Origin of the sequence: Leptolyngbya sp. ST-U4, from assembly GCF_039962215.1 — a bacterium.
Lineage (GTDB): Bacteria > Cyanobacteriota > Cyanobacteriia > Elainellales > Elainellaceae > Leptolyngbya_A.
This window is the reverse complement of record NZ_JAMPKZ010000003.1, coordinates 173,014-230,684: the sequence shown is the minus strand read 5'-3', so window position 1 is coordinate 230,684 and position 57,671 is coordinate 173,014. Positions and strand designations below refer to the sequence as shown.

Here is a 57,671-nt window from a genome sequence, read left to right as displayed (position 1 = left end):
ATGCCGAAAACCCTCTTCGTATTCTATCTCCTCCGGATTTGCGAATGCTGATTTTCCCAGATTTTGAATCAAACGGTTAGATGCTTCTTGCAGGGATGGAGTCGAAGAAAAGCACAAATCGTCTAGCGATCGAACAGCAACCCCCTCATGATTAATTTCATCCACAATCTGGCGATCAACCGGAGATAGAGCGGGCAGTTTTTGAGCATATTTCACCTGCTCCAACCGATAGCTAAAATCGGAAGCTGTTTCGGAAATCTTCTTCTGAACTTTATGCAAAATAGGCTTCATATTAAACTTCAACTTATCTTCCAGAGGGTTCTTCCAGGCAAAAAGCTTGCTATTTGGTGAATCGAAGCCGAACTTCTGATAGCAAGACAGCGAATTATCTTGATGCAACCCGGAGAAACGTTATTCCTAACTTCATTCTCAGCTTCATGCTTTGCCTCTTAAAGCAACCAATACCGCAGATAAGCAAAGCTGCCTTGTAGATTGCAGTGGATTGCAAAAGCTGGTGCTGTGAAATGGCTTTAGCACTCCTGTTAAATATGGCTTAACCCTGGAGAAGCAATTTTCTCTGGAAACACAGCCCAACTCCACGAACAATAAATCACATTAATGATTAGATACTTCTAATCTAGTCAGGCAGAACTAGAAATACATCTGACAAATGGAGGACTAACGATCGCGTGAGATCTAGCTTGCGAAGGGCTAATATTTCATCAATTTAGAAGGCGGATTTTATCTTTATAGCAACAGCCTTCCCCTATAATTTCGCCTATAGTTTCGAACTTTCTAGACCATCAAGCCACAATGTTGGTAGATACCAGGTACAGAGCGGAGGAAGTGGCAATGGTGCAGGCAGGATTAACCGCCGGAAGTGGAAGTAAGAAGTGGAAATAAGAAGTAGAAGTAAAAGTTCAATCAGGAGTTCTATCGATCGACAGTCCTTCACTCCTGCACAGACAGCCCCAAATAGAGATAGTTTTTCTTAATTCTGCTTGTGGAAACCTTTATCCAGCTTGCCCCTAGTTTTGCCGCCGTGTTCCTGCTCCTTCTCGGAACCGCCGCGTTGCTCTTTCCCAAACCGATGGCTGCGTTTGTCGGCATTCAACCCATTGCCCCCATTGGCGTTTCTGAAATTCGATCGACGCTGGGGAGCTTTTTTATCGGGTTAGCCGTAGCCTGTTTATGGCTACAGTCGGCGGAGGCATTTACGGTTCTGGGGGTTGCTTCCCTGGGAGCTGCGATTGTCCGCTTAATGTCTAGTGTGGTCGATCGTAGCGTCACCGTTAAGAACCTGGGTGGGGTTGTCACAGAGCTACTGCTGAGTGTGCTGTTTCTCCTAAGCTGGAGTTAATTAATGCCAGATACAGGAAGGTAGGGAGACAAGTCCAGGCTTACCTCCCACACCATTAATCTGTTTTTGTGACTGAACCAGGAATGTTGCACTGAATCAAACAATTGGGAGAACAGCTTCGAGTCATTCGGGTAGAAACTGCCTTGCAACGATCACGAGTTTATCCCCAACCGTCATCACTCAGTGGCCACACGATCGATTAGCTCTTAAGCTAATTAGCTGTTAAGCGTTTCGTAGCGTTCCTGCTCGGCACGGGAATTTCGGGCATTCAGCGTTTCATTCCGCTCTTGTTCCCGGCGAGAGTTTCGAGCATTCAGCGTTTCGTAGCGTTCTTGCTCGGCACGAGAGTTTCGAGCATTCAGCGTTTCGTAGCGTTCCTGCTGGGCACGCGAGTTTCGAGCATTCAGCGTTTCATTCCGCTCTTGCTCCCAGCGAGAGTTTCGAGCATTTAGCGTTTCGTAGCGTTCCTGCTGGGCACGCGAGTTTCGAGCATTTAGCGTTTCATTCCGCTCTTGCTGGGCACGCGAGTTTCGAGCATTCAGCGTTTCATTCCGCTCTTGCTCCCAGCGAGAGTTTCGAGCATTTAGCGTTTCGTAGCGTTCTTGCTGGGCACGCGAGTTTCGAGCATTCAGCGTTTCATTCCGCTCTTGTTCCCGGCGGGAATTACGGGCGTTGAGTTGGTCTTGTTGTCCTTCGCTGATCGTCTGAGAAACTGCTCCAGAATGAACGAAATTGCTAAATGCGGGCGTTGCAGCAGAGACAAGAACGATCGCAGACAGTGTTGCAAAAATAGAACGTCTCATGATTGATACCCCTTGGGTTTTGTTGAATTGAATGTAGATTCAAAAGGATAAACTGAGTTGATAAGTGATCGATTCACTCTCATGACATAATTTCAAACGGAAATAATCGCAAAAGAGATTCTGGTTTGACGCACTGCAACTGGAAAGCGTGTAGTGGGCTAAAGTTGTACAGTCATCGTTTGAGTTAAAGCGATCGCAATTTGATTCAACGATGCACAAATCAAAGCAGACTAGAACAAAATGGTTCCATCAATAAGCAAAAGCGGTACTCTATTGGATGAAGAGGTTGGGTTGGATGAAGGGGTTGGCACACACGTTGGCTGATTGCCGAAATTAACAGACTCACGATCCAGAGAATTGGATTTCTCCATGCGCGTCACGATTGAATGCTGGCGATCGAAACCGAACCGGGGGCGGATGAGTTTAAGGTTGAGCATCTGGACAACACCTCCTACGCTCCGTAATAAAACCGTTCGTGGAATACTTTGCCGTCTCTCCACTGCTGCACCGAGACCTGGTGGTAAGTGCGCTTGCCCCAATCCTGATGCGTGTAATCGTAGAACCACTCGGAGATAATGACGTTTTCGCCAAAGGCAACATTCTTGAGTTCGCCCGCCCGAAACTCGACAATCTTGCTAAAAAATTCCTCTTCTCGTTGACGGTTGGCGTCCTTGCCGATCGTGGGCGGATGTTCGTTTTCTTGCATGACAACATCATCCCCGTAGTACTTCTCAAAGGCTTCCATTGCTTTGCCTGACAGCACTAGATTTTTGATGTCCTCGAAGGCAGCTTTGAGATCAACCGTTGTTTCCAGATTCGTAGTCATGATTGAATGCCTCCAAAAAGGGGTGGATAGAGTAGTTCCAGATTTGATGATTGCGTTTGGAGTGGTTGCATTTGGAGTGATTGCATTTGCAACTAAAACTAAGTTAACACCCTTTAGTTGAAAGTGCAACTATTTTTTTGGCATACTGGGCGTATGAACACTCAACCTCAACTCAATCAGCTTTATAGCTCGGTCTGGCGTTTGTTTCTGACTGCTCACAAACGACTATCTGACCAGATTGAGCAACAATTAGCTCAGGCAGAGTTGCCGCCACTGGAATGGTACGATGTGCTGCTGAGCTTAAAGGAAGCTCCGAATCATCAGCTCCGCCTGAGTGAGCTAGCAGACAAAACATTGCTCAGTCGCAGTAACCTGACTCGCTTGGTCGATCGTCTGGAGCAGGCAAAGTTGCTTTGTCGTAAATCTTGCCCCAGCGATCGTCGGGGAACCTATGCGGCGCTGACTCCTGCTGGGCTGTCGATGCAGGAGCAAATGTGGTCAGTTTATGCAGCGGGCATCGTCGAGTACTTTGCGGCTCATGTCAGTGAATCAGAAGCCAAAACCCTACAGCAAGTTCTCCAGCGTCTTCTGGCGGCGGCAGAAACAAGAGTAGACCCGTGATATCAACTGGTGAATCAGGTGCAGCTCCGAGCAATGAAAGATCGCCCTCCAGATGCAGAAATTGGCTAACTCTGAAGCAGTTCTGCGACCGTCTGCACTAGATTTTCTGGCTCAATGGGCTTGGAAAGATGCCGCTGATAGCCTGCTGCCATTGCCTGCTGATAATTAATTTCCCCGGCATAGGCGGTGAGGGCGATCGCGGGAACCTGTCCGCCCTGCTCTAGGGGCAGTGATCGAATTTGCTGCATTAGCATATAGCCATCCATATCCGGCATGCCAATATCACTGAGCAGCATATCCGGCGGGGATTGGGTGAACATTAAGAATCCTTCGCTAGCAGTTGAGGCAGTTGCTACCGTTGCGCCTGCCTGCTCCAGCACAAATGTCACAAATTCACGGGAATCTATTCCGTCATCAATGACTAACACCTGGATTCCATTCAGGTTCAGCGATGATTCAGTAAGGGGGCGATCGGAACTTGCCGTTGGCGAAGAAGACATCAACGGCAGCTTCACCGTGAACATTGCGCCCAACCCTTCACCCTCACTCTCGACTTTTACAGTACCACCGTGGAGTTCGACCAGATGACGCACGATCGCCAATCCCAGTCCTAACCCGCCAAATTTCCGGGTGGTTGCACCGTCTTCCTGGCGGAAATAGTCAAACACATAAGGCAGGAAATTTGACGGAATGCCTTTGCCACTGTCGCGAACGGTGATTTGCGCTTGACCGTCTACCGGTTCTAATCGCACCTCGACTTGTCCCCCAGCAGGCGTAAATTTGACGGCATTCGAGAGCAAGTTCCACACCACCTGCTGCAAGCGAGTAGCATCCCCAAAGACCTGCCCGACTTCAGTATCCAGATGGGCTGCGACTGAAATAGATTTTGCTTCTGCGGCAAGACGCACTGTTTCGATCGCTGATTGAACCGTGGCAGCTAAATTGATTGGACTGACATTGAGGCTGAGTTTGCCCTGAAGAATGCGGGAGACATCGAGCAAGTCTTCAATCAGTTCCGCCTGGAGTTTGGCGTTTCGTTCGATTGTGCTGAGTGCCTGGAAAGTTTTAGCAGCATCCAGTTTGCCCGTTTGCAGCAGCCTTGCCCAGCCCAGAATGGGGTTCAGGGGCGATCGCAGTTCGTGGGAGAGAACCGCGAGGAATTCGTCTTTGATCCGGTTTGCTGCCTGTGCTTCTTCACGGGCCATTTCTGCGTTCGATCGCGCCTGCTGTTCGGCTTCATAGAGCCGGGTATTTTCGATGGCGATCGATGCCATTTGGGCAAGCTGCACCAGGATAGACTCATCGGTTTCGGTAAACTCGCCTTCGTATTTGTCCGAAAGCTGGAGCAATCCAATGTTCTGTCCGTTGCGTCCGATCAGGGGAGCCGCGAGCCAGCCGCGCATGGGGGGATGTCGGTCTACTGCTTCGCCAAATCCTTTCCAGTGCGGGTGAGCCTCTAGTTCGGCTTGGGTCATTCGCAGCGGGCGATTCAGATGACAGACGCAGGCATAAATGCCCGTTCCATTGGTCAGTTCGTTGTAGTCTCGCCACTGAGCATACTTCTCTGACAGGGAAACGGCAGTAATTGCCTGTGCCCAGTTCTGGTTGATGGTCAGACTGGTAACAGACTGGTGAGCACCGATAATCGCAGCCGCCTGATCAGTGACGACTTGCAGGACTTCTTGCATCGAAAGAGCAGAATTGATGCTAAGTGCGGCGATCGTGAGCTCCTGCGACTGATTTACATAATGACGTTCACGCGCCAGTAAAGCTTCACGTTCCAGCTCGGCTTGTTTACGAGCGGTAATGTCCCGCTGAGTGCCCCAGACACGCACCAATTTCCGGTTTTCAATGATGCCAATCAGGTTATTCAAAAAAATCTTGGGATTCCCCTGTTGATCGACCTCGTAAGACTCTGCATCACTGAGCCGAAAGCCGCCGCGAATAAAGGCACGTAAATACTCCAGATTGCGAGAGTCTGCTGGCGCAAAAAAATCCGTTAGCCTTGCTCCAATGAGATCTTGAGGAGAGGCAACGCCATACATCTCAGCAAACCTCTGGTTGCACTCTGCTAGGTAAGCGTGTTGGTAGAAGCATTCTAGCTGCTCTGCCTCAGGGCGATCGATTTCGATGGGTTGCTCGACTTCAAAACGCCAAATGCCTTCTGAACTCTGCTGCACAAAGGCTCGATAGCGTTCTTCACTTCGTTCTAACGTTTGGGAGACTTCTCGCCGCAGTTGTGCCAGCTTCAAAGTCGCCTCCACGCGCGCCAGCAATTCACGGGCAGAAAAAGGCTTGACCAAATAGTCATCGGCTCCCGCTTCGAGTCCTTCAATGCGAGCCTCTTCCCCAGCACGGGCAGACAGCAGAATAATGGGAATTTCTCTGGTTTGTGGGTCGGTTCGCAAGGCTTGCAGCAAACCAAAGCCGTCCAGGTTGGGCATCATGACATCCGTGAGAACCAGATCAGGAGGTTGCTGACGAATTGCAGCCAGAGCCAATGCCCCATCTGGGACTGCTTTGACTTCGTACTGCTGACTCAACAACCGCCGCACATAGTCGCGCATATCGGCATTGTCGTCGGCAAGGAGAATGCGAGCGGCAGCGGCAGGGGAAAGGGAAGAGGGGGGAATGGGGAGTGAGGCGGTGGAGAGTGGGGGAGATAGGGTTATGACTGATTCGTTGCCTGTGCTTACCTCCGATAGCCAGCGAAGGGCTTCTTCCAGGTAGGGGTTCGAGTTGAGTGCCGTCGAGACCAGGGTGCGAGCTGCGCTTAGGCGATCGGCTTCGCTGTGTTGTAGGCGTTCGGATGGGAGATGAGCCGTTCCCGTGGGAACAGAAAGGGTAAAGCAGGTTCCTTGTCCTTCGATGCTCCTCACGGCGATCGTTCCACCATGAAGCTTCACCAATTCCTGCACCAGAGAAAGCCCGATTCCCGAACCTTCAAAGCTTCGTCCCTGTGCGCCTTTCACGCGATGAAACCGCTCAAATAAATGGGGTAGCTCGGCAGCGGGAATGCCAATACCCGTATCCCGCACCTGCAGTTCAACGTGGTCGTGCTGCCACTGTAAGCTAACCGCAATTTCGCCTGCGAAGGTGAACTTCAAGGCGTTTGAGAGCAGGTTAAACACCACCTTCTCCCACATTTCGCGATCGACATACACCCATTCCGGGAGCGGCGGACAATCCACCAGCAGCCGCATTCCTGCCCGCTCAATCACCGATCGAAACACTGAGGCTAATTCTGCGGTGAAGGTCGCTAAATCGGTGGGTTCATAGGAAGCCTGCACCCGTCCCGCTTCGATCCGGGAAAAATCTAGCAGCGTATTGACGAGCTTAAGCAATCGCATCCCATTGCGCTGCACCGTTTGAATGCGCTCCTGCTGGTTTGACGACAAGGGTTCGTCTGGATCGTTTAGCGCATCCTCAGCCGGAGCCAGCATCAGGGTCAGGGGTGTGCGAAATTCGTGGGAGACGTTGCTAAAAAAGACAGTTTTGGCGCGATCGATTTCTGCGAGTGCCTCTGCCCGTTTGCGTTCTTCCTCATACGCCTGAGCATTGGCAATACTCGCCGCAATTTGACCCGCCACCAGATTGATAAAGCCCTGATAGCTATCGTCAAATAGCCGCAGAGGATTTAGCCCAACCACTAAGACTCCCGCTCGTCCGGTTTGTCCAGAAGGGGCAATGGGTACGGCAACGGCTTGATGGGGCGGACGCTCCCAGGCTCCCGTGGGGAGATGACTCCATCTCGCAGTTAAGTCACGGATTAAAACGTTTTTTTGCGTTGCCAGCACTTCAGCAAGCGACCAAGCAGAGGGAGAGTCTAGATCAGCAGTTTGCAGCACCGCAGGATGACCCGGATCAATGCCGCTTGTCCCTGCTAAAACAATCTGCTGCTGGTCGGGATCGACCAGATAAATCATCGCAAAGGGCAAATCATAGGGATTGCTATACAGAGCTTCGATGCTGAGACTGCAAGCCTGGTCAAAGGTGCGGGCATCTGCTGTTTTTGCAGCGAGTTCTCGCAGCAGTGCGAGTTGACGTTCGCCCACAATTCGCTGAGTGTCGTCGGTACAGGCGCAAAGCAGCCCGCCAATATCCTCACGATCGCCCGGAATGGGGCTGTAGGAGAACGTCACATAGGTTTCTTCCGGGTAGCCTTTGCGCTCCATAATAAAGGGCAAGGCTTCGTCAAACGTTCCCTCGTTTTTGTGAATCACCGATTCGATTCGGGGTTCAAGCTGATCCCAGACTTCGCGCCAAACTTCAGTTGCAGACTGTCCCAGCGCAGCGGGATGCTTGGCGTGGAGAAAATCTCGGTAGGCATCGTTGTAGAGATTAATCAGGTCTTCGCCCCACCAAACAAACATGGGTTGACGTGAAGTCAGCACAATCCGCAGCGTCGTTTTTAAGCTCTGTGACCAGGTTTCGACCTCACCCAATGGCGTTTTTGACCAGTCCATCTGGCGCATCAGGCGCCCCATCTCGCCACCGTTGGCAAACAGATTGTTGGAGATTGAAGCAGTATCCATAGCGGGCGGAGAAGTGGGGGAATCGATCGAGCGTTAATTCAGTTTGGCAAGTTGGACAACCGGTTAAATGTTGCTGAACAAATCTTTCTCAGCGTGATTCTGTTTATTCGCGGGTTCACTGAAGCAACCCATCAGCCAATGACGGAATCCGATTGGCAGCAAGGTCTTTAAAGAATAATTATTATTACCGGATCGTGCAAATCTATCTTTAGGTAGGGGGGCAAGAGATTAGGTAGAGGGGCGAGATATCGATGCCATTCTGCCCCTTACCGCTGCTGCTTGCACAGGTGTGATATTACGATGCCGGGTGAAAGCAGTTAGACAAAAAATTCCCCGAAACGTTAAATGCTCCGGGGAAGGCAATGCTCATCAGGTTTAACAGATTAGAAAATTAGATAAAATTGAGATCAGGATTCAGCGGGTTGATAAATTCCCCACTCTGAGATTCCACGATTGCTAAGGATTTCTTCTGCCGGGCGAATCTCGTCCTCAGTTCCTTCCACCATGATCAGGTACTTACCGCCTTGCAGTTCGTCACTATATGCCCGGGCTTTTTCGTCTGGAATTCCCATCTTAATGAGTGCTTGAACTAACTGATTCGCTGCAACTGCCGCAACTCCTGTACTTGCTACCGTGGCAACCATCGCTGCTCCTAAACTTCCGGCGGCAATGATAACCCCAAGTCCAGGGAGAGCTAAGCTCGATAGCCCTAATAGGGTAAACCCGGTCGCACTAATCGTCGCAGTATCCCCGACGATCGCGTTTGCTTTATTAACTTTGGTGTCTCCCAGATGGTCGCTAATCTCAACCTCACCAACTGTTTTGTTTTCCAGGTGTTTTCCGACCACTGAAACCTGGCTCATTGGAAAACCAGAATCGTTCAAGTGATTTAGCGATTCCTCAAGGTCCTCACGTTTCGTGAATATGCCAATTGCACGTTTTTGCTGAGTTAAAACCATTTTCTCCTCCGGACTCAATCAACTGCATTAATAAAGACTGATTCTCATCTTTTTGCATTGGCGATATTTTTACAGACTTGACAAAGCCATTCATTGATCTGGGGAAGGAGTTTAAAGGGTTATCAGAGAATCTTCTTGTCTAATACTCGCGTCATCGTTTTTAATTTCCTAAAAATTAATTGCTAAACCGTTTTAATCCTTAAGATGAGTGAATTCAATTCTCCAGTGGCTTAGCATAAATAAAGAGCTTAATCGCACTCCCGTAATCATTTTGGCTTCTTACTGGACAAGGCGTAGTTTTCTCCAATGTGGAATTGGGGCTGCTTTGGCGATCGCCCTTAAGGAGGAATTGCTTTGCAGCATCCCTTCTCATCTCATCGGCTATGTAAAACGAGACAGATTCCCAATGAAAACTGTGAGACCAGAAAGTTTCGCGACAGCAGGGCGGCTACAGGCTCGCCCCACTCAGCCCACCGCAACAGGTTTTCCCGGACTGCATCCCCTAAATCTAGAGCGTCAGCGCGACGGATTAATCTATGTGCCGCCAACCTATCGAGCAAATCAGCCCGCCCCGCTATTGCTCATGCTGCATGGTGCAGGTGGCGACGCAGAAGGGGCACTGAGAATCGTTCGGGAATTAGCAGATCCTTTTGGAATGATTGTGTTAGCGGTAGACTCACGCCAGCAAACCTGGGATGTGATTATCAACGATTACGGTCCTGATATTGCCTTTCTCGATCGTGCACTGGCTCAAACCTTCGATCGGTATGCAATCAACCCAGATCAGGTGGCGATCGCAGGATTTTCAGATGGCGCGTCCTATGCCCTTTCCGTCGGCATTACGAACGGCGATTTATTTCCCCACATTCTTGCCTTTTCACCCGGATTCATGACTCCTGCCGCGCGGAACGGAATGCCTCGCTGTTTTATTTCCCACGGTAATCGAGACACGGTGCTGCCGATCGATCAATGCAGTCGTCGAATTGTGCCGCAGTTGCAGCGAGCAGGCTATGACGTGGTGTATCGCGAATTTGATGGTCCTCATACTGTACCTGGGACGATCGCCCGCGAAGGCATTAACTGGTTTACAGCTTGATTAGAAAATGAATACAGGAATGATTTCAAATCGATTCAGCGATGGGATAAAAGGGTTTGGCATGAAAGAGCTTGGGACAAAAGGGTTTGGAATAAGCGAGTGTATGGGATAAGAGAGAGCTTGTGAATTGTGCTGGCGATCGCGCTGTAAAACGAAACGACGAACGTTCAGCAAATGAATTCAAAACATAAGCCAATCTAAATTTTGGAATTGGGAAAAACGCCAAGCGAAACTGACTCAGAAAAAAGATTTACTGGTGCGGCTCGATGAAATTATTCTTTGATAAGCAATTTCGCCCCACGTCAGAACTAATTTATAAGAACCAATTCATAGCAAACCACGCAAGAGCAATGCGAGACGGAAAGCGATAGATGTCGGGATGATGTTCAAACTACTGCTCCTGCAAAAATTGATCCTGCAACAGTTTTATAACAATGCTGTATAACAATAAAAGGGATTGCTGTGAATGAAGTTGCTGATGTCTTAACTGGAAATTCAATGAGCGCGATCGAGTGGATACTTACAACTTGGGCAGTGCTTTCTTGCCTTGCTTGGGGCTTAAGCTACCTCAAAGCGGTTCATGGAGTTCGATCGATACGACTGCTCAAGCAGTTGCAACCACAATCGCCTCAAACCTTTCCAAGGCTTAGTATTATTATCCCAGCTTGTAATGAAGGTGACACCCTTGGGCAAGCCTTGACGACGCTTCTCAAGCAGGACTATCCCAATCTAGAAATCATCCTCATTAACGATCGCTCCACCGACAACACAGGCGACATTGTTGACCAGTTAGCGAGCCAAGACGATCGCATCGTGCCTGTGCATATCACTCATCTGCCTCCAGCATGGCTGGGAAAAGTTCATGCGCTGCATCTTGGCAGTCAGAGGGCTACGGGAGATTGGCTTCTCTTTACGGATGCAGACGTTCATTTTCAGCCGGGTGTTTTGAAGAAGACGATCGCCTTATGCCTTGAAGAGCAGCTTGACCATCTTTCCGTAGCAGCTGAGGCTTATAGCCAGTCGTTTTGGCTTGATGTAACGCTGGCTGCCTTCGGTCTCCTGTTCTTGAATAGTATCAACGCCTCTGAGATCGGCAAACCCGAATCGGACAGTTTCGCTGGCAATGGAGCCTTTAACCTGGTGCGGAAATCTGTTTTTGATCGAACCGCTGGGTTTGCTTGGCTGCGAATGGAAGTTGTTGACGACTTAGGACTTGCGCTGATGATGCAGCAGGCTGGAGCGCGGAACTGCTTGGTGTTCGGAACTGATGAGATTGGTTTAACCTGGTATCCCTCTTTATCTACAATGGTGCGCGGCTTAGAGAAAAATCTCTTTGGTGCGGCTGCCCATTATCGCTATTCCAGTTTGTTTATCACGGTGGTGCTGCTCTGGCTGCTTAATCTGGGTTGGGTTGTTGCAATTCTACAGCAACCAGGATCCTGGCTGTGGGGATTTGGGATTGCTGCCTATGGATGTTTGCTGCTTTATGCTTGGGCGGTGTGGGCTAAGCTAAGGCGTTTTACCTTTGGCATGTTGTTGATTCCAGTCGGGCAGCTCATTCTCTCGGTTATCCTGCTGCGTTCAGCGTTCTCCTGTTGGCAACAGCAGGGCATTGTTTGGCGCGGCACTTTATATCCTTTGCAGCAGTTGAAGGATGGGCAGCGAGTCAAAATTTAGCGCATTGAGCGTATTGATATTACGCCGAATCGTCTGATCTGAGTGAACACGGCAGCGAAACTATCCGCAATCACCCAACAAATGTTTCCTACTCCAGGGGGAGTCGCCCCATCTTGTTGGACAGGAAACTTATCTTAGGGGTATATAGTGGGCTGGTCAATCTTGCTCAAAAGAATTTTCTTAATGATTAGCCAAACTTGAGAAGATTATGACGATGCTACAAGGTACTCCGTGGCTATTGGCTCATCGATCGATGCTGAAGCCAAATCAGCCTATGAAAGTTTCGCTGTATGGCAACGATTACGTCTTATGGCAGGATGACAACGGGAACATCAGTGCTTTGCCCAACGCCTGCCCTCACATGGGCGCAATGCTCTCTGAAGGCTGGTGTGTTTCTCGTTCAGATGGGCGCAGTGCGATCGTATGCCCATTTCATGCTTTAGAGTTTGACCATACCGGATGCACAGTTTTACCCGGATCAAACAAACCTATAAAATCGCTGCTGAAGCCGTTAGAGCTAATTGTTCAAGGGGACTTCGTTTGGTCGTATGGTGGGGTCGAGCCAAAGATTTCGATTCCGAATATTCTGAATCAAATTGCAGCCGAATATGATTTTATTGGCTTTGTTGCTGATTGGAGCGTTAAGACTGATTTGCTGTCGATGCTATTAATTATGCACGACTACAATCACCCCAACGGAACCCATCGTGCATTATTTGAAATTGAAGAAGTACACTTCAAAAAGTTTATTGATAACGGGCTACATTCCCATGCTTACTACGACACCCCAAGAGCAAAAAACAAATTTCAGGACATCTTAAAGCATCCGGCTATTCTAGCACTGCCAAAAGTTCTGAATATTCATGTCGAAAACTTTTTTCCTGCGATCGTCATACTACACGAAGACGCCTCGCTCGGAAGCGTGAAGCAATGCCATCTCTTTGTTCCTGAATCCGAAACGCATACCCGCACTTATGTTTTAATGTTTGGAAAAGCAAAGTATCCGATCGCCAATTTAGCAAAACACAATTTTCTAAAACTGGTAGGAACCGCTGTCGAACAAGATACTGATATTTTAAGCAAGCTCTATCCTAATAGCCCTAAGCGTATCAAACTCAATAACGAAGTTGGAATGGATTGGGTGAAACGAAACTTTGAGAATTTTCCGGCGATCGTCGAGCCAAATTTATCTCAATAAGCAGTGACTTTTCACGGGTGCAAGCTACCAGAACAGTAAAAATTCACGGCTGATCAACTGATTGACCTCAGCAAACGCCTATAGAAATAGGTGCATTCTACAAAAGCTTTTCCATTGCATAGTTTATGAATCCCTCACCCCGGCGCATCACTTCTTGCTCCTTGACCACTGCAAACCCCATACGTTGAAAAAATGGTTTTGCGGTAATGCTTGCCTCAACAAATAACCGATTCAAGGACAGTTCATACGCCTTTGCTTCAATGGCTTGATAAATTCGGCTGCCTACTCCGCAACGTTGATAGTTTTTATGGCAGTAGAAACAATCAATATGCCCGTTCGGCTCTAGCTCTCCAAATCCCGCAATTACGCCATCATCGTCAGCAACATAGGTGAATCGATTTGAGCACACTTCTACCCAATTTCTAAATTGAATATCTTCAGGTGCCCATGCTTTGACTTGGCTGTTTGAATAATCACGCACATTAATTTCACGTACTGTTTCATGAAACAACCGTGCAATCTGTTCAGCATCTTGTGTTTGAAACAATCTTACTTCCATACGTCAATCAAGGTTTCCTAGAAACTCATCTCTTTTGCATTGTCACAAAGAAAAGCAAGACGATCGGGAGCAACGCCACAAGTCCTAGAGAGCTGAGCTGTGTCACATTATCGAATAGCGAGAAGTGGTGAGTTTGTGTCAGGTGAAAGATGAGGTGCGGCACTGCGAAGGCGAACCAACTCACCAGTGCAACTTGGATGATTTGTCGTTCGAGCAAAACTGCTGCCGCAGCCAGTAGTACCCCGAAGCCAAGATTGTTTGCACCGTAGTCCCGAACTAGATGTTCGTTGTAGGGCCCCAGAGTTGAAACCCAATTTCTACCAGGGAGCGGGAAGATTTCATAGAAGTGATAGGGAGCCAAAAAAGCCCAGAAGCCAATGAATAGAGGAACAACCGCTAGGAGCCATAAACCCCACTGAATCCAACTACCACGCATTAAATGTTGATCGAACTTGCTGTTCATACTTTCAATAACGTGGAGGATGTTGAAATGTGCCAATGACCTGATCAAGCTGTTGAGCGATCGCTATTAATTCCATCTCTCTCCACCGCTTGCCCACAATCTGGATTCCAATCGGTAGCCCATCCTGCGTTTGCCCAATGGGAATGACGATGACTGGATGCCCGCTTAAATTAAACGGCATGGTGTACGCTCCATTGGCAACTCCGTATGGGTAAGCTCTGCCATCGACCTCAACGGCACTCCAGGGGGGACGATGGGTGAATGCAGCCGTTGCAGCCACTGGCACTAACCAAACATCCCATGACTCTAATGCCGTATCCAGTTGAGCAATGAAGCGATCGCGCTCGGTCAGCGTTTCAAAATATCCCTTCAAACTGGGATTAAGTAGCTCTGGAAGAAATCGGCTGAAGTCTCCCAATTGTCTGAGTTTCTTGTCACCTTGGGTGGCTGTACGAGCGATCAACCCTAAACTGCGTCGAATGTTGTAGCGATCTCTCGGTTGAGCATAGGTGTTGTTATAGGCTGCAACTCGCATGTACAGGTTCAACATCTTTGAGGTATCAAAGCCTTGGGGAAGCCAGCGTTCTACCTTCGCCCCTGCATTTGCCAGCGTTTGAGCTGTTTTCTGCATGGCGGTTCGGATATCAGCAGCGACTGGAATTTCACTCCACTCATCAATCCAGGCAATCTTGAGATCAGACAATGCTTTGCCAGAAGGCGTATCTAGGGGAACCGGAGGAACATCTGGACGGCGCACATCTGCTCCTGCAATCAGCGAAAAGCAAAGCCGAATGTCTTCCAAGGATCGCGCAAAACATCCAACGGTCATCATCTGTCGAACACACAAGGGCATACCAGGAACTTCAGGAATCATGCCGGCGGTGGAAATGCGGCGATCGGTGGATTTAAGTCCATAGACACCACAAAAGTGAGCAGGTTGACGCACAGACCCGCCAAAATCATTTCCCAGATCAAGGGGTGAAAGACCTGCAGCGATCGCGGCAGCACTGCCCCCTGAACTTCCTCCAGGCGTGTAGGCTAAATTCCAGGGATTGTTGACTGGCGGAAACAGAGAATTAATACTCTGGTAATCGGCTGCGAGTTCGGCTGCGTTGGTTTTTCCCAGGATAATTGCTCCTGCTGCTCTAAGTTTGGCAACGACTGTCGCATCCTGCTTGGGAATGTAATCTCTAAGGGGAATATAGCCTGCGGTTGTGCGGAGTCCAGCTGTTTCAAAAATGTCTTTAATCGTGACCGGAACTCCATGTAATGCGCCCCAATCTTCACCTTTTGCAAGAGCCTCATCTGCCTGCTTTGCTCTAGTTCGGGCATTTTCCGCATCAAGGGTGCAGATAGCATTCAATTTCGAGTTGTGTTGAGCAATTTGTTCCACATGAGCGTCCAGAAGTTCGACCGCAGAAATTTGGCGATCGCGGATCATTTGAGCCAGTTCAACAGCGGACTTAAATACAATCTCGTTCATGATATTTCCTCTAATTCAGTGAAATGCTTTGTCTCTCCTGGTTATTCTTTTTTGGATAGTTGGCGCAAAAACTCATTCCAGCCAACTTTGCCGTACTTCTGGGTAGGGCAGAGCTGTGCTCCTGAACGAAATGCTTGCGCAATCTTGCCAGGAATGGGAACTTCTACAACGTTCCGTTTCCGTCCAGTTGCTTTGAAATACGCTCTAGCAAGATCGCCTGCTGTCCAAACTTCGGGTCCACCGATGTCGGTCACTCGTCCGGCAGGAGCTGAAAGAGCTAGTTCCACCAAGCGATCGGCAACTTCACTTGCTTGAATGGGCTGAAGCAGGAAGCCTTTAGGCATGAGCATGATCGGGAGACGATCGAGGAATTGAATCAGCGTCAATGCAAATTCATGAAATTGCGTCGCTCTGAGGATTGTCCAGGGAATTGCAGCCTGTTCGATTATTTGTTCAGTTTCAAATTTCATTCCGTAGTAGGGGTAGAAGGGGTTGCGATCGACTCCGACGATCGAGACATAAACGATGTGAGATATCCCTGCGCGTTCTGCTGCTTGAAGCAACCGCCTTGTCCCTTCAACATCGACTTGACGGGGATTGGTGGGGCTTGAAGCACAATGGACAATGACATCAATCCCTTCAACGGCTTGCTCCAATCCCTCACCCGTCAGTAAGTCTCCTTGAACAGTGCCAGGACGTTTACTGTGGCTGAGCACCTGGACGTTACAATCAGCAGTTTGCAGGCGATCGACTACTAGAGAACCGAGGGAGCCTGTCCCCCCTGTAACTAAAATTTTTGATGCGTTCATTTTGAAACTTCCTGATGGGAAAGTCAGGGTTTAAGCGTGGCTGTATTAACCCAATTTGTCTTGTTTGGGTGTGATTGACGCGGTTCATTGGATCGAGATTGAGTTTGAGTGCGATACCAATCGAGTGTCTGGCGAATTCCTTCCTGGTAAGAAGTCACTGTGGCTTTCCCGAAGGCAGATTGGTACTTGCTGCTGTCAATAACAAAGGGTTGTTCAAATTGATAGATCATTTCTGCCCCTTCCCGCGCTAAAGACCAAAACAGCCCCAGTGCTTTCACGACTCTAGAGCCATAAGCGATGACTCTCGGAACTCTTCCCACTTCCTCAAAAATCAGGCGGACAAACTCTCGCCCTGTAATCGGCTCAGGGGTAGGAATATGCCAGACCTTCCCGATCGCCTCATCCTGCTCAGCCAGGGTTATCAACCCTCTAGCAAAATCATCAATAAAGAGCGGTGTTAATGGCAGATCTAGATTGCCAAACCACGTGGCTCGCTTGCTTGACAGAGCGGCTCCGAACAAATTTTGCCCCAGCACTGACTCAACCAGTGGGCCGTATAACTCGCCACCACGACCAATCACTGCCTGCACTTGACCTTTGCTGTGAGCTGCAAGCAGCATTTCTGCTAACCAGGCACGTAATACCCCTTTGTTGCTGACGGGTCTGCAAGGTAAGTCCTCAGTCATTGGTCCGTTTACTTTGCCGTACATCCAGGTATCATCTGCAAACACATACTTGGCATTGGCAGCAGCGGCACCTGCGATCGTCGCTTCCATCACGGCTGGAAATAGCTCAGTCCATTGAGTAAACGGCGGATTGACGCAGTTATAGACCACCGTTGCCCCTTGGCAGACTTCGCGTATGTGAGTGGGATCTGTTGCATCGGCTTTGAGGATTTCGATATCGAAGGGAAAATTGGCATGACCACTGCGGTTCACGCCACGAACCTGTTTTCCTCGTGCAACCAGTTCTCGCACGATCGCACTCCCCGTTCCACCACTCGCTCCAATGACGACGTGCAGTTCGTTTGAGGTCATGAGATCCTCCTCCCTATCGGGAATCGATACCGTACTTTGAATTTAGTTAGCTTCTATGTCTTTCCATCCACCCCACGGTTTCCTCCAGCCTTGAGTCTTCTGCCGGTATAGGAGATGCGTCGCCAGACCCGCACGTGGAAGAAAGCATTAATGTCTAGTAAAGCCAGCTTTGATACTGGGGATGAGCCTGTCTCATATCCTCATAGAGCCACACCATACGGTCAAGAAACCACAGTTTGCTCAGATAAACGAGGGCACATCCCAGAAGCGTGAGACAACCATCAAGTGTGACTAATCCCCAGATCACAACCGCCATACCAATCACTGAAACCAAGCTCAGTACATTGGGAACCCGTTGATGGTGTTCTGGAACAGGAACGGTATCTCGATTCAACCAGACCCGTTCACCCAATACGCCTTTAGAAGCCCAATGATTAGTGGATTGAGGTTTCGCAAAGATGCGGGGATTGATCCACATCCAGAACAGGGCGATCGCGATGGGAACTAATGACCACCAACCCAGCCAGACACGGCTCCAGATTACCAAAATCAGAATCGGCAGGACAGTGAAACGAGTCCAAACGCTCCAGGGATTGGCATGACGTGCCCAGGTTTCCTCATCCATGTGAAACGTGTTGGCAATCTTACGTTCTACGGTCATCGCTATTGTCCTCCTCAAAATTGCAGGTTCTCTTCTAACCAAATTCAAACTTCTGCTTCAAAGGTCAACCGAACCGTTTGCCCTGTTTTGGGAAGGTAAACATTCGACCAGGAATACCCAAACCAACCATTGGATTGCCAATTTTGGGTTCATCTTGAGTCGTTAAGTATTGGACAATGAAGTGTCTACCCTGAGCAAGCCAGTTTTTGAATCGATTGCTGTTAAAGTCGAAAATGGGTTCAGTAATTTGTTTAAGTGTGCAGTTAAAAATCACTTTGTGCTTGTGTTTGCATCGTGGTTCCTCCTTATAGCTTTAAATTCATGTTCAATTTCAGTGACAATTAGAGCTATTTTCGGCGTTGCTGAATTGGAGTATGATTCGCTCCCCTAGCCAGCCAAAATTGGGGGGAACTGATCCTCAAAGTCCCCCAGCATTAGGGGATTTGGGGGACGATGCAGGGTCTCAAGCTGTGTCTTCATACTTCGCTAAGCCCTTGCTTCAACCTGAGCGATATCCAGCATGAGTTGTTCTAAGTTGTTGGGATGCATTGCATTGAGATATTTGTGAGCGAGCGCGGGGGTTAGCAACTCCAACATCAATTGGTTTTCAACCCAAAACTCAATCACATCAAATAAGCCATCTCGGCTACAGGGCAACACCCGCCATCCCTCTCGTGCAGCGATACGTTCAATCTGCTCCAGGTTAGTCGGCACAGAAATTGCCGCATGAACAGCACTGTAGCTTGCCGCATGAGCATCTTTTTGAAACCAGGCTTGGCCATCGCCCTGCCCTGGAACAATGACGCTATCGGACGGATAAATTTCAATGAGCGTGCCGTATTCATCACCTGCCACCACCATGTAACTGTCAGGGTTCGGTGGAAAAATTCCAACTTTTCCATCAAAAACTTCTGCTAGCACCTGAGCAACGTGTAGCGGGTTACTTGCCGGAATTGAAATGTGGTGAATCATCATAACGGTTTCTCCTTGCAGTAGCATTGATGAATATCATCAGGTTCTCTGACCATATTAGTCAGGCAAACTGACTACTGATTCGCCCGATCGATTCACCTTACTGGGTAAGCACTGGGTGAACCACTGGGTGAGCCACGCTAATTCAACTCAATACTGTTGATGATGAAAATGGAGCAGCGTGAAAACGTGACAGAGCAGGTTAAAACAATCGGTGCATTACTGCGACTCCCCTTTGAGGTTTTGCTCGATCGAGTTTACTCCAAAGTCGTGACGAGCGGATTTGAGGATATTCGTCCGGCGCATGGCAATGTATTTCGCTACATCTCACCCCATGGCTCTCGCCTGACAGAACTGGCAGACAACGCCCAAATGACAAAACAAAGCATGAATTATCTGGTTGAATACTTGCACAATCATGGGTATGTCGAGATGATTCCAGATCCAACGGACGGACGAGCAAAGTTAATTCGCCTCACCGATCAAGGACAAGAAGTGCAGCAAATGGCGATTCAAATCAGCCGACAAGTCGAAGCGGAGTGGGCAGCACAATTAGGGCAGCGTAAAATGTCTCAGCTTCGTCACTTACTGGAAGAATTATCAGATGTTCTCGACGAGCGCAATCCAAACAAGCGATAGTCATTGCTTGAACGCACCAGAACTCGACAACCGCATTCGACCACCCTTAGCTGACATATTCCTCAGCTCGATAGTCCTCCAGGTTAAGCATTTGTTTTCGATTCAGTATCTCAAGCGAACGCAACAGAGGCAGAAGACCTGTCCTCCGTCTAACTGTACTGATCGAATTTCGATCGCTCAATGCTCAATAATCGATCGACTGACGGCTGTGACGATGAGTTTCATCCACGCCGATATCAAAAAATCTGCCGTGTCGCCGTTCAGGTAAGCTCTCGAACCAGTATTATCTGGCAAACAAAAACTGATTAACCAAACAAGCCAGAACTATAAATTATAATTCAACTTTATAGTAGAAGGGATTATTGGAAAAATATAGTTTCTTTATCAGTGAGTCGTCAAATTATCATTAGATTAAATTGAGTTTGTCAATCTATTATCAATTCACCAGAAGTTAAATTTTTATTAGGTGATACTGTCATATTTAGGTTTCCTTCTGGAATGCAATAAGCTTTACCTGATTCTCCTAACAACTCCAACAATTACCAGGAGGTTGCCATGCCCCTTATTCTCATCAAAGGAACTTTTTCCATTAAAGGAACTGCCCCTGACGGTGACTCTGTTCGATTTATTCCCAAGAATCCCGCTCTATGGCGAAAGCTAGAAAACCGAGTACGTGCCAATCGCCTAGGAGGGGTACAGCTGCGCCTTGATGCGATCGACGCACTGGAAACCCATTTTCAAGCGCGAGTCGGTGCATTTGGAACCCAGCGTCAACCCGAAGAATTCGGTAACAAAGCTGCTGCTCATCTGCTCGATCTGCTGGGCTTTGATAGCAAAACGATTCGGCGAGGACCGAAGGAAATTGTGCAGGATGCCGCTCCCAACACAGTGAATGGATACATTCTGACTCGCTTTGCTGATATCTACGGACGAGCGATCGCCTTTGCTTTTGCCGGAGATCTCGATGAAAGCGATGGAGCCTCTGTTTTCGTCACTGAAGATCTCCTGAAGCAGAGTGCAAATTACCAGCTTGTTGCCGAGGGTTTGCTATATCCCACGTTCTATTCAAAGCTCTACATTGACCTGAGAAAGGCTCTGGCAGCTGCAACTGAATCAGCCCGCTCTGCTGGGTTGGGCTTGTGGACAAAAGATGTGACCAATCGCGGATTTGAACTCGAAAGTCTGAAAACCATCATTGAGGAGGCTGTTATTCTGCCGAAGCTATTTCGCCGCTTGCTTAGCTACCTGGCAATTAACGATGACAGTGTTGATTTATCTGGATTTATCGACTACCTCAATAGTAACGACGATCGCGTTCTTGTCCTGCCTGAAGGCAAGATTACGGGGTTTGATAATTTGATTGAAGTCAACGGTCAAACCTTGAGGTTAACTGAAAAACCTGAGGATCTGGTATTTATTGAGAAGTAAGAGCCTTCAATGTAAGCGTGTAAATTTTCTATGGCTCGATCGCAGAGGAGACTGTACCGCGGCGTTGCTGAATCGAAGTATGAAGACACAACTTAAGACCCCGCATCGCCCCCTAAATTCCCCAATGCTGGGGGACTTTGAGGATCAGTTCCACCCAATTTTGGGGGGCTAGGGGGGCGAATCATACTCCAATTCAGAAACGCCCTGTACCGCTTCTCCTAGCTCTGTTGATCACTGCTGGACTGCTGGCAGCAGGGTTTTGGTTTTTGCGAGGGGGCAAACTGATGAGTCGTGTTTACTGCGATCGATCAGGATGAAGATAGGCTCCATCAATCAGGGTTGGAACACAATTGCTCGCATTGAATGCTGCGGCAAGTTCAACATCCTGCGGGAGGCCTCGTTCAATCAGTTCTTTGCCAGAGCTGCACTGCGGCATGAGCTGCGTTAGACGGTGCTGGAGTCCCTGGAAGGCGATCGCGGCGGCTTCTGCTTCAGGGGACAAATTGCCGCTTAGATAATGAATGATTGCCCCTGCTCCGATCCAGTCTTCAAAAGCGGGCCGGAGGCTGCCATCACTCCATTTTTCGCCTGCTGGAACGATCGCAATTTTTCGCCCGTAAGCCATTGCGGCTAAGGCAACAGCGCGACCGTTTCTCAGACATCCGGCTAAGGTTGGAGTCGTTCCAGTGGATAAACTCAACGCTGAACCGTTGGGCGAAGGAAGTACGAGGCGCAAACCTTTGGGAACCGACAGCAAAGAAGCAGGAGAGAGGGAATAGCCATTGCCACCACGCTGGTTTGCTAGTTTCGCGTTAATTGACTCAGCGAATGCTATTGCTGAATCATCTTTGTATTGATAGGGATAAACAATTGCCCCTCGAGAATTTGCAATCTCAACGCAAGTTGAAAACGAAAGCACGTCAACGATGACGATGACATCGCTAATAGAGGCTAGATGGAAAATTCCCTGTTCGCCCCATTCACATCGCACATCGAAATGAGATTGATTGAACACGATCAGAAATGTGCTTCTACAATCGAAAAACAGAATGATAGATAGAATCTTGTCAACGTTTTACTGATTGCGTCAACGTTCGATCAAGCGATTCGTTTGAGACTTTTCTGCCAGGGATTGGTATTCAATCGCATCATGGCTGCAAAAAAGACGAACTTCGTTTTTGTGATTGCGTGAAAGCTGTCGCAGACGGTCTTGATTATGGAGGCGAGCTTGGCGATCGACTTCCATCATGGTTTGGTAGGCGCGGAGACCAGGAGTGCATTGGCGATTTGCGCCGTCCATCTCGTGACGGTAGAAATAAGCATCGCCTGCATGAAGCAGCCAGCCGTCTGAGGTTTGAATTGCAACTCCGGCATGACCAGGGGTGTGCCCTGCCAGGGGAATTAAGAGAATTTCGGGGGGCAAGCCTTCCAGATCGCGGACTGCCTCGAATTCAAACCAGGGATCGCCGCCCGCTGCGTAGTATTTCCAGTTTTTCACTTCGTCCCACTGTCCGGGACGGTATCGCCGCTTGCCAATAAAGCCGTGCCGAGTTCGAGCGGCAGCTGCTTCGCTTTGCATCAGATGCACGGTGGCTTCGGGAAAATCTTCCAGACCGCCAGCATGATCAAAATCTAGATGAGTCAGCACAATATGGCGCACATCTCGCGCTGAGAAGCCGAGCCGCTCAATTTGATCGATCGCCGTATATTTCTGCTTAAACTGAATGTTATTAAAATAGATAAAAAATGGGCTGAGACGGGAGTGGGGAGCTTGCACGTCGCGCAGTCCAAACCCGGTGTCTACCAGCACTAATCCTTGATTTGTTTCGATCAAAAGACAGTGGCAAACCAGATGAGCCGTCAGACCCCGACTGAAGCCATCAAACAGTGCCCCACCCAAAGGACACATACAGCCACAATTGAGATGATGAATTCGCATGAACCCTCCAGGTTGCTGATCGAACGTTGACGCCGCAGAACTATGACGATAGAACGATGAAATAGAGCTGTGAGATAGAGCGCTTGCCGCTCTATGACGCGAAGCAGTTTTCGGTTGAGTATCGGTTAAGTCAATGGCTGAACCGCTTCGATTGCTCCGATCGTAAGAAGGGAACCGTGAGATATCTTCTTTCCAACGGAGTAGGTCGAACCCGGAAGGAGGAATTGCGGGCAATTCAGGAAAAAAGCCTTGCAGCGAGAGTAAACTAAGTTTTGGCATCGGTTCCAGGATGCGAAAGCGTCTTTAGCGTCTTTTGATTAGCCCCCTGCCGTTAAATTCCCTATGAAGCTGCGTCCTTTTCTCACCGTTCTCTTGGCGATCGTGTTTGTTCTGATTTCTGCCAGCGTGGTTGGGGCAGTGTGGCTCAAGAGCCAGAGTCCGCTGCGGCTCGACGATACGCGCATTTCGAGCAAACCGGAAGCCGCGCTGTTTGTTTCCCGGCAGGCTCCGCTAATGCTGTCGCTTCAGGTAAATCCCGATCGGCTCAAGGCATATCGCTTAACCAATACTCGCATCGGGCAACGGGCACAGGTACAGGCACAGTTTGATCGCTGGCAGCGTCGCTTGCTGGGGGAACCGAAGCTGAGCTATGGCGATGACATTGCGCCCTGGGCAGCCGATGAAATGACCCTGGCCTTGATGAATCCTGATGTCGATCGCGATTTTGAGAACGGGCAGCAGCCGGGCTATTTGCTGGCAGTCGAAGTCGCTGACCCCACTCAGGCAAAAGCCTCACTGCAACGGTTTTGGCGCAGTCAAGCGTCTGCCCAAAATCAGGTAAAAGAGACGTTTGCGGGGGTGGAGTTGACTTATGCAAAGCCAGAGCCGCGCCACCGATCGGATTCAGACAAAGCCCCGGAACTGCCGTCTTTAACCACTGCGCTCGTCAGCGATCGATTTGTGCTGTTTGCCAATTATCCTAAGGTGCTGCGGCAGGCGTTGAACAATGTGCAGGCGACAGAGCTGAGTTTGAATGCCGATCGCACCTATGAGCAGGCAATTGACCAGTTGAGCGATCGCCGAATCGGGGTGGCGTTTGTGAACGTGCCCCAGTTTGCCACTTGGCTGACGGCACAGCGTCCTGAGCCGAGCGAAATCCGTTTGATTGCAGCATTGCAGCCCACATCCCAGGGCATTTTAGCAAAGCTGAGCCTGCTGTCCGCCCCCGGTTCAGCCCCCGGTTCAGCCGCACAAGGGTTCGCCGAAAGTTTGCTCGATTTCTCTGACTCAGCAGCATCGTTGCCCGCTCCTTCTGCGGCGGATGCAAAAGCGATTTTGAAAAACCTGCCTGCAACCAGTGCTTTTGCGTTGAGCGGGGTCAATATCGGACAGACCTGGGAACAGTTCCAGAAGTCGGGTGCGTCCTGGGCAACTCCGGTGCGGGAGGCGATCGATCGATTACAGCAGCAATGGGGCGTAGAGTTTGCCGCCGATCTGTTTCCCTGGATGCCGGGAGAATTTGCTTTAGCACTGGTTCCCCGCAGCGGAAATCAAGGTGCGAATGCGGCTGACAAAACGGCTTTGCTTCAGCAGTTCGATGCAGCGTTTATCACTGAGCAGTCACCCAACATAAAAGCAGGACTGGAGCAGCTCAATGCGATCGCCGCTCAGCAAGGACTTAGCAGTGGCACATTTCAGCTTGGCGAACAGGAGGTGTTTGCCTGGACAAAGCTCACGCCGCTCCGGGGGAGAAATAACCTTTCCCTAGAAGCAACGGTTCAAGGACTACACACCCAGCTTGGCAATTATCAGGTTTTTGCCACTTCAGTTGAAGTGATGCGGCAGGTCATCGAAGCCAGCACTGCCGAGACTCCTGCTTCCTTACAGCAGATGATCGCCCAACTTGAAGATGCGGGTGCGCCGAGTCAGGGTCGTTCGCAGATTTATCTGGATTGGACTGAGCTTCGCGCTCGCTATGGCAATCAGCCGATCGTGCAGCGTCTAGAGCAAACGGTGAAGCCTCTGTTCGAAAGCTTGCAGACAGTGGCGTTTACTGCGAAGGGTTCAAATTCAGAGGGTTCAGGTTCGGATCGATCGCTAGGTGCGCTGCTGCTCAGGTTTCAGGAACAGGAATAAAACCTGCCCGATTCACATCGTGTCGGCTTGCCAGCAGGCGACCAGACAGCGAGAACCGTCCCCTCGCTCTTGATCAGAGTGCCAGCAGGCGTTTAGACATCGATTGCTTGCAAGGAGGAACTGCGCTGCAACGTTCCGCTGCAGAATCCTCGCTCTGGCACGGTAGGAACGACAGGAGTAAGCAGGGCTTGATGGACTGCGATGATGTTTACCGATCGTGATAGAACTAGCATTGGGCTCAACAGGGCAAATTTTCATAACCAACTCAAAGTAATCTAGAGAACGTAGCAGGAATCATGGCATCTGTATTCTTGATTGCTTGACAATAAACTTCCTGCTATGAATTTCCTTCTGTATGGTGATCCATCAGGATGGAAGCTTTCTATAGACATCCTTCCCAAAGAATTGAGAATCACACCATTTGCAGCAGCACGATCGGTCACTGGCAAATGTCAGTCTTTCAGAACAAATCAACAAGGTTTTTAACAATTCAAGCAGCCGTTCAATCTGAGCAACAGAATGGATTTCTAAAATCTTCTAAAAGATGGATGTTTTTTAGAATTACGCAATAAACGGATACATAAAAGGCAATTCACCAATCTCACTCCAAAATATTTCTTGCTGTATCTACTTAAAACTAAACTTCTGGCGCATTCCTTTCCTTTAGTTCTCCTTAAGATTACTTAAAAGTCCCCCAGGAGGGGATTGAATTAAATTGCTAAATTTGCGAATTTACCCGTAATATTTTCAATTGTCTCAGCAGATTTATGGTTCAAGCTGTACCTTTTTTCATTGGCTTTTCTCATTACCCGCAGTTAGCCCTGCACGTTCCCGATGGTTTTCTGAATTTGCCTGTTACCCTAATCACCTGGGTCGTTTCGATCGCGTTAATCGCGCTGTCGCTAAATAAAGTACAGGCAGAATACAAAGAGCGAACCGTGCCGCTGATGGGCGTTTGCGCTGCGTTTATCTTTGCGGCTCAAATGATTAACTTTCCGATTCCGGGCGGCACTTCGGGTCACTTAATGGGCGGGACGCTGGCAGGCATTCTGCTGGGTCCCTGGGCAGGATCGCTAGTGATGTCAGTTGTCTTCATTGTGCAGGCGATGCTGTTTCAAGATGGAGGCTTAACCGCGCTGGGCGCAAACATTTTCAATATGGGCTTGATTGGGACTTTTGCAGGCTACTACCTGTACAAAGTAATTCGCTCCAGTATCGGCATGAACCACTGGCGAGGGATGTCAGTTGCTTCTGCTGGGGCTGCCTGGATCAGCGTCGTTGTGGCGGCGATCGTCTGTGCGTTTCAGCTTGCTTTGTCAGGCACAATGCCGCTGGGCGTGTCGTTTACGGCAATGACAGGCTGGCACGTATTAATCGGCATCGGCGAAGCCCTGATTACGCTGGTCGTGCTGAGCTATATCTGGCGCAGCCGCCCAGACCTGCTGTTTGACCCGCCCCGTCGTCGTGCAATGGATACGATGCCTCGTGCGATTTCTCCTCGCTAACGATCGCAACCCATTCTCTGCGCTTCACCGCCTAACTCGATCTTTATCAATTTCAATCTGAGTGTTTGAAGGAAATATTGCTATGCGTCAGTCTTCTCGCAATCGCGCTTTCACCGTACTGGGACTCAGCGTGGCTCTTTTGATTGCCGTGTTTCTCTCGCCGTTTGCCAGTAGCAATCCTGACGGACTCGATCGCGTTTCACAGGACTACGGCTTTGATCAAAAAGCGGCTGAAAATCCCCCGGCTCATAGGTTACCCTTTTATTCCATTTTTGAAGAATACGCGCTTCGCGGAGTGCCGGATGCTGTTGCTACACCGCTGGCAGGCTTGCTGGGAACCCTGGCAACCTTTGGCATTGCCTGGAGCATGGGCAAACTGCTGGTCAAAGGCGATGCGCCTGCTCCGATCGATCGAATTCCGCCTGGGGATGAGTAGCCTGTTTGCAGTCCCCAATCTCCCTTTGCTCCACCCTTCGATTCACTAGGATTTCGCTGAATGCTGCTCCACATTGGCGCATTTCATCTGGATATTGATAGCCAGCAAACGACCCCCTGGCATCGGCTCATTCCCAGAACACGGGTAATTTGCGCTTTGCTGTTTGTGTTTGCCACAGCCCTCACCCCCAACGGACGCTGGCTCACCTGGCTGGTGTATGGTCTGGGGTTATTGAGCTTAATCCTGACGGCACGATTGACCCTGCCTGTTCTGCTCAGACGGGTGGCGGTCGAGTTTACCTTTGTGGGTGTAGTGATTGTGGGAACGCTGTTTCGCGAGGGGGGAACGGTGCTGTGGCAGTGGGGCTGGCTGAAGGTGACCACGGTCGGACTCACGGTGTTGGGAAGCGTTGCACTGAAGGCATTGCTGTCTTTGCTGATGCTGAATTTGCTGGTGCTGACGACTTCGATCCCCGCACTGCTGAATGCCCTGGCTGACCTGAAAATGCCCCCGTTGCTGATTGCGATCATTGCGTCGATGTATCGTTACATCAATGTGCTGGTCGATGAATTTAACACGATGCGACGAGCGGCACAATCCCGTAATCTATTAAATCATCGGGGCAGGCAGCGACTTGTATTCGGCAACATGATCGGATCGCTGTTTGTTCGCACTTATGAGCGGGGCGATCGCATCCATCAGGCAATGCTGTCTCGCGGCTATCAAAACATACCGCCCCTGCAGGAACACCCCCGCCCTGGTCGGATCGATACGATCGCCATTACCATGATGATTCTGCTGCTGCTGCTCGGTCAGGCAGTTTTGCTCGGATTCTAAATTCATCTGCTGCGTTCACCCCCAACGTCATTTACCGTAAGAATGCACCATAACCCAATTAGCATTGAGCAGCTTTGCTACACCTATCCTGACGGCACACAAGCTCTCCAAGACATTAACTTATCTATTCGTGCTAGCGAAAAAGTGGCGATCGTCGGCGCAAACGGCTCTGGCAAGTCCACTTTTTTGCTGCATCTAAACGGGCTGCTGCTGCCCCAAACCGGGCAGGTTGTCATTGGCGAATTACCTGTCACTGAGAGAAATCTGACTGCAATCCGAAACTTTGTCGGCGTTGTGTTTCAAAATCCTGACGACCAGATTTTCATGCCGACCGTCTGGGAAGATATCACCTTTGGTCCGATGAATCAGGGCTTGCGCGGCAAGGAACTTACCCATCGATCGCAGCACGCTATGCACGCGATCGGACTGGAACCCGATCGATTTGCCAACCGCAACGCGATGAATTTGTCGGGCGGCGAAAAAAAGCGGGTCGCGATCGCAGGCGTTCTGGCAATGCAGCCGCAGGTTTTAGTGCTGGATGAACCTACCGCTCAGCTTGATCCCCGCTCTCGCCGCCAGTTGATTCAGCTTTTGCGGGTGCTTCCCCTGACCCAGCTTATCGCCACCCACGATCTGGATTTAGCGGTAGAGCTGTGTAGCCGCACGGTGGTTCTCAGCAATGGACAAATCGTGTACGATGGCGCAACCGAATTGGTGATGAACGATCGCGAATTTCTGGAACAGCACGCCCTGGAAACGCCGCTTTGCTACACTCGCCCTTATTGCCAGCTTGACGATCGCCCGATCGACCGACCCCATCCGGCAACGCTGGGAGAATTGTAGTTCACGCTGACCAAGCTCACGCTGGCAAGCTTTGCAAATCCAGTTTGATGGATTCTTAGGTGCATTCTTAATAAGGGCAAGATTAAGGACAGAGGCAAAATAAGGGCAGATTGAGCAGACATCTCAAACTACCCTCTCGTCAACCTCGCTTCCTACGCCGGACTGCTAAAATCCGCTCGCGTAATCTGATTTGCAGAAACACCGCGTACCAGTGCCAGAACATCATTCCGTAAGCGAATCAGCGTTCCAGCCTCTGTGTCTTCGATCGTCAGGCTGCCAAATCGGAGTCCCTCGCTGAGTTGAAGCCGATCGGCTCGTTGATAGTCGCGAATGGTATCCTGGCCTCTGCCCGTTTCCAGCACAAAGAAATCTCTGCCCTGGTCGCCCGTGAGCTGATCGCTGCCCAAGCCGCCTTTCAGGATATCTCTGCCTCGGCCCCCTGCCAGTTGGTCGTTGCCTCTGCCGCCCTCTAGCTCATCGTTGCCTCTACCGCCCAACAAGCGATCGGCTCCACCCAAGCCCAGCAAAAGATCGTCGCCTGCAATTCCGCGCAGTGTATTTGCTCGACCTGTTCCAGTGAAGCGACGACCGCGAGTCAGGACTGTGTCGCTCCGCACGCTGAGGTTTTGAATCCGGGTGTCTTGCGTCGGATCGGTATCCTGCTGATTGAAAGAGCCAACTTGTGCCAAATATTCTGCCAAGGCATCCTGTTCGCTTCCGCTGGGCGCAAAGGCAAAGCGTCCCGCAGGCAGAGTGGGAGCCGCATCAATCACACCATTGCCATTGAGATCCGCCGTGGTTTCTCCGGTCAGATCCACCCGGTTCGCCAGGGTCGGATTGGCGCGCACAAACTGTGGAAAGGGATAGCCATCGCCGCCCGATGCCGATCCGGCTGTCGTGCCTGCCAGGAAGTTCAGGGTCACCATGCGGAAGGTGCGGTTTGCATCGCCGACGATCGCCCCATTCTGCACGAGCGTGCTAGTGACTCTGCCCTGCTCATCTACCAAGGCAACATTGCGAATTCGCCGTCCGCCATCGAGCGTACCGTTGCCGTTTCTGTCTTCGCCGGAATCCAGCGTGCCGTTGCCGTTCCCATCTTCGGCTGCTGCGAGATTCGGGTCAAAGCTAAACACCATGCCGCCCACCTGGGGAAAGCGTCCCGGAGTTGCGCCCGGTGCAGTATCCGCCACGCCATGTTCAAGCAACTGCTTAAGCTGGGCAGTGGTAACGGTAATCAGCGATAGCCCGTTGTTAAACCGCAGCGAGTTCTCAATATCCAGCTGGGACACATCGCCTGCCTGTTTGTTGGGCGCGAGCGAGTTGGGCTGGGGCGGCAGCTTTTGCACATCGTCTGCATCTGTTGCGCCGGGAGCCGCAGACACCGAGCCAATATTATCTCGAATGCCACCGCCGTTCCTCAGAGACAGCGTAACGGTGGGATCAATCTGCCGAGCATAGGCGATATTAGCATCAGCGGTTAAACTGCCCAGATTCGTTTCCTGAGTTCGCACGTCGTTGCGGGTTCCGTTCAGGAAGAATTTGGTTTTTCCGGTGATAGTGCTGTCTTTGCTGCTGATGATCGTTCTCAGTCCATCCGAGATCGCCACAATATTGGGATTTGCTACCGCACGCGGGTCAACATTGCTGCCATACAGGCGATCGACTCCCGCTTCGTCTGTGGCAAAAGCACCGTTTAACACCGGATTGAGGCTATTGAGATTCAGGACACCCTGATCGTCAAATTCGACAATTAATCGACCGACATAGCGATAGTTTGCGTCAGTATTGAGCACCAGCACCGGCTGACCCGAAGCGGAAGTTCGCTGAATTGGATAGCCCTGTACCGGAGGGTTGCCTCCGTCCGATCGCGGCGCATCGTTGGCTTCGAGCAGGGGCGTATGAGAACCACCCGCAATAATAATGTCTACGTCTCGCAGGCGGGGAGCCAGTTCATCTCGCTCAATGTTGAGCTGCTGCATGTGCGACAGCAAAACGATTTTGTTGATGCCCTGTCCCTTCAGAACGTCCACAGTTTGCTGAATCTCGGCGGCCAAGGCAGCGTAGTCAGTAGGGCTAGACGGGAGAACGGTCACACCTCCGGGTGAAGAGATGGTGCGAAGCGTAGGAGTTGTTGCGCCCACAATCCCAACTTTTTCGCCGTTTGGCAGCGTGATTACCGTGCTCTCGGCAATCTGCCGTCGGATCGTGCTGGCTTCGGCGGTGATGGGATTGGCAGCCACTAAACCGCGCAGATTCTCATCGGTCGAGAAATCCAGGTTTGAGCTGAGGTAAGGAAAATTCGTGCCCGGATTGCCGCTGCCCGATCGAATTAAATCTGCAACCTGCCGCGTTCCCAGATCAAACTCGTGGTTGCCAAAGGCAGATGCCTGAATGCCCAGGTTGTTCAGGATCGCGATATCTGCCCGTCCGATCGTGGGGGCGCTGCTGGTTCCCAATCCTCCCACTCCATTAAGGCGCGGATCGCTGGAAGCATTGAAAAACGGACCCGGAAGATAGTTATCGCCCGAAGACAGGGTGAGCGTATTGGCTAAAGCATCTGCCGGAGCCGCAAACGGTCCTGTCGTGGAAGTTCTTAAGTAGTTAAGGATTGCCGAAAACCGAATCGAATCATCGATCGCCGGAATTCCAGCTTCAAAATCAGAGGCATGGAGGATTTGCAGTCTCGTCGGCATAAGCTTAAGGAAGGATTGGGCGTGAATAATAGGGAAATTGCCTTCCTGACGATCCCACAGCAAAATTAAGCGAAATTGATTGCCGGATTAAGGCTGTTTAACCTCTAGTTAAGTCCTTCCCCAGAAGGATTCTGCCCCTTGAGAATGAGGCTTCAGTTAAAATAGAGACAGCAAGATTCAAAACAATTAACGTCGTTAAAGCCCTTGATCCAAGCCGAAACCCTGGAACTGCTGGAATGGTCAAGACTGTGCCAGCACCTCGCCACCTTTGCCGCCACGAAACTCGGAAAAACAGCCTCAATTCAACTTCCCATTCCAGAGACGATCGCCCAGAGCCAGACCCTCCTTGACCAAACCAAAGAGGTTTATCAGCTCGAAACGCTGGTGTCGGGCGGTTTGTCGTTTGATGGCGTGCAGGACATCGGCGACTCGCTAGAGCGAGCAGGGCTGCGGGGCATTCTGGCAGGGCAGGAATTGCTCGACATCGCCACAACCCTCAACGGAGCCAGGCAAATCCGCCGCGTCATCGATAACCAGCCAGACATGACTGTACTCAATAATCTGGTTGCCGAGCTGCGAACCTACCCTGAAATTGAGCAGGAAATTCATCGCTGCATCGACGATCGCGGCAAAGTTACCGATCGTGCCAATCCCAAGCTGGCAGGCATCCGGGAGCAAATTCGCAGTACCCGCGATCGAATTTATGAAGTGCTGCACCGCACCCTGCAACGCCAGTCGAACGCGATTCAGGAGCCGCTGATTACGCAGAGGGGCGATCGGTTTGTGATTCCAGTGAAGGCTTCTCATAAAGATGCGATTCCCGGCGTGGTTCACGACACTTCAACCAGCGGATTAACCCTCTACGTGGAGCCGCATTCGATCGTGAATCAGGGCAACCAGCTCCGTCAGTTAGTGCGCCAAGAACAGCGCGAAGAAGAAGAAGTGCGGCGAGTACTTACTGAGCAAATTGCTGAAGTTCAGGAGGATCTGGAACGACTGCTGGCGATCGTCACCACCCTGGATCTGGCAACCGCTCGCGCTCGCTACTCCTACTGGCTGAAAGCAAACCCGCCCCGGTTTATCCCCTTCACCGAACAGGATTCATCTTCAGATTCTCCAGCACAAATCACGCTGCGCCAGCTTCGTCACCCCCTCCTAGTCTGGCAGCAGCAGCATGAACAGGGAACATCTGTTGTGCCGATCGATCTGGTGATTCAGCCGCGTTTGCGCGTTGTTGCGATCACGGGACCTAACACAGGCGGCAAAACTGTCACGCTCAAAACAATGGGATTGGCGGCACTGATGGCAAAAGTGGGCCTGTTCATTCCTGCCCGCGAACCTGTGGAAATTCCCTGGTTTGAGCAAATCCTCGCAGACATTGGCGACGAACAATCCCTTCAGCAAAGCCTCTCCACTTTCTCAGGGCACATCCGCCGCATCAGCCGCATTTTGGCGGCACTGGGTAGCGATGCGATCGAAACACCCTCTTCGACCCACCACTCAGCCCCCGAGCCAGCCAACGAAAGCGAAGCTCAAAGTCCTCCAGAATCAGGGGATTCAGAGAACAGTCAAACTGAAGCTCAAAGTTCCTCAGACTTGAGCGATTTAGGGGGCGATCGGGCGACTGATACTCACCGATTTTCCCTCGCCAACGCCCTCATTCTCCTCGACGAAGTTGGAGCCGGAACTGACCCCTCTGAAGGCAGTGCCCTCGCGATCGCGCTCCTGAACCATCTTGCCGATCACGCTGCCCTCACGATCGCCACCACTCACTTTGGCGAACTCAAGGCTCTCAAATATCAAGACGATCGCTTTGAAAATGCCTCCGTGGAATTCGACGATGTTTCTTTGTCACCCACCTATCGCCTGCTCTGGGGCATTCCGGGACGATCGAACGCACTGACGATCGCCAAACGGCTTGGTCTCAATCCTGAAGTCGTAGAAGCCGCACAAAATCAGGTTGGCATGGGCGCAACGGCGGAAGTCAACGAAGTCATCGCCGGACTGGAAGCACAACGACGGCAGCAGGAAGAAAAAGCGCGAACCGCTCAGCAGTTAGTCACTGAGACCGAGCGGCTTTATCGGGAAGTGTCTCGCAAAGCCGAAATGCTGCAAAACCGGGAGCGCGAGCTTCAGGCACAGCAAGAACAGGCAATTCAGCAGGCAATTCAGCAGGCAAAAGGTGAAATTGCCCAGGTGATTCGCCGTCTGCAAAAAGGCACACCCACCGGACAAGATGCCCAGCGCGCTACGGATAACCTGAATCAAATCGCGGCTCAGCGCTTGCCTTCTCGTCAGGCTCCACCCAAGCCGAAATCAGGCTTCCGTCCCCAGGTAGGCGATCGGGTCCGCATTCCGCGACTGGGACAAACCGCCGAAGTCCTGACTGCTCCCAACGACGCAAACGAGCTGCAAGTCCGCTTTGGGCTGATGAAAATGACCGTCACCCTGGCAGACATCGAATCGCTCCAGGGCGAAAAACCAGAAATTCCTGAAAAGCCCAAGCCAACTCCCACCCCCTCTCCCCAACCTCCTACCTCTCCCTCTCCCCCCGCTCCTGCCGTCCGCACCTCTCGCAATACGATCGACCTCCGCGGCAAACGGGTCGCCGATGCCGAACAAGATCTCGATCAGGCGATCGGTCGGGCAGATTCAGGGTCGCTTTGGATTATCCACGGACACGGCACAGGCAAGCTGCGGCAGGGCATTCAGGACTTTCTCAAACGCCACCCGCAGGTTGAAAGCTTTGAGTTGGCCGATCACACCGATGGCGGCACCGGGGTTACGGTCGCTCAAATTCGTTGATCTGTTGCTCTCAGCCACCCCAATTTTAAGAAGAAGCTGAACTCTTCCAGGGTTCAAAGCCTGCTGGAATCGGGGGCTTTCAGCGGCTGTACGGTTGTCCCCCAATGCTGAACCAGGGAGCCACCCATATAATGAATGAGAGAGACGTAAAGTTTTGTAAAAGGAAGTCTTCATGACTCATCCCAGCCTGACCCAGCTTGCCACCCAACTTGAAAGCGCAGATTCCAAGGACCGCATGATTGCTCTGGCATCGCTGCGAAATGTCCCGCCAGAAGACGCGGTTCCCCTGATTAAAAAAGTGCTGGACGACGAAAGTCTTCAGATTCGATCGATGGCAGTGTTCTCGCTGGGTGTGAAGCAAACCGAAGAGTGCTACCCCATCCTGATTCGCCTGATGCAATCCGATCCCGATTACGGCATTCGCGCAGACGCAGCCGGAGCATTGGGCTACCTCGAAGACCCCCGTGCGTTTGAACCGCTGGTTCGGGCCTTTTATGAAGACACCGACTGGCTGGTGCGTTTCAGTGCTGCCGTTGCCCTGGGCAATCTCAAAAACCCCCGCGCCCGTGATGTGCTGCTGGATGCGCTGGAAAGTCCTGAAGGCGTTGTACACCAGGCAGCGATCGCGGCACTCGGCGAAATCGGAGCTGTTGATGCAGTCGATTCAATGCTGCGCTTTGCTCAGTCCGACGATTGGCTTCTGCGCCAAAGACTGGCAGAGGCACTGGGACACCTGCCCGCTCCCAAGAGCATTTCTGCCTTGAAGTACCTTGAAAAAGACAGCCATCCCAACGTCTCTGCGGCTGCCACGATCGCGCTTCAGCGATTAGCAGAACAAAACTTCATTGGATAAGGATGTTCTTGAAATCCTCAATCTTCTGAAAATTATGTTTGGGGGAGCATTCCATTTCCTAAAATAAAATCACAGCTTTCTTTGGGGGTAGTTTGCAGACTGCCCCTTTTGCTGTATCTGGAATAGAGCTATAGCAATTCACTGTTAATTCTCACTGTTAATTCCCATCATTCCCACTCGATTCCTCCACCCACAATCGATCGCCTTCTATCCTGCCCATTACCCCCACAGGCAGGGCTGCATTCACCCCGTCATGCCCAAAAGGAAGCTCTGCCAGAATTGGAATTTTCAGGTCGCCCAGGCGATCGCGTAACACTTCCTCCACGCTAAAACTAGGCACATTCGGCGGCGGATCACACTGGCTAAACCGTCCCACCGCAATCCCTTTCACCTGACTGAATGCCCCACTCATCCGCCACTGGGTCAGCATTCGATCGATTCGGTAAGGAGCCTCGGTCACATCCTCAAACGCGAGAATGACATTGGTGAGGACAGGCTGTTCGGGCGTGTTCAGCAAATGGGTGGCAACGGTGAGGTTCGCAGGCAGCAGAATTCCGCTCGCGGTTCCCTCAACCCAGCTTGTACCCTGAAGCGGTTCGATCGAGCGCCCTTCGACCCAATCAAACAATCGCTGAATTGACCAGGCTGGCTCAGCCGCGATCGTCGTGAGTAAAGGCGCATGAACGCCTGAAATTCCATAACGGCAAAGGCTCCAGAGCAAGCTGGTAATATCCGAGAATCCAATCAGCCATCTGGGGTCATCGAGCCAGCCGCCCCAGTTCTCCAGCAGCCTCGCCCCACCATAGCCACCTCTGGCACAGAGAATACCGCGACAGTCCGGGTCTTTCAGTGCCTCTAAAAGCTGCGATCGTCTCCCTTCATCTTTGCCTGCCAGGTAGCCCCAGCGATCGTCATAGCCTGAACTCAGCTCAAGGCGATAACCGCGTGACTGCCAGATTTCCACCCCGTGCCGAAAGCTCTCAAACTCCCGCAGTGCCCCACTGGGAGCAATCACCCGCAGTAAATCGCCGGGCTGTAAAGGAGCAGGTTTTTGACATTGCAGTTCTTGACATTGCATAAGCTTCACTTCTCCAAGACATCCCGCAACCACCCCTCCACCCGATCGCCCATTGCCTGCATCGAATATACTCGTTCAGCGGTCTGACGGCAGGTTTGGCGATCGATTTTATCAAGCTTTTGGATTGCGGCAACTAAACCTGAAACGCTATCCGGCTCCACCAGCCAGCCCGTCTCCCCGTCCCGCACAATCTCCGCAGGACCTCCCCGACGGTAAGCAATCACGGGTACACCGCAGGCTAAAGCTTCGATCGCCACATTGCCAAACGCTTCCACCCATTTTGGGGTCATGATCAGTCCACAACACTGCCCTAATTCCTGCTGAAGTTCCCCTGTGGTCAGAAACCCTTCATAGCTGAAGCTGGCATTCGGATAACGCTGGTAGATCGATCGCCAGTAGTCTGGGTCAGGCATCGCGCCCCAGATTTTGAGGGGAAGTCCGGCTTGCTGAGCGGCTTCGATCGCATCTTCGATTCCCTTTTCTGGAGCAATGCGTCCGACCCAGCCCAACTCATCCTCTGCCTTGGCGCAAAACTGATACAGCGACAGATCCAAGCCGTTGCCCAGCACCCGACACTGACTACCAAACGGAAACGTCTCTGCCTGCGCCCGACTGTGAACGCCAATGCTGCCCGGAAATCGATCGAGGGTTTGCCCAATGACGTGATCCATCGCGTCCGTCAGCGATCCCATACTCACCAGATGGGCAATCGGGCGATTAAAAAACGGCGTGAGGTAAAAGGGCAGCCAATCGTAGGCAAAGTTGATCACAATGTCATAATCGCGCTGCTGCTGATACGCTGCTCCCCAAAGGTTAGCTAGCACTGAGTTCGCCGGAAGGGTAACGAGGGCATTTCGTCCCTGAGTCTGAGCGGTGGTTTGCATTTCACCGGGGATTTGCAAGATCTCTAAGCCAGGCGAAACCGAATGCTGTGGAGCCATAACTACGATCGAATGTCCGCGCTCTTGAAGTGCCAGCCCAATATTTCTTAGGGTTAGCTCGACCCCGCCGCCCAAGCCTGACCCTAATGCCCCGACTGGCGTTGAAACCAATAAAATTCTCAAGCGGTTCCCCCTGCTTTTGTATTCTCTAAAAGAAAATTTCCTGAGCTCGTCGTTGCTTGCATCGATCGTTTCAAAAGAACATTTGAAAAGTTAGCCCGAATTTTTGAATTTTTGCCGAACTGATCGCTTGTCGTAATCCCCGCATAGCTTCCGATACCTCCCACCGCTAGAATACGATATGACTCTGTTGCTAAAGCACAATCGTAGGCGACGGAAGAGGAGAAGCAGCCGGAGAACGAATTGGCTGAACTCTGAAAACCTTAGAGCAAGTGGAAAATAAGCCAATGTCTGCTGAAGTGAACCAACCCTTTGATCCTCTGAATACTCAAACTCAGCCAGAAGAAGTGACGGTTGAACCGAGCGTTGAAACCGAAACCTTTACCCTTGATCCAGATCCTTCATTTAGCCCTAGCGAGGCTGCTGCCGCCGAACCTCAGTCTGAGCTTCAAACGACGATTCAGGAGTTAACGCAGCGGCTCGACGCGCTCAAAACTCAGCTCGACGATCGCAACAACCAATATGCGCGGCTGGCTGCCGATTTTGACAACTTCCGCAAACGGACGCAGAAAGAAAAAGAAGACCTGGAACAAACGATCAAATGCGCCACGATCAAGGAACTGCTGCCTGTTGTAGATAACTTTGAGCGTGCCCGATCGCAGATCAAGCCCCAAACCGATGCTGAGATGACAATCCACAAAAGCTATCAGGGCGTTTACAAAGATCTGGTCGATCGCCTCAAAAAAGTGGGCGTTGCGGTGATGCGCGTTGAAAATGAGCCGTTTGACCCCAACCTGCACGAAGCGGTCATGCGAGAAACCACCGCAGACGTTCCCGAAGGCACGATCGTTGAAGAACTGCGGCGGGGCTATACCATTGGCGATCAAGTCTTGCGTCACGCGATGGTGAAAGTTGCGGCTGCGCCAGAGGGACTCGGCGAGGAATCTACGGCGGGCTAAATGCTGGCTTCATGATCTTCCGATGAACTGCTGATCCGTCCGCACCGTCTGGAGTTCCTTTGAAAAGAGGCTGAGTTCAAGCAAAGCCAGTGCTCAACCGATCGCTGCTCTTCAACAATTTGGTAAAGAGCTGATCGTATTTCCCGAAAATTGCGGAATACTGAGCAAGGAGTGAAAAGAAACTCAAATGCATCCCCACGGGTTTCCTCATCTCTATTTGATGCGTTCATTTACTCGCACTCTCAGTAAGTAACCACGGATTATGGGAAAAGTTATCGGCATCGACCTGGGCACAACCAATAGCTGCGTTGCAGTCCTGGAAGGCGGAAAACCCGTCGTCATCGCAAACTCTGAAGGCGGAAGGACGACTCCTAGTATCCTTGGCTTTGGCAAATCGGGTGAGCGCCTTGTGGGGCAATTGGCAAAGCGGCAGGCAGTCACCAATGCAGAAAATACGGTGTTCAGTATCAAGCGGTTTATCGGTCGCCGCTGGCATGACACCGAGGAAGAGCGGCAGCGCGTTCCCTATACCTGTGTGCGCGGCAAAGACGACACCGTGGACGTTCAGATTCGGGGACGCAACTTTACCGCTCAAGAAATCTCAGCCATGATCCTGCAGAAGCTGAAGCAGGATGCCGAGAATTATTTGGGGGAACCTGTAACCCAGGCGGTGATTACCGTTCCCGCTTATTTTACAGACGCACAGCGACAGGCAACGAAGGACGCAGGCACGATCGCCGGACTGGAAGTGCTTCGCATTATTAACGAGCCAACTGCAGCAGCCCTGTCCTATGGTTTAGACAAACAGGACAAAGATCAAAGCATTCTCGTTTACGACCTGGGCGGGGGCACGTTTGATGTCTCCATTCTTCAGCTTGGTGATGGGGTGTTTGAAGTGAAAGCGACTTCGGGCAATAACCACCTGGGCGGCGATGATCTTGACAATGTGCTGGTGCGCTGGCTGATCGACAATTTCCGTGAACAGGAAGGCGTGGATCTGTCTCAGGACAAAATGGCCCTTCAGCGACTTCGCGAAGCGGCAGAGAAAGCCAAAATTGAGCTTTCCAGTATGCTGAACACGACGATCAACCTGCCGTTTATCACTGCCGACGCAACCGGACCCAAGCACCTGGAAGCTGAACTAAGCCGCGCTAAGTTTGAAGAACTGGTCGGACACCTGATTCAGATGACGATCGACCCCGTGACGCAAGCCCTTAAAGACTGCGATCTCACTCCCGATGATATCGATCGCATTATTCTGGTGGGCGGCTCGACGCGAGTGCCCGCAGTGCAAGAGGCAATTCGGAACTGCTTTAACGGTAAAACGCCCGATCGATCGGTTAATCCGGATGAGGCGGTCGCGCTGGGAGCCGCGATTCAGGCAGGCGTTTTAGGCGGCGAAGTTAAGGATCTGCTGCTGCTCGATGTGACGCCCCTTTCCCTGGGCATCGAAACGCTAGGAGAAGTGTTCACCCGCATTATCGAACGCAATACGACGATTCCGACGAGCAAAACCCAGACCTTCTCAACCGCAACCGACGGACAAACTTCGGTGGAAATCCATGTCCTCCAGGGCGAACGGGCAATGGCAAAGGACAACAAAAGTCTGGGTAAGTTCCAGCTTGCGGGAATTCCGCCTGCGCCCAGGGGCGTGCCCCAGATCGAGGTTTCCTTTGAGATCGACGCTAACGGCATTTTGCAGGTGGCTGCCCGCGACAAAGGAACAGGACGCGCCCAGAGTGTGCGAATTAGCAATACGGGCGGTTTGAGCGAAGCCGAGGTTGAGCGGATGCGTCAGGAAGCCGAAGTGTTTGCCGAAGACGATGCCCGCCGTCAGCAGCTTGTAGGACTGCGAAATCAGGCCGATGTGCTGCTCTACAACTACGAAACAACGTTGCGGGACAACGGTGAGCTGATTAACGATGCCCAAAAGCAGATGGCAGCTCAAAGGGTGGCAGAGCTTCGGGCTGCGATCGCCGATCGATCAGTCACGGTAGAAACCATGCGGAACTGTCTGAATGCACTCCAGGAAGCACTTTTGTCGATCGGTCAGTCTGTCTACCAGCGGGCAGATATTACTGAAGACCCAGGCATATCCGAAGATTTTGCCTACAGTAGCGCGTCTCCCTGGGCAAACGGTCAGGAAGCAGCAACCGAAATGATGGACAGCTACAGCAGCGATTTTGGAAATGATGACACGATCGCCGCAGATTATGAGGCAGTTGACTAGGTGCGTGATTTAGGATGGTAAAGGGAGTCGCTGAAATGGCTCAAATCTCAGGTATCATTAGCCTGAATCCATCTCTGTCAATTTCCAATTCCTTTTCTACTCTCTAGAGCAGTGCCCTATGGCGGACTACTATGAAATCCTTGGTGTTTCTCGAAGCGCGGACAAGGAGGAAATTAAACGTGCTTTTCGTCGGCTGGCGCGAAAGTATCACCCGGATGTCAACAAAGACCCTGGAGCCGAAGAGAAATTTAAGGAAATTAACCACGCATACGAAGTTCTGTCGGAGCCGGAAAAGCGGGCAATGTACGATCGCTTTGGTGAAGCAGGCGTAGGCTCTGGAGCAGGAGCAGGTTTCCAGGACTTTGGCGATTTTGGTGGCTTTGCCGATATCTTTGAAAGCTTTTTTAGCGGCTTTTCGGGCAGCGCAACCGGACAGCAAACGCGCAGGCGCACTGGACCCGTACGCGGCGAAGACCTGCGGCTCGATTTGCGGTTGGACTTCCGCGAAGCGGTGTTTGGCGGCGATAAGGAAATTCGCATTAACCATTTGGAGAGCTGCGAGACGTGCAGTGGAACGGGGGCAAAACCCGGCACTCAAGCCCGGATGTGTTCGACTTGTAATGGGGCAGGGCAAGTGCGTCGAGCAACCCGTACCCCTTTTGGCAGCTTTACTCAAGTGTCAGTCTGTCCAACCTGTAATGGCAACGGGCAGGTCATTGAGGAGAAGTGCGAAGTCTGCGGCGGCAACGGGCAGAAGCAGGAAGCCAAGAAGCTGAAGATTTCGATTCCGCCTGGGGTCGATAACGGAACACGGCTACGAGTGTCGAGTGAAGGCGATTCGGGACAGCGCGGCGGTCCGGCGGGAGATTTGTATGTCTATTTGTTTGTGAATGAAGATCCCCACTTCCAGCGCGACGGCATCAATATCCTCTCAGAAGTAAAGATTAGCTATTTGCAGGCAATCCTGGGCGACAAAATCGAAGTCGATACGGTAGACGGCAAAACCGAAGTAACGATCGCCCCTGGAACTCAGCCTAATACCGTTGTTACCCTGGAAAAGCACGGTGTTCCCAGGCTAGGTAATCCCGATAGCCGAGGCGACCATTTGCTGACGGTGAAGATTGATATTCCCACCCGTGTCACCCACGAGGAACGGGAACTGCTCGATAAGCTAGTGAAAATCCGGGGCGATCGGCTCAGCAAAGGCGGCGGCATTGAAGGGTTTCTTGGAGGGCTATTTCGCGGATGACGACGAACCTTCAGCCTGACGCTCAGATGGATCTGCGGGGAACACCCTGTCCGCTCAATTTCGTTCGCACCAAGCTCAGACTAGAGCGCATGACTCCTGGTGCGCTGCTCGAAGTCTGGCTTGATCCGGGCGAGCCGATCGAGCAGGTTCCTGATAGCCTCCGAATGGAAGGGTACGGCATTGAGCAAATCGAAGACCGCAGCGAGTTTTTTGCCTTGAGGGTGCGTCGTCCAGCCACATCGACTGAGTGATCTCTTGAGTGATCTCTTATGAGTGCTGATATGAGTGCTGAGCTGAATCAGCCATTGTCCGCATCAGAGCCCCCATCAGCACCCGTTTCTGATGAATCTGCCCTGACCGGAACTGTTCTAGCAGTGCAGGCAAATTTCTATTTTGTGCAGCTCGACCAACCCCAGGGTGATTCTGACCCGCCGATCGAGCAGCTTTTGTGTACCCGCCGAACTCGCCTGAAAAAAATTGGTCAGCAGGTGATGGTGGGCGATCAAGTCCGAATCGAGGAACCCGACTGGGAAGGAAAACGGGGCGCAATTGCCGAAGTATTTTCCCGGCAGACTGAGCTAGATCGTCCGCCGATCGCCAATGCCGACCAAATTCTGCTGGTGTTTGCTATTGCCGAACCCACGCTCGATCCGGTGCAGCTCAGCCGCTTTTTGGTGAAGGCAGAATCAACGGGCTTGGGCGTTTGCCTGTGTCTCAACAAAAAAGATCTGGTGAGCGAAGCAGAACGAGCAGAATGGGGCGATCGGCTGCACGACTGGGGCTACGATCCGGTGATGATCAGTGTCCGGGGTAACTTGGGCTTGCTAGATCTGGAAGCAAGGTTAATCGATCGGATGAGCGTTGTTTCGGGACCATCCGGCGTAGGGAAGTCGAGTTTAATTAATGCCTTGATTCCGGCGATCGATCTGCGGGTGGGCAGAGTCTCCGGTAAACTGGGGCGCGGTCGCCATACTACTCGCCACGTCGAACTATTTCAGCTTCCTGGCGGGGGATTGCTTGCCGATACGCCCGGATTTAATCAACCCGATTTGGACTGTCTTCCGGGCGAATTAGCCCAATTTTTCCCAGAATGCCGTCAACGTCTGAGCGAAGCAAGGTGTCAGTTTAGCGATTGCCTGCACCGAGATGAGCCAAACTGCGCCGTTCGGGGCGACTGGGAGCGGTATGACCTGTATCTGATGTTCCTTGAAGAAGTGATTGCCCGACAGGAGGCGATCGATCGAACAGGCGACCCAGAATCAACCACTAAAGTCAAAATTGGCGGAGAAGGACAAATCGAAGTCGAACCAAAGCTTCAAACAAAAAAATATCGCCGCCCCTCACGCCGAACCGAGAAGCAGCTTTTGCGCGGCATTGTCCAGGACGTAGAAACGCTGATAGATGACGGCGACGCAGAGGTTTAGCGCATATTTTGCTTACGCTCCTGCTTCGGGTCGCGGGTTCCGGCAGCGGCAAGTTCTGCATCCAGAAGGGTGCGTCCGGTAGCAGCCAGATAAACGTCGTCCAGACTGGGGCGCGACTGCGAGATGCCAAACGTGGGCAGTCCAGCGGCTTTGAGTGCCTGCTGAATTGTGATCAACGCTTCGCTATGGGGATCAACCACCAGATTGAGGGAATTGCCCTGGGCTTCATTCACAATCACATCCTGCACAAAGGGCAACGATCGCAGCATGGTTTTCGCATTCTCTGCCTCTTCGACGGGGGTAAATTCGCGAATTCGTAATGTGACTCGATCGCCCCCTACCCGATCTTTGAGTTCCGAAGGAGTTCCCGCCGCGATGACGACACCCCGATCGATAATGGCGACGCGATCGGCAAGTGCATCAATTTCTTCTAAATAGTGGCTGGTAATCAAAATGGTAGTTCCATTCGATCGCAACTGTCGCAGAAAGTCCCAGACAATCACGCGGCTTTCGATGTCCAATCCGACTGTTGGTTCATCTAATACGAGAACATCTGGCTGGTGCAGCAGTCCGGCTGCTAGGTCGATTCGTTTTTTCAGACCGCCCGAATAAGTTCCGGTTCGCTTGTCTGCCCAGTCTTGCAGTCCTAACAGCGAGAGTGCCTGGTCGATTCGAGCGGCAGCCTGACTTGCCGGAATATGGTAGATCGCTGCCTGAAGCTGAAGCAGTTCCTGCCCGGTAAGAACCTTATCGAGCGCAACTTCCTGAGCCACATAGCCCAATTTTTGCCGCGCTAATCGTGGGTTTTCCAAAACTGAAATTCCTGAAACTTCGATCGTTCCGGCATCGGGGGTTGCCAGAGTACAGAGGCAGCGTAGCGTTGTCGTCTTTCCGGCTCCATTGGGTCCCAGTAAGCCAAAAATTTCGCCCGGTTCAACTTGTAGCGACACATCTTTAACGGCTTCGACAGAGCCATATCGCTTCTGAAGTTTTTCAATCAGCACTGCTGGAGCCATGCGCTTCTTATTCCTGCTCGATCGTTATATTTCTCAATTTCTTTCTTCATTTTAATAAAAGGCGGGGAAGAGAGGGGTGAATGGATGGGTGGATCAGTGGATGGGTAAGAAGGGGGATGAGTTGGGGAGACGATCGTGGCAGGATAGGAAAGAAGCAAGTGAGATAAAGACCTTATGCGACTCCTTCACACGATGCTGCGTGTTGGCAATCTTGATGAATCTCTGAAGTTTTACTGCGATATGCTGGGAATGAAGCTGCTGCGTCGGAAAGATTATCCGGGCGGAGAGTTTACGCTGGCGTTTGTAGGCTATGGCGATGAGGCAGACCACACGGTGCTGGAGCTAACCCATAACTGGGGCACGTCGCAGTACAACCTGGGCGATGCTTATGGGCATATTGCGATCGGCGTGGATGATATTTACGGAACCTGCGACATGATTCGGCAGCGCGGCGGCAAAGTGGTTCGTGAAGCGGGACCGATGAAGCATGGCTCAACGGTGATTGCGTTTGTGGAAGACCCGGACGGTTACAAAGTAGAGCTAATCCAGCTCGGCACACAGGGCAGCACAAGAGAGCAAAAGACGGCAACGCCGCAAGTGGCTATGTAGTTTTGTCATGAGAGAATCCTTAGCGGCTCAAAGTCCCTCAAAGATTGGGGGATTGGGGGCAATGTAGGAGAGCAAATACTGCTCAAACATCCCCGACAAGCAAGTTTACGACCTATCCCTACAGCGATCGCGTTCGAGTAGGGCATTTTTTTATCTGCTGCGAAATGGGATCAGATGCAAAATGTGATTAGACGGTCAAGCCGATTTCTTAACAGAACTCAATAATTGATTAGAATAATTGAAACTCTATCGTTCTGCCTACTTGCTCATGCAAATCAAGCTCACCGAGTCTCGTCTTCCCTTCGCTTCGATGTTGCTGATTGCGCCCTTTTTCCTGTGGGGCACGGCAATGGTGGCAATGAAGGGAACGATTCCCCATACGACACCACTCTTTATGGCAGGTGTGCGGCTTGCTCCAGCCGGGGGAATGATCTTGCTGGCAGCGATCGTGATGGGACGACCCCAACCCAAAGGCTGGCTAGCCTGGCTCTGGATCGCGCTGTTTGGACTGGTAGATGGCACACTGTTTCAAGGCTTTCTGGCAGAAGGGCTGACACGCACCGGAGCCGGATTAGGTTCCGTGATGATCGACTCTCAGCCGCTTGCCGTTGCACTCATGGCACGCTGGCTCTTTGGGGAGCAGGTAGGGCTGTGGGGCTGGATCGGGTTAGGGTTTGGTGTGCTGGGCATTAGCCTGTTGGGATTACCCCAGGAATGGTTGCTCAGCCTGTTTCAACAAGGGGGTTCCGTTAGTTCGGCAGCGGACGCGATGCAAAGCGGTTCCCTCTTTGGGGTTATCGAGCAGCTTCTGCAAAATGGGCAATGGCTGATGCTGCTGGCAGCTCTGTCGATGGCAGTCGGAACGGTGATGGTGCGATATGTTTGTCGCTATGCTGATCCGGTAAGCGCGACGGGGTGGCACATGGTGCTGGGCGGCTTGCCTTTGTTCTTCGGCTCAGGCTGGCTGGAAGTCGGGCAGTGGTCGCAGTTGCAGTTCTCTGACTGGCTCTCGCTCTCCTACTCTACGGTGTTTGGCAGCGCGATCGCCTACGGGCTATTCTTTTACTTCGCTTCAAGCGGCAGCCTGACGAGCCTGAGTTCGCTCACCTTTCTCACCCCTGTTTTTGCGCTGCTGTTTGGCAATCTGTTTTTGGGCGAGGTGCTCAATCCGCTGCAGTGGGTTGGCGTTGGTTTAACGCTGGTTAGTATTTATTTAATTAATCAGCGCGACCAGCTCTTGTCCCTCTTTAGGAAAGAAGAAGCGTGGCAGGAAGCCGAAGCTGCCGTAGAACCTTTAGCGATCCTGGCTGACCGAAATCAGGCGGAGTAATGTGCAGTGAGCACGATCGAGTAAGGCTGAGTCAATTGCTGGTAGGTGTTTGAACGCAGCAGTTCCCAATAGCGGTGTAGCTCGGCAAGCTGATTGCGATCGATCCGGTACGCTTTACCGTCCGGGTAAGTTTCCTGATGAAACGGGGCGTGATCGATCGCCTGATACTCAGGGTTTTGCTGCGATTGGGGCGTGAGTAAATTCCTTTCCGCCTCGGCAGGAATCAGACCGGGGGGAAGCTGTCCTTCCAAAATGGCGAGAATTCGCGATCGGCAAGATACTGCATCGATGCCTCTTTGCTGAAGCATTTCCAGCACTTCGTCCAGGGTCATCGCTTGGTCGGGAAAACCGCGCATCAGTTCCAGCAGCAGGAAGAAATCGCTGTACTGGTGTTTTGCCTGGTCTAAAGCAAATGGATAAAGCGGCAGCGCAGCAAGACCATAGGCAATGCGGCTACAGGTCGGAATGTAGTCCAGCGACCGAACCCACGGATAGGCATCTTGCAGAATCAGGGCATTAGGCAGCTTTTGCTGAAGCCAGCGCGTGATCGCCCCTAGCGAGGCTGTTCCGCCTGTGCAGACGACCTGCCGCACATTCAGGGCAGGAACCTGGGTCTGGTTGAGCAGCGCATTAAGTTCTCGGTTGAGCCGCTGGACGTAGGGCAACAGCACTTTGGTGGTCAAGTCTTGTCGGAGCAACGTTGTTTGCTGCTGGGCAATTTGAATCACAAAGCGATTTTGCTGCTGAAGATTCAGCTTCAGGGCACGGGCAGTTTCAATCAGCGATCGTCCTGCTTTGGTACGCCGCAGCCGTTGCTGAAGAACCTCGCGCTTTTGCCCGTCTGGTTCACCCACCGCTGGAAATGCAGTTTGCTCCAGATCATTCCGAACTGGGTCCGTTGCAGGCAACAGCGGATAGAGCAATTGAGTGATGATGTCTTGGTCGATCGCCGTTCCCGCATAGGCAAGCGTGCGGATATGAAAGTCAGCGTGGGTAATCGCAGGTGGATTGGTTTCGGAAGGCTGCGCTTCAGAATCACAGTTGGCAAGCTGAACCAAAGCCAGTTCTGTCTGGGTTGCCCCCGCACTTAGAATCAGCGTGTTCCCCTGCCAGTCGATATCCTGGGAAGTCTGCCCCTGCGGCATTTTCAGAGAAGACTGGGAACTTCCGGCAAAGGCGGCAAGCATCGCGGCGATCGGCTCTTCCAAAAACAAAATCTGCTCTGGGCGGCCAACCAGTTTGGCAGACAGCAGGGCTTCGCGCACGTTAAACTGATACGCCTCCGACCATCCAGTAGGGAAGCTAACAATCACGCCAACAAGCTGCTGAAGCGCGATCGCCAGATCTGCCGCTTCCAGATCGACTGCACCACAGGGCAGAAAAGCCTCCGGAAAACTCACTGCCAGCGAAGCCATTAACGCCTGAAGTGACTGCCTCAGCGTCATGAGCGGAATTGGCAGCGCATCTGACCAGGACAACACGGGTTGACTGCCCAGCAAAGCATCCCAGAAGCGGGGCGCATCATAAGGCAGTGTCAGATTCAGGTAGGGTTTAAAGTCGCGAATCAGGGCGTCCTGTGCCTCATCCGACTGACCAGACATTAGAGAAACTGCCAGGGGAAGGCGAAACTGTTTTTCGCTCGATTGATTCGTCCGGTTTTGAGCAGATGCCTGAGCGGTCTCTGGTTCGATTGCAGAGGAAGGGGCTTGCCAGTAGATTGGATAAAGCTGTTGGATCGATCGATTCAGCAGAACAGCAGAAATTCCGGTCGTACCAATGTCGAGTCCCAGATACCATTCACGCGCAGACGCTTCAGCGGGTTGCTCAGTCAGCGGCGGAGATTGAAGCAAATCAGCAACGAGATCTCCTAATGTGCCGTCAAAGAGCGTTCCTTCCAGCAATGCGTCTTCAGGTTCTAGCTGAGGCTCGGATTCTAGTAAATCTAACTCTGCATCAAGTTCCAGGGGGAGTGAACTGTCTGGCGATGCAGAGTCAGTTAAGACTTTTTTTTTTCGCTATCCTCCTGAGGCGCGACTTGATCGGCAGAACTGCTTTGCAGCGATAATGCCACTTCTAACTCCTCGAAGGCATCTGGGATTGGCTGCGTTGGCTCAACTGGGCGCGCTGAGCCGATCGAAGGCAAGTTTTCAAACAGTCCTTCCAGTCCTTCTAGGGTGAAGGAATTGCTGTTGGAGGGGTTCGTTTCTAGCGCATCGCGGCTCGTAGGCTGATCTGCCGCAGCCGTTTCCGCAAAAGCAGGCTGATCGGAAGCGTCATCAAATAGATGCCGCTCGGTAGACTCATCCACAGGAGGCAAAGCAGACAAATCAGAAGGCAAAGCAGATGAATCAGAATCATCAGAAAACCAATCCTCAGCCGAACCAGATAAGTCCGCAGCCAACTCAAGCGGCGCAGAATAATTTGAAAACAAATCCTCGATCGGTTCTTCGCTCTGCCCAATCACGGGTGAAGCGATTCCTTCTTCGGAGAACTGCGAAGCATACGGCTCATCGGAAGCAGTTTCCTCAGCGGCGATCGGATCGGGAAAGGTGGGCTGCAATGCTTCTGGCGGATTCGGGTCAAACCATTGAGCGATCGTTCTTGCCGGGTCTGCTGCTGCCGGGTCTACAAATTCCGCAGAGACTTCCTCAGACGATCGCTCGGACAGTTGCTGAGTTGATTGCTCAGTCGGTTGCTCAGTTGGCTGCTCAGCCAATCGTTCAGGCGATTCGATGGAAATGACTGGCTCTTCCAAGAAATCTATGAACGGCACGGGCGCAACATCCGGTAGCATCCAATCCGCCGCGTCTTCCAGCGTAAAGTTTGCGTCACCTCCTTCCAGGCTCGATAGATCCTGTGCGAGTTGCTCCAGGGTATCGACGGGTAGCTTGAGATTCAGCAGTGCGTCCGGGTGCGAGGGTTCATCTGCCAGGAGATCCTCTTCGGGCTGTGCCAGCTCAAAGGCTTGCTCTTCTGGTCCTGCTTCTCGTTTGGCTAAGTCCTCAACAGAAACATCAGTAGAAACATCGGATGACAGCTCAAAGGGAACCAGATCGAGCAGCGAACTAATAGTTTCGATCGCATCGTCAGCTGGTTGAGCAGATTCCTCCTCAGCAGGGGGAGCAATCGTGACCGCTTCAGCAGGAACCTCAGCAGGAGTCGAACTAGGCGGGTCGAGCTCGATCGATATCGGCGGCTGGGGGGGCGACTGAGGGATTGGCGGCTGAAGGTTTGCAGTCGGTAGCAAAACATTCTCAGCCGTTTGCGGCAGTTCTGGAGCTTCAACGATCGTCAAGTCCTCACTCTCTGCCACAGTTCCAGAGTAGGATACTGCCTCCGGGAAACCGCCAAACCAATCTTCCTCGATCGAAGGATTGGGCAGCATTTCTGCCGGATCCGGGGCGGGCGTATCGGCGGGGTCAACGGTTGCAGCCGCTTCTCCTGGTTCGAAAAGCTCCACATCCGCAAACAAATCTTCGGTGGCGATTCCTCCTTCAGGAAACTGCGAAACAACAGACTGGGAATTGGCCTCGCCAAACAAGCTCTGGTAAAACTCATCCTCGTACAGGTTATCTGGGGAGGCAACCAGGGGCAGTTCCGCGGTTGAGGCAGCTTCTGAAATGGGCTGCAATGTCTCAGAAGAGGGCATCGCCAAGTTTGATTGCAGCTCGGTTGCTTCGGTGCCCTGCATTTCAACGTCAAGCTGATTCAGCAGATCCAGCACTTCGGAAGGATCATCATCAACTTCTGTGAAGGCGTTTTCTTCGACGGAAGTAGAAGCCAGCGACTGGAGAATTTCGGGTTCTGAGTCATCTTGCAGCACCGTTAGATCTGTAGACAAAAAGGAGCTGAGCGGCTCATCCTGAAACAGCGTTAAGTCCTCATCGACGATCGCAAACGGTTCTGGGGAAAGGCTATCGAGGTCAAGCTGCTTTAGCTCCAGGTCAAGCAGATCCAGCGAGTCCAGGTCATCGGCATTCAGTGGTGATGTATCACTCGATGATGTATCGCGCACAAAGGGGTGATTAACTTGAGCGGGCTGGGCAGCATCTAGCTCGTTGAGTTCATCCAATAGGCGGGTAATGTCTCCCTCGGTTTGCTCCGGTTCTGCCGGACGAGATGACGGGGCAGCTTGGGGGAACGGTTCTGCCGCAGATAATCCTTCCGGGGGCAAAGCAGGCTCCCAGTTTCCCGGCTCGATCGAGGTCTGCAAAAAGGTAGAGGCTTCTCGTCCAAGCTGTTCTGCCAGTCGCGTTACCAGAGCAGAAAACATCGCTTCTCCCTGCTGCCCCAGGTTGTGCATCCGGCTCAAACCTTGCTCTAGCGAGTCCTGATAAGTCTGGACGTTTTGCTGAAGGGAGTTGAAAATAATTTGCAGCGAGGAATCCAGCTTTAGCAAAAGCTGATCAGACTGGGTCTGCACGCGCTGAATTTGCTCAAGTCGCTGCGCCGGACTCAGTGCCATCAGATCGCTGCTGGATAAGCCCGATGAACCTTCTGGCAGGGCTGCACCTGAACTCTGGGGCAGGGTCGAAATCATCTGCGTGACCTGCGACGACAGGTTTTCCTGCATTTGGCGAAATGCCGCCTGCAAAAACTCCATCAAAAGCTGATTTTGCTGGGGCAGAGCATACGGCTGTCGCTGTGCCTCAAGCTGCCGGATTTCCTGCAAAAGCATTTCTCGCTGCTGCCGCAACCCATCCAAATCCGATCGCATTGGCTGCAACAAGTTCGATCGCAGATAGTTCATTTCCTGCACCACCGCCTGCAATGCCTGCTGAGCCGACTCCACCGCTTCGGTCTGGGCAGAGGCTGGAGCGGGTTGGGGTGGAGCTGGCGGCACAAATTGCTGCGACGCTGCTTTCACGGGGGGAAAATCGATCGCCGGAGCGGCTTCACGGGTCTCTATCCCGGTTTCGCTGACGCTTTTACTTGAATCAGCCCGGCTGAAATCAAAACCGTTTTCGCCCACCGGAGCCTCGATTCCTCCTGCCGGGGGCTGCGAAGCGATCGACTGCGCCCCTCCCTCCTGAAGCGACAAAAGATATCGGCGCGTTTGCTCCAACACCTGACGCTGCTGCACTGCATCGGCGGACATTATCCAGGGCAACCGGGGAGCCGTTTTGCTAAGCACCTCATCAATTTCCTGGATCAGCGATTCAATTTGCGCTTTCTGAGCAGTCACGGGTTCACTTCCTGTCAAGTAGCAGTCATTGAGGAACGGGATTTTTGTTGCTTCAATCCTAGCGTCAGGGTTCCCCCAGCGTCGCAAACTGTTACGTCAGGGAAAGACTGTGGGTGGATTGTAGCAAGCTTGTCTGAAGAAGTTTTACTAGAAGTGACAGGAAACTCGCAGAAATTGAGTGAGACCGATACAAAAATTAATTTAGAGTGGGGCTAAGTAGGGAGATAAGAAGTGGAGTAGAGAGGCAAAGAATAAATCAGAAATAAGGGAAGGGGAAACAGAATAAACCTCTGTCAAGACAGTAAAGGAAGACGAAGCATTTGCTCGAGAGCTGTGTTTTCCCCTCATCGCCTTATCCCTATATCCCTTATCTCCCCATGCCCTCATCCCCAAAACCAAGATAACCACGTGGAGTAATCATCCAGTTCTCGTGAAGGCAGGTGCTGCGGTTACCGATCAGAACGGTGGTGAGCATATCGATCGCTTCAGGCTTCAGTTCACTTAAAGTCGTCAGCGTAATCTGTTCTTCGGGGCGATAAACCGATCGCACAATCGCAACCGGGGTTTCGGGGGGACGGTGTTGCAAAAAGATTTGCTGGGCGATCGTCATTTGCTGAGTGCGGCTTTGCGATCGGGGATTGTAGAGGGCAGTGACGAAATCGGCTTGGGCAGCAGCAGTCAACCGTTGCTCGATCACAGCCCAGGGGGTGAGCAGATCGCTGAGGCTAATAGCGCAAAAATCGTGCATCAGGGGCGCGCCGACTCTAGAAGCAACGGACTGAAGGGCGGTAATGCCGGGGAAAACCTGCACGTTCGGTGTTTTGCCATCCCAGCCGCCTGCCCTGAGCTGCTCTAGCACCAGACCTGCCATGCCGTAGATGCCGCAGTCACCTGAAGAAATTACGGCAACCGTTAGACCCCATTGTGCCAGGTCGATCGCCCGTTCGGCGCGCTGGCGTTCCTGAGTAATGGGCAGTGTTTCCACAATTTGCCCCGGACGCAAAAGCGATCGCACGAGATCCACATAAAGACCATAGCCAATGACGGCATCTGCCTGGGTAATTGCCGCCTGTGCTGCCGGAGTGATTTGATTGAGCTCACCAGGACCGATGCCTACGAGCCAGAGTTGTCCGGTACGCCCGACATATTCTCGTTCTGCCTGGGCGATCGCAACAGTGACTGCTCCAGGCTGTCCTTCCTGACGCACAACCTTTTTGGTGACGCGCAGCCGCTCGACAGGTTGAGCAGAATCCGAAAGACCTTCACTGGCGAGAATTGCCGCTGCTTCAGACACGCTGGGCGTTCCCACTTCGGCATCCACGATCGCAGAAGGCGTTGGAACCTCGATCGATCGCAGGGCTTCGGCAGAAAAACAGCGCAGTGCCCACTGGCGATCGCAGCACAGTTCCAGAATGCCTGCTTCGTCGGATTTGAGATCGATTGTGGCAATTCCGGCGATCGAGCCTTCTGCCAGATGCGCTGCACGACAAGCTTCCTGAATCGCAAACTCAATCAGCGATCGAGAAGTCCCCCGCTCACAGCCCACGCCCACCCACAGCACACGCGGATGCCACTGCACCTTGGGAAAATCTGACTCTGGGGCAAAGCGTCGCTGAATCGGACTGATCCAGATGCGCCCGTCTGGGCGTTCTCCTGCCCGATCGCTGGCTTCAAACACAAACGGATGTCCCTCTGGAAGCTGCTGCCATAGCGTTGAGCCTGCCTCCTGGATCACCTGCACCCGTCCCTGACGCGCGACTGCCGCACTGATACCCGTCCAGTCACCGCTGCCTTTCTGCCAGCCAAAGGGCAAACCCAGCACATCCACCCCCGGCAGATTAAGATCGGTTGCGCCCCCGGTCAGAATCGGCGCTGCCTGAAGCAAAGGCGCGATCGTCCGCGTCAGGCGATCGGCTCCGCCCTGATGCCCCCCGCTGAGGCTAATGACATGGCCTGCCCCATCAACCACCACCACTGCCGGGTCACGGGTTTTGTCCTGCACCAACGGCGCAATCAAGCGCACTACTGCCCCGATCGCCAGATAAAATACCAGCGCTCCATGCGTTTGCCACAGCAGCGGCAGCATTTCCCGCAGCGACTCTCCATAGGATTTCACAAACGGCGAATTTGTCTCACTCGCCAACCCCGGAGTAACGTAAAGCGTCACTTCCCCCGTTTCCCATAGCGGCTTGAGTCTCTGAACCGCCTGCGGGGTGGTGGCAACAGCAGCAATCGGAGCAAATTGTTTTAGGAGGGGCGATCGATCGGTCACAGTTCTATCGAGAGAGCTAACCGAACCATTGAAACACAAGAACTCTCTATTCTGCTCAACGATTACCGCTTTGGGAAACAGCGAAGCGATCGACCTGCACTCCCCCCAACCCCTCACCTACCTACCTACTCTCTAAAACCTCCGCCCCAACAACCGCTGCTTCACCCCATCTGCAATCTTCTGCCCCAAATACTCAGGAATCAAATTCTCGTTCGGACCCAAAAGGTAGAGAATCAGGCGAGTCCGCCCCCGCCAGACCAATAAATTTGCATTTACCACCAGCAGATCTTCCTGCCAGATGGCGTACATCACCTTATAAAAAAGCCCGGGCTGGTTGTCTGCCTCGATCAGCAAGGCAGGCAGGTGGAACACCGGATCGACATAAAACTCGGTTTCGACCTGCTCCAAGCCTGCATCCAGGTTGAACTCAACCGCCAGCATTTCTTCAACTTCAAACCGCCCTGCCAGCGTTTCGCGGATTGCCCGACTGACGTTTTCTGCGGTTTTGTCGGTGAGGGCTTTGCCGCCTCGCGAAATCACCAGCTTGATAAAAACCAGCATGGGCGGATCAACCTGCCCATAGAGACTAAGGCTATGAATTGTCAGCCCATACGCCGCCAGGACACCAAAAATATCGCTCAGCAAAAAGGATTGATTGCGGTAGGCAAAATGCAGCGCGCTTTTACTTCCTTCTGGGCTGAGCTCGATCACTGCCTGCCGAGTTTTAAACAACTGGTAGGCAAGCCGCAAATTTTGAAGCTGGATCTCACTGCTGACAAACTGCTCATAAAACTGAGGAAACGATCGATTAAATCGCTTTAAGAGTTCTAGGGTGGACGACTTTAAACCCGGAGCCATACCGTTTGGTTGAGAGTAGTGAATCACAAAAAACAGCAATCGCGGTATGGATAGACGCACGAATTGCCCCAGCTTTATCTTCTGATCCCAGCGTTCCCGGATTCCTGAAGATTTATTCAGACCGATCGCCCAGACACGAATGGAATCTAAAGATACGCACTATACTAACTATTACTGCGATCAAACCTGTACTACTTTCACCGCGCTTACATGGGTTTCTGGAAAAGCCTGTTTAGCACTTCTGACGCTGCCTCATCACAACCCACTGAAATAGAAGGACAGGGAACGCCCGGTGTCATGATTGGCAATTCCCGCGTTTTTTTTAGCACCGATCGAGAAATCGACCTGTACGAACTCGAAGAACTTTGTGATGCGGTGGGCTGGTCTCGCCGTCCCCTTCGTAAAGTCAAAAAAGCAATTCAGCACAGCTTCCTTGTGGTTTCCATGTGGGAGCAGCGCGGCGCACAAAAACGGTTAGTCGGATTTGCACGGGCAACTTCAGACCACGCCTTCAACGCCACAATCTGGGATGTGGTCGTCCACCCTGACTTTCAGGGCAAGGGGCTGGGCAAGGCACTGATGCGCCAGATGATCAAAAAACTGCGGAGCGAAGACATCAGCAACATTACCCTGTTTGCCGACCCCCATGTGGTTGAGTTCTACCGGGGTTTGGGCTTTATGTCTGACCCGGAAGGCATCAAGGGGATGTTCTGGTATCCCGACTAGGCGCGGACTAAGCGCGATTGGGCTTCGCGAACTGCTTTGCTTGCTCGATCCAGGTCGAAAGCTGTCCCAAAGAGGGACAAAGATCCTGTCGCCGCAGATTTGCGACCTGGAGCCGCATAATTAGCCGCTGCAATCGGGGAAGGGGCATTTCGGCAAGCTGATCGACCGAGCTAATGCCTGCATGAAGCAGCAAGCCGCAAAACTGACAGCCGATCGCCGGAATTCTCGACAAATCTGCCAGGGCTGCCCATTTATTGACGTGCTGAAGATGAATTTGCAGGCGCGTGGCAAGCTCCTGTCGTTGTCTGGGGGTGCGGGTCTGCTGAAAAAGCTGGCGCGTGGTTTCAATGCCTTGCGCTTGCAGGTGCGAGCAATTTTCGGCGCTGAGTCCGGGAAGCTGATCGATCGCCCAATCACTTGCGCGTCCGGGGCGAAAAGGAGAAGGAATCATGGCTTAAAAATTTAAGGAGATGGGGGTTGAGAACCGTCGGGCGGCAGATCGGGATCAGAAATTGTAATACTGACCGTAAAGCTAGTTGCAGTGGGAGACAGGACATCGACTTGATAAGCCCCTGCTTCAGTGATTCGTCCCTGCCAATTCACAATTCGTTCCGCATCGGGGATGGGTTGACCATTTGGATAACGAATATTTAGTGTGACAGCGATCCCGTCTACGACCGCCGCACTTAGCACCTGTCCGGGCTGTACTTCCACAACATAGCGTTTAATCACCGCTTCACTCGCCCGATCGCTTAGAGTCAGCGGAGTGCCTACCGTCGGATTCACCGGAATCGTTTCGATCGTTGGCTCAACCGGAGAAGGACTGGGCGAGGGACTGGGCGAAGGTTCGGGAGCGGGAACGGGCTGAAGGCTGAGATTGAGCTTGAAGTTACTTTGAGCTACACCCTGCACCGGACTGAGCTGCACCGCATATTCCCCGCTCACCGGAAGGCTGCCCTGCCAGGACAACACACGATCAGCGCGATCGTCTGCGGGTTGGCGATCGGGAGCCAGGACACTGAGCAGCATTCCCTCGCCTTCCAGAGCCGCCGTGAGAGCTTGCCCCTGCTCTGCCGGAAACAGATAGGTCGCGACATCGTTTGCCTTCAGGTTGCCCTCTAGCACACGGGTTTCGCCTGTAGCCGGTAGCTCAATGCGCTGGCTATATTCCACCGGAGTCGGGCTGGGCGTGGGAGTAGCAGTGGGTGAGGCGGTCGCCGTAGGGGCAATGGTCGGCGATGGCTGTGGCGGCTGAGAGCTGTTGAGAACCGCACTGACGATCGCCCAGGCAGCAATTCCGGTCACGGTTGCCAGCGCTAGCCCCATGCCAATCAGCGCGAGGGGATTTTCCCAGGCAGAAGACCCGACAGGCTGCGGAATCGCTCGTCCACCCCGGTTTGGCTGCGGTGCAGCAGTTTGATAATTGGAGGTTTGATAGTTGGTGGTGGGTTCCAGGGGGCGACCAACGGCGATCGTGCGAACCTGAGAAACGTTTGGAGCGGGGGGCGGGGTTGGGGTGGCAGGCTGGGTGGGGCGATAGGTAGGGGGAGTTGGGACAGAGGGGGGTGAGGGAGGGCTGCTTTGTGGAGGGGGAGTCGAGAGGGTCGAGGGTTGAATTACGGTTGCGGGGTTGGCGAACGTCTGGAGTGCCTGGGCGACTTCGGCGGCAGACTGGTAGCGATCGCCCGGTCGATAGCTCAGCATCCGGTTAATGATCTGCACTAAGCCGGGACTCACTTTTGCCCAGGGTTGCCAGTTCCAGGCAAGGGTGCGATCGTCAAACAAATCCTGCGGTTCGCGTCCGGTCAGCAGCACGACAGAGGTGACTGCCAGCGCATAGAGATCGCTGCTGGGATAGGCGCGTCCGGTCTGCATTTGCTCGATCGGTGCATAGCCCAGTTTGCCCACCGTCGTCGGCGAAACGGTTTCGGCGGCTTGCTCTAGTGCCTGAACGCGGGTGACGATTTCTTTCACCACGCCAAAATCGATCAGCACGGGCAGCCCATCCGTCTGACGCAGAATAATATTATCGGGCGCAATGTCCCGATGAATAATGCCTTTGCTGTGAATATGAGCCAGCACGGGCAGCAGATTCAAAATGAGCTGAAGCACTTCTGCTTCTGAAAAAGCTCTACCCTGAGCGCGGCGATCGCTGAGCAGGGTGCGATAAGTCTTGCCATCCACATAGTCTTGCACGAGAAACAGCCGCGCATTTTCCTCAAAGGTGGCGCGAAACTGCGGAATCTGAGGATGGCTGATTTGATAGAGAATCGCCGCCTCGCGCTGAAACAGCTCCTTTGACTTACTGAGGGCGTAGTCGCTGCCGTGGGGTGCAATAAATTCTTTCAGGGCACAGCGTTCGTTAAATCGTCCCTGATCTTCTGCTAGATAGGTACGTCCAAAGCCGCCCTGTCCCAAAATGCTGAGGACGCGATAGCGATTTTGTAAAACAGTTCCAGCCGAGATCGGGAGCTGCATGACCGAGGACTCACCCCTTAACC

The 57,671-nt window shown here is 52.1% G+C and carries 46 protein-coding genes (1 of these 46 running past the window's edge); 22 read left to right on the top strand and 24 right to left on the bottom strand.

All coding sequences use genetic code 11. The annotated features are described in order from the left end of the window. A protein-coding gene (locus tag NDA02_RS08395) for a hypothetical protein (RefSeq protein ID WP_348246866.1) crosses the window boundary here: on the bottom strand, positions 1-291 show its start. 639 nt of this gene lie to the left of the window's left edge; 291 of the gene's 930 nt are visible here — the first part of the coding sequence; it begins with the start codon at positions 289-291; its stop codon lies beyond the left edge, outside the window. Between the two features lie 712 nt (positions 292-1,003). Here NDA02_RS08395 and NDA02_RS08390 point away from each other — a divergent pair. Then, the gene (locus tag NDA02_RS08390; RefSeq protein ID WP_190792112.1) at positions 1,004-1,360 is read left to right on the top strand and encodes a DUF4345 family protein; all 357 of its coding nucleotides are present in this window, start codon (positions 1,004-1,006) and stop codon (positions 1,358-1,360) included. A 215-nt stretch (positions 1,361-1,575) separates the two neighbouring features. On the opposite strand, the gene NDA02_RS08385 is transcribed toward NDA02_RS08390, so the two are convergent. Then, on the bottom strand, positions 1,576-2,163 hold the full coding sequence (locus tag NDA02_RS08385) for a hypothetical protein (protein WP_348254785.1): 588 nt from the start codon (positions 2,161-2,163) through the stop codon (positions 1,576-1,578). A gap of 451 nt (positions 2,164-2,614) precedes the next feature. After that, complete coding sequence (locus NDA02_RS08380; RefSeq protein WP_190792110.1) at positions 2,615-2,989, bottom strand: SnoaL-like domain-containing protein; 375 nt, start codon at positions 2,987-2,989, stop codon at positions 2,615-2,617. Between the two features lie 153 nt (positions 2,990-3,142). Here NDA02_RS08380 and NDA02_RS08375 point away from each other — a divergent pair, with 153 nt between their 5' ends. Continuing rightward, positions 3,143-3,610, top strand: a complete 468-nt coding sequence (locus NDA02_RS08375) for a MarR family transcriptional regulator (RefSeq protein WP_190792109.1) — start codon at positions 3,143-3,145, stop codon at positions 3,608-3,610. A gap of 65 nt (positions 3,611-3,675) precedes the next feature. On the opposite strand, the gene NDA02_RS08370 is transcribed toward NDA02_RS08375, so the two are convergent. Beyond that, positions 3,676-8,145, bottom strand: coding sequence for an ATP-binding protein (locus NDA02_RS08370; RefSeq protein ID WP_348254783.1), 4,470 nt, complete (start codon positions 8,143-8,145; stop codon positions 3,676-3,678). Between the two features lie 407 nt (positions 8,146-8,552). Beyond that, positions 8,553-9,008, bottom strand: a complete 456-nt coding sequence (locus NDA02_RS08365; protein ID WP_347277877.1) for a hypothetical protein — start codon at positions 9,006-9,008, stop codon at positions 8,553-8,555. A gap of 502 nt (positions 9,009-9,510) precedes the next feature. Here NDA02_RS08365 and NDA02_RS08360 point away from each other — a divergent pair. The 3 genes from NDA02_RS08360 to NDA02_RS08350 all read left to right on the top strand — a co-directional run bounded on the left by NDA02_RS08360 (position 9,511) and on the right by NDA02_RS08350 (position 13,075). Continuing rightward, positions 9,511-10,200, top strand: coding sequence for an alpha/beta hydrolase-fold protein (locus tag NDA02_RS08360; protein WP_190791679.1), 690 nt, complete (start codon positions 9,511-9,513; stop codon positions 10,198-10,200). A 462-nt stretch (positions 10,201-10,662) separates the two neighbouring features. After that, the gene (locus NDA02_RS08355; protein WP_348246862.1) at positions 10,663-11,877 is read left to right on the top strand and encodes a glycosyltransferase family 2 protein; all 1,215 of its coding nucleotides are present in this window, start codon (positions 10,663-10,665) and stop codon (positions 11,875-11,877) included. A 214-nt stretch (positions 11,878-12,091) separates the two neighbouring features. Next, positions 12,092-13,075 (top strand): Rieske 2Fe-2S domain-containing protein, encoded by a 984-nt coding sequence (locus tag NDA02_RS08350; RefSeq protein ID WP_348247017.1) that lies wholly within the window; start codon positions 12,092-12,094, stop codon positions 13,073-13,075. 97 nt (positions 13,076-13,172) lie between these two features. Here NDA02_RS08350 and NDA02_RS08345 read toward each other — a convergent pair whose 3' ends face one another. The 7 genes from NDA02_RS08345 to NDA02_RS08315 all read right to left on the bottom strand — a co-directional run bounded on the left by NDA02_RS08345 (position 13,173) and on the right by NDA02_RS08315 (position 19,062). Next, on the bottom strand, positions 13,173-13,634 hold the full coding sequence (locus tag NDA02_RS08345) for a GNAT family N-acetyltransferase (RefSeq protein ID WP_190791681.1): 462 nt from the start codon (positions 13,632-13,634) through the stop codon (positions 13,173-13,175). 25 nt (positions 13,635-13,659) lie between these two features. Further along, entirely contained in the window at positions 13,660-14,097 is a 438-nt protein-coding gene (locus tag NDA02_RS08340; protein WP_190791682.1) for a hypothetical protein, read from the bottom strand. Between the two features lie 4 nt (positions 14,098-14,101). After that, positions 14,102-15,580 carry an amidase gene (locus NDA02_RS08335; RefSeq protein WP_348254782.1) on the bottom strand — a complete coding sequence of 493 codons (1,479 nt, stop codon included), beginning with the start codon at positions 15,578-15,580 and terminating at the stop codon, positions 14,102-14,104. A 41-nt stretch (positions 15,581-15,621) separates the two neighbouring features. After that, positions 15,622-16,389, bottom strand: coding sequence for an NAD(P)H-binding protein (locus tag NDA02_RS08330; protein WP_190789638.1), 768 nt, complete (start codon positions 16,387-16,389; stop codon positions 15,622-15,624). Positions 16,390-16,412: 23 nt separating this feature from the next. After that, positions 16,413-17,426, bottom strand: coding sequence for an NAD-dependent epimerase/dehydratase family protein (locus NDA02_RS08325; RefSeq protein ID WP_190789639.1), 1,014 nt, complete (start codon positions 17,424-17,426; stop codon positions 16,413-16,415). A 154-nt stretch (positions 17,427-17,580) separates the two neighbouring features. Then, a complete protein-coding gene (locus NDA02_RS08320) occupies positions 17,581-18,087 on the bottom strand; it encodes a DUF6653 family protein (RefSeq protein WP_190789640.1) in 507 nt (168 codons plus the stop codon). Positions 18,088-18,573: 486 nt separating this feature from the next. Continuing rightward, positions 18,574-19,062 carry a hypothetical protein gene (locus NDA02_RS08315; protein ID WP_242067084.1) on the bottom strand — a complete coding sequence of 163 codons (489 nt, stop codon included), beginning with the start codon at positions 19,060-19,062 and terminating at the stop codon, positions 18,574-18,576. Between the two features lie 168 nt (positions 19,063-19,230). Between NDA02_RS08315 and NDA02_RS08310 the strand changes: the two genes are divergently transcribed. Then, positions 19,231-19,698, top strand: a complete 468-nt coding sequence (locus tag NDA02_RS08310; RefSeq protein ID WP_190789641.1) for a MarR family winged helix-turn-helix transcriptional regulator — start codon at positions 19,231-19,233, stop codon at positions 19,696-19,698. Positions 19,699-20,253: 555 nt separating this feature from the next. Continuing rightward, positions 20,254-21,126, top strand: a complete 873-nt coding sequence (locus NDA02_RS08305; RefSeq protein WP_190793056.1) for a thermonuclease family protein — start codon at positions 20,254-20,256, stop codon at positions 21,124-21,126. A 295-nt stretch (positions 21,127-21,421) separates the two neighbouring features. On the opposite strand, the gene NDA02_RS08300 is transcribed toward NDA02_RS08305, so the two are convergent. After that, a complete protein-coding gene (locus tag NDA02_RS08300; protein WP_348254779.1) occupies positions 21,422-22,141 on the bottom strand; it encodes a 2-phosphosulfolactate phosphatase in 720 nt (239 codons plus the stop codon). 72 nt (positions 22,142-22,213) lie between these two features. After that, complete coding sequence (locus tag NDA02_RS08295) at positions 22,214-23,065, bottom strand: MBL fold metallo-hydrolase (protein ID WP_190793057.1); 852 nt, start codon at positions 23,063-23,065, stop codon at positions 22,214-22,216. 342 nt (positions 23,066-23,407) lie between these two features. Here NDA02_RS08295 and NDA02_RS08290 point away from each other — a divergent pair, with 342 nt between their 5' ends. The 5 genes from NDA02_RS08290 (at position 23,408) to NDA02_RS08270 (ending at position 28,822) form a co-directional block, all read left to right on the top strand. After that, on the top strand, positions 23,408-25,201 hold the full coding sequence (locus tag NDA02_RS08290; RefSeq protein ID WP_348254777.1) for a DUF3352 domain-containing protein: 1,794 nt from the start codon (positions 23,408-23,410) through the stop codon (positions 25,199-25,201). Between the two features lie 767 nt (positions 25,202-25,968). After that, a complete protein-coding gene (gene cbiM / locus NDA02_RS08285) occupies positions 25,969-26,706 on the top strand; it encodes a cobalt transporter CbiM (protein WP_348254774.1) in 738 nt (245 codons plus the stop codon). Between the two features lie 82 nt (positions 26,707-26,788). Beyond that, complete coding sequence (locus NDA02_RS08280) at positions 26,789-27,142, top strand: PDGLE domain-containing protein (protein ID WP_190791388.1); 354 nt, start codon at positions 26,789-26,791, stop codon at positions 27,140-27,142. A gap of 60 nt (positions 27,143-27,202) precedes the next feature. Continuing rightward, a complete protein-coding gene (cbiQ, locus tag NDA02_RS08275) occupies positions 27,203-27,979 on the top strand; it encodes a cobalt ECF transporter T component CbiQ (RefSeq protein WP_190791387.1) in 777 nt (258 codons plus the stop codon). A gap of 42 nt (positions 27,980-28,021) precedes the next feature. Continuing rightward, positions 28,022-28,822, top strand: coding sequence for an energy-coupling factor ABC transporter ATP-binding protein (locus tag NDA02_RS08270; protein WP_190791386.1), 801 nt, complete (start codon positions 28,022-28,024; stop codon positions 28,820-28,822). Between the two features lie 152 nt (positions 28,823-28,974). Here NDA02_RS08270 and NDA02_RS08265 read toward each other — a convergent pair whose 3' ends face one another. Further along, a complete protein-coding gene (locus NDA02_RS08265; protein ID WP_190791385.1) occupies positions 28,975-31,515 on the bottom strand; it encodes a 5'-nucleotidase C-terminal domain-containing protein in 2,541 nt (846 codons plus the stop codon). A gap of 204 nt (positions 31,516-31,719) precedes the next feature. On the opposite strand from NDA02_RS08265, the gene NDA02_RS08260 reads away from it, so the two are divergent. Together NDA02_RS08260 and NDA02_RS08255 are read left to right on the top strand one after the other, a co-directional pair. Continuing rightward, the gene (locus tag NDA02_RS08260) at positions 31,720-34,320 is read left to right on the top strand and encodes an endonuclease MutS2 (protein WP_190791384.1); all 2,601 of its coding nucleotides are present in this window, start codon (positions 31,720-31,722) and stop codon (positions 34,318-34,320) included. Between the two features lie 172 nt (positions 34,321-34,492). Continuing rightward, entirely contained in the window at positions 34,493-35,173 is a 681-nt protein-coding gene (locus NDA02_RS08255; protein WP_190791383.1) for a HEAT repeat domain-containing protein, read from the top strand. Between the two features lie 157 nt (positions 35,174-35,330). On the opposite strand, the gene NDA02_RS08250 is transcribed toward NDA02_RS08255, so the two are convergent. Both NDA02_RS08250 and NDA02_RS08245 read right to left on the bottom strand, forming a co-directional pair. Further along, on the bottom strand, positions 35,331-36,251 hold the full coding sequence (locus tag NDA02_RS08250) for an LD-carboxypeptidase (RefSeq protein ID WP_348254773.1): 921 nt from the start codon (positions 36,249-36,251) through the stop codon (positions 35,331-35,333). A 5-nt stretch (positions 36,252-36,256) separates the two neighbouring features. Then, entirely contained in the window at positions 36,257-37,303 is a 1,047-nt protein-coding gene (locus tag NDA02_RS08245) for a glycosyltransferase family 4 protein (RefSeq protein ID WP_348254771.1), read from the bottom strand. 296 nt (positions 37,304-37,599) lie between these two features. Between NDA02_RS08245 and grpE the strand changes: the two genes are divergently transcribed. The 5 genes from grpE (at position 37,600) to rsgA (ending at position 43,174) form a co-directional block, all read left to right on the top strand. After that, positions 37,600-38,271 (top strand): nucleotide exchange factor GrpE, encoded by a 672-nt coding sequence (gene grpE, locus NDA02_RS08240; protein WP_348254770.1) that lies wholly within the window; start codon positions 37,600-37,602, stop codon positions 38,269-38,271. Between the two features lie 262 nt (positions 38,272-38,533). After that, positions 38,534-40,501, top strand: a complete 1,968-nt coding sequence (gene dnaK / locus NDA02_RS08235; RefSeq protein ID WP_190791379.1) for a molecular chaperone DnaK — start codon at positions 38,534-38,536, stop codon at positions 40,499-40,501. 118 nt (positions 40,502-40,619) lie between these two features. Further along, entirely contained in the window at positions 40,620-41,750 is a 1,131-nt protein-coding gene (gene dnaJ, locus NDA02_RS08230) for a molecular chaperone DnaJ (protein ID WP_190791378.1), read from the top strand. Further along, positions 41,747-42,001, top strand: a complete 255-nt coding sequence (locus tag NDA02_RS08225) for a sulfurtransferase TusA family protein (protein ID WP_348247423.1) — start codon at positions 41,747-41,749, stop codon at positions 41,999-42,001. Before dnaJ ends, NDA02_RS08225 begins: the two co-directional genes overlap by 4 nt. Positions 42,002-42,019: 18 nt before the next feature. Next, positions 42,020-43,174 (top strand): small ribosomal subunit biogenesis GTPase RsgA, encoded by a 1,155-nt coding sequence (gene rsgA, locus NDA02_RS08220; protein ID WP_348254768.1) that lies wholly within the window; start codon positions 42,020-42,022, stop codon positions 43,172-43,174. Here the strand turns inward: rsgA and NDA02_RS08215 are convergent. Further along, the gene (locus tag NDA02_RS08215; RefSeq protein ID WP_190791376.1) at positions 43,171-44,190 is read right to left on the bottom strand and encodes an ABC transporter ATP-binding protein; all 1,020 of its coding nucleotides are present in this window, start codon (positions 44,188-44,190) and stop codon (positions 43,171-43,173) included. The two genes, rsgA and NDA02_RS08215, sit on opposite strands and share 4 nt — an antisense overlap. Before the next feature lie 174 nt (positions 44,191-44,364). Here NDA02_RS08215 and gloA point away from each other — a divergent pair, with 174 nt between their 5' ends. Both gloA and NDA02_RS08205 read left to right on the top strand, forming a co-directional pair. Continuing rightward, complete coding sequence (gloA, locus tag NDA02_RS08210; protein ID WP_348247425.1) at positions 44,365-44,799, top strand: lactoylglutathione lyase; 435 nt, start codon at positions 44,365-44,367, stop codon at positions 44,797-44,799. Between the two features lie 268 nt (positions 44,800-45,067). Next, on the top strand, positions 45,068-46,129 hold the full coding sequence (locus tag NDA02_RS08205; protein ID WP_348254767.1) for an EamA family transporter: 1,062 nt from the start codon (positions 45,068-45,070) through the stop codon (positions 46,127-46,129). Here the strand turns inward: NDA02_RS08205 and NDA02_RS08200 are convergent. From NDA02_RS08200 to NDA02_RS08185, 4 genes are all read right to left on the bottom strand, one after another. Then, the gene (locus NDA02_RS08200; RefSeq protein ID WP_348254766.1) at positions 46,117-48,030 is read right to left on the bottom strand and encodes a hypothetical protein; all 1,914 of its coding nucleotides are present in this window, start codon (positions 48,028-48,030) and stop codon (positions 46,117-46,119) included. The genes NDA02_RS08205 and NDA02_RS08200 overlap by 13 nt on opposite strands. 95 nt (positions 48,031-48,125) lie before the next feature. Beyond that, positions 48,126-51,314, bottom strand: coding sequence for a hypothetical protein (locus tag NDA02_RS08195; RefSeq protein ID WP_348254765.1), 3,189 nt, complete (start codon positions 51,312-51,314; stop codon positions 48,126-48,128). A 367-nt stretch (positions 51,315-51,681) separates the two neighbouring features. Next, a complete protein-coding gene (gene cobJ, locus NDA02_RS08190; RefSeq protein WP_190791003.1) occupies positions 51,682-53,586 on the bottom strand; it encodes a precorrin-3B C(17)-methyltransferase in 1,905 nt (634 codons plus the stop codon). Between the two features lie 132 nt (positions 53,587-53,718). Beyond that, positions 53,719-54,444, bottom strand: coding sequence for a hypothetical protein (locus NDA02_RS08185; protein ID WP_190791004.1), 726 nt, complete (start codon positions 54,442-54,444; stop codon positions 53,719-53,721). 210 nt (positions 54,445-54,654) lie between these two features. Here NDA02_RS08185 and NDA02_RS08180 point away from each other — a divergent pair, with 210 nt between their 5' ends. Then, complete coding sequence (locus NDA02_RS08180) at positions 54,655-55,170, top strand: GNAT family N-acetyltransferase (protein WP_190791002.1); 516 nt, start codon at positions 54,655-54,657, stop codon at positions 55,168-55,170. Between the two features lie 7 nt (positions 55,171-55,177). Here NDA02_RS08180 and NDA02_RS08175 read toward each other — a convergent pair whose 3' ends face one another. Then, entirely contained in the window at positions 55,178-55,621 is a 444-nt protein-coding gene (locus NDA02_RS08175; protein ID WP_190791001.1) for a DUF4332 domain-containing protein, read from the bottom strand. An 11-nt stretch (positions 55,622-55,632) separates the two neighbouring features. After that, complete coding sequence (locus tag NDA02_RS08170) at positions 55,633-57,648, bottom strand: serine/threonine-protein kinase (protein ID WP_190791000.1); 2,016 nt, start codon at positions 57,646-57,648, stop codon at positions 55,633-55,635. Between the last annotated feature and the right edge of the window lie 23 nt (positions 57,649-57,671).

Coding starts and splice junctions, on each gene's coding strand:
- NDA02_RS08305 (WP_190793056.1), top strand. CDS start 20,254: ATGCCCCTTATTCTCATCAAAGGAACTTTTTCCATTAAAGGAACTGCC.
- NDA02_RS08250 (WP_348254773.1), bottom strand. CDS start 36,251: ATGCAATGTCAAGAACTGCAATGTCAAAAACCTGCTCCTTTACAGCCC.
- NDA02_RS08360 (WP_190791679.1), top strand. CDS start 9,511: ATGAAAACTGTGAGACCAGAAAGTTTCGCGACAGCAGGGCGGCTACAG.
- NDA02_RS08315 (WP_242067084.1), bottom strand. CDS start 19,062: ATGATGATTCACCACATTTCAATTCCGGCAAGTAACCCGCTACACGTT.
- NDA02_RS08330 (WP_190789638.1), bottom strand. CDS start 16,389: ATGAACGCATCAAAAATTTTAGTTACAGGGGGGACAGGCTCCCTCGGT.
- NDA02_RS08325 (WP_190789639.1), bottom strand. CDS start 17,426: ATGACCTCAAACGAACTGCACGTCGTCATTGGAGCGAGTGGTGGAACG.
- NDA02_RS08265 (WP_190791385.1), bottom strand. CDS start 31,515: ATGCCGACGAGACTGCAAATCCTCCATGCCTCTGATTTTGAAGCTGGA.
- cbiM (WP_348254774.1), top strand. CDS start 25,969: ATGGTTCAAGCTGTACCTTTTTTCATTGGCTTTTCTCATTACCCGCAG.
- NDA02_RS08345 (WP_190791681.1), bottom strand. CDS start 13,634: ATGGAAGTAAGATTGTTTCAAACACAAGATGCTGAACAGATTGCACGG.
- grpE (WP_348254770.1), top strand. CDS start 37,600: ATGTCTGCTGAAGTGAACCAACCCTTTGATCCTCTGAATACTCAAACT.
- NDA02_RS08170 (WP_190791000.1), bottom strand. CDS start 57,648: ATGCAGCTCCCGATCTCGGCTGGAACTGTTTTACAAAATCGCTATCGC.
- NDA02_RS08340 (WP_190791682.1), bottom strand. CDS start 14,097: ATGAACAGCAAGTTCGATCAACATTTAATGCGTGGTAGTTGGATTCAG.
- NDA02_RS08365 (WP_347277877.1), bottom strand. CDS start 9,008: ATGAGCCAGGTTTCAGTGGTCGGAAAACACCTGGAAAACAAAACAGTT.
- NDA02_RS08335 (WP_348254782.1), bottom strand. CDS start 15,580: ATGAACGAGATTGTATTTAAGTCCGCTGTTGAACTGGCTCAAATGATC.
- NDA02_RS08185 (WP_190791004.1), bottom strand. CDS start 54,444: ATGGCTCCGGGTTTAAAGTCGTCCACCCTAGAACTCTTAAAGCGATTT.
- NDA02_RS08290 (WP_348254777.1), top strand. CDS start 23,408: ATGAAGCTGCGTCCTTTTCTCACCGTTCTCTTGGCGATCGTGTTTGTT.
- NDA02_RS08375 (WP_190792109.1), top strand. CDS start 3,143: ATGAACACTCAACCTCAACTCAATCAGCTTTATAGCTCGGTCTGGCGT.
- cbiQ (WP_190791387.1), top strand. CDS start 27,203: ATGCTGCTCCACATTGGCGCATTTCATCTGGATATTGATAGCCAGCAA.
- gloA (WP_348247425.1), top strand. CDS start 44,365: ATGCGACTCCTTCACACGATGCTGCGTGTTGGCAATCTTGATGAATCT.
- rsgA (WP_348254768.1), top strand. CDS start 42,020: ATGAGTGCTGATATGAGTGCTGAGCTGAATCAGCCATTGTCCGCATCA.
- NDA02_RS08255 (WP_190791383.1), top strand. CDS start 34,493: ATGACTCATCCCAGCCTGACCCAGCTTGCCACCCAACTTGAAAGCGCA.
- NDA02_RS08310 (WP_190789641.1), top strand. CDS start 19,231: ATGGAGCAGCGTGAAAACGTGACAGAGCAGGTTAAAACAATCGGTGCA.
- NDA02_RS08175 (WP_190791001.1), bottom strand. CDS start 55,621: ATGATTCCTTCTCCTTTTCGCCCCGGACGCGCAAGTGATTGGGCGATC.
- NDA02_RS08295 (WP_190793057.1), bottom strand. CDS start 23,065: ATGCGAATTCATCATCTCAATTGTGGCTGTATGTGTCCTTTGGGTGGG.
- NDA02_RS08205 (WP_348254767.1), top strand. CDS start 45,068: ATGCAAATCAAGCTCACCGAGTCTCGTCTTCCCTTCGCTTCGATGTTG.
- NDA02_RS08215 (WP_190791376.1), bottom strand. CDS start 44,190: ATGGCTCCAGCAGTGCTGATTGAAAAACTTCAGAAGCGATATGGCTCT.
- NDA02_RS08370 (WP_348254783.1), bottom strand. CDS start 8,145: ATGGATACTGCTTCAATCTCCAACAATCTGTTTGCCAACGGTGGCGAG.
- NDA02_RS08385 (WP_348254785.1), bottom strand. CDS start 2,163: ATGAGACGTTCTATTTTTGCAACACTGTCTGCGATCGTTCTTGTCTCT.
- NDA02_RS08270 (WP_190791386.1), top strand. CDS start 28,022: ATGCACCATAACCCAATTAGCATTGAGCAGCTTTGCTACACCTATCCT.
- NDA02_RS08350 (WP_348247017.1), top strand. CDS start 12,092: ATGCTACAAGGTACTCCGTGGCTATTGGCTCATCGATCGATGCTGAAG.
- dnaK (WP_190791379.1), top strand. CDS start 38,534: ATGGGAAAAGTTATCGGCATCGACCTGGGCACAACCAATAGCTGCGTT.
- dnaJ (WP_190791378.1), top strand. CDS start 40,620: ATGGCGGACTACTATGAAATCCTTGGTGTTTCTCGAAGCGCGGACAAG.
- NDA02_RS08180 (WP_190791002.1), top strand. CDS start 54,655: ATGGGTTTCTGGAAAAGCCTGTTTAGCACTTCTGACGCTGCCTCATCA.
- NDA02_RS08280 (WP_190791388.1), top strand. CDS start 26,789: ATGCGTCAGTCTTCTCGCAATCGCGCTTTCACCGTACTGGGACTCAGC.
- NDA02_RS08225 (WP_348247423.1), top strand. CDS start 41,747: ATGACGACGAACCTTCAGCCTGACGCTCAGATGGATCTGCGGGGAACA.
- NDA02_RS08320 (WP_190789640.1), bottom strand. CDS start 18,087: ATGACCGTAGAACGTAAGATTGCCAACACGTTTCACATGGATGAGGAA.
- NDA02_RS08380 (WP_190792110.1), bottom strand. CDS start 2,989: ATGACTACGAATCTGGAAACAACGGTTGATCTCAAAGCTGCCTTCGAG.